44 protein-coding genes and 1 pseudogene (1 of these 45 running past the window's edge) are annotated in these 57671 nt (G+C 67.3%); 15 read left to right on the top strand and 30 right to left on the bottom strand.

Translation table 11 applies throughout. The features are described 5' to 3' along the window. From AP428_RS17255 to AP428_RS17245, 3 genes are all read right to left on the bottom strand, one after another. Nucleotides 1-4524 carry the 5' portion of a non-ribosomal peptide synthetase gene (locus AP428_RS17255; protein WP_011547173.1) on the bottom strand. 954 nt of this gene lie to the left of the window's left edge, so only the first 4524 of its 5478 coding nucleotides appear in the window; it begins with the start codon at nt 4522-4524; the stop codon falls past the left edge of the window. Then, the gene (locus AP428_RS17250) at nt 4521-8894 is read right to left on the bottom strand and encodes a non-ribosomal peptide synthetase (protein ID WP_011547172.1); all 4374 of its coding nucleotides are present in this window, start codon (nt 8892-8894) and stop codon (nt 4521-4523) included. The genes AP428_RS17255 and AP428_RS17250 overlap by 4 nt, the downstream gene beginning before the upstream one ends. Nucleotides 8895-9017: 123 nt before the next feature. Beyond that, nucleotides 9018-9959 carry a helix-turn-helix transcriptional regulator gene (locus tag AP428_RS17245; RefSeq protein WP_011547171.1) on the bottom strand — a complete coding sequence of 314 codons (942 nt, stop codon included), beginning with the start codon at nt 9957-9959 and terminating at the stop codon, nt 9018-9020. A gap of 217 nt (nt 9960-10176) precedes the next feature. Here AP428_RS17245 and AP428_RS17240 point away from each other — a divergent pair. The 4 genes and pseudogenes from AP428_RS17240 to AP428_RS17225 all read left to right on the top strand — a co-directional run bounded on the left by AP428_RS17240 (nt 10177) and on the right by AP428_RS17225 (nt 14329). Beyond that, nucleotides 10177-11830 (top strand): annotated as a pseudogene (locus AP428_RS17240) ((2,3-dihydroxybenzoyl)adenylate synthase). Beyond that, nucleotides 11827-12600 (top strand): thioesterase II family protein, encoded by a 774-nt coding sequence (locus AP428_RS17235; RefSeq protein ID WP_011547169.1) that lies wholly within the window; start codon nt 11827-11829, stop codon nt 12598-12600. Before AP428_RS17240 ends, AP428_RS17235 begins: the two are co-directional and overlap by 4 nt. Next, the gene (locus AP428_RS17230) at nt 12597-12902 is read left to right on the top strand and encodes an isochorismate lyase (RefSeq protein ID WP_011547168.1); all 306 of its coding nucleotides are present in this window, start codon (nt 12597-12599) and stop codon (nt 12900-12902) included. The genes AP428_RS17235 and AP428_RS17230 overlap by 4 nt, the downstream gene beginning before the upstream one ends. Then, nucleotides 12899-14329 (top strand): isochorismate synthase, encoded by a 1431-nt coding sequence (locus AP428_RS17225; RefSeq protein ID WP_011547167.1) that lies wholly within the window; start codon nt 12899-12901, stop codon nt 14327-14329. Before AP428_RS17230 ends, AP428_RS17225 begins: the two co-directional genes overlap by 4 nt. A 13-nt stretch (nt 14330-14342) precedes the next feature. Here AP428_RS17225 and AP428_RS17220 read toward each other — a convergent pair whose 3' ends face one another. Continuing rightward, a complete protein-coding gene (locus AP428_RS17220; RefSeq protein WP_011547166.1) occupies nt 14343-15227 on the bottom strand; it encodes a LysR family transcriptional regulator in 885 nt (294 codons plus the stop codon). A 78-nt stretch (nt 15228-15305) separates the two neighbouring features. On the opposite strand from AP428_RS17220, the gene AP428_RS17215 reads away from it, so the two are divergent. Next, complete coding sequence (locus AP428_RS17215; RefSeq protein WP_011547165.1) at nt 15306-16607, top strand: aspartate aminotransferase family protein; 1302 nt, start codon at nt 15306-15308, stop codon at nt 16605-16607. Between the two features lie 73 nt (nt 16608-16680). Here AP428_RS17215 and AP428_RS17210 read toward each other — a convergent pair whose 3' ends face one another. Next, nucleotides 16681-17430, bottom strand: a complete 750-nt coding sequence (locus AP428_RS17210) for an SDR family oxidoreductase (protein WP_011547164.1) — start codon at nt 17428-17430, stop codon at nt 16681-16683. A 41-nt stretch (nt 17431-17471) separates the two neighbouring features. On the opposite strand from AP428_RS17210, the gene AP428_RS17205 reads away from it, so the two are divergent. The 3 genes from AP428_RS17205 (at nt 17472) to AP428_RS17195 (ending at nt 19832) form a co-directional block, all read left to right on the top strand. Then, nucleotides 17472-18449, top strand: coding sequence for an AraC family transcriptional regulator (locus AP428_RS17205; RefSeq protein ID WP_011547163.1), 978 nt, complete (start codon nt 17472-17474; stop codon nt 18447-18449). A 73-nt stretch (nt 18450-18522) separates the two neighbouring features. Beyond that, nucleotides 18523-19380 (top strand): AraC family transcriptional regulator, encoded by an 858-nt coding sequence (locus AP428_RS17200; RefSeq protein WP_011547162.1) that lies wholly within the window; start codon nt 18523-18525, stop codon nt 19378-19380. Between the two features lie 44 nt (nt 19381-19424). Further along, nucleotides 19425-19832 (top strand): DUF2000 domain-containing protein, encoded by a 408-nt coding sequence (locus AP428_RS17195; protein WP_011547161.1) that lies wholly within the window; start codon nt 19425-19427, stop codon nt 19830-19832. A gap of 30 nt (nt 19833-19862) precedes the next feature. Here AP428_RS17195 and AP428_RS17190 read toward each other — a convergent pair whose 3' ends face one another. The 4 genes from AP428_RS17190 to AP428_RS17175 form a co-directional block, all read right to left on the bottom strand. Beyond that, nucleotides 19863-20213 (bottom strand): VOC family protein, encoded by a 351-nt coding sequence (locus AP428_RS17190; protein ID WP_011547160.1) that lies wholly within the window; start codon nt 20211-20213, stop codon nt 19863-19865. 65 nt (nt 20214-20278) lie between these two features. Next, nucleotides 20279-21202, bottom strand: coding sequence for a DMT family transporter (locus AP428_RS17185; RefSeq protein WP_011547159.1), 924 nt, complete (start codon nt 21200-21202; stop codon nt 20279-20281). 13 nt (nt 21203-21215) lie between these two features. Beyond that, nucleotides 21216-22202: a 2OG-Fe(II) oxygenase family protein gene (locus tag AP428_RS17180; protein ID WP_011547158.1), complete on the bottom strand. Its 987-nt coding sequence runs from the start codon at nt 22200-22202 to the stop codon at nt 21216-21218. Nucleotides 22203-22231: 29 nt separating this feature from the next. After that, on the bottom strand, nt 22232-23212 hold the full coding sequence (locus AP428_RS17175) for a hypothetical protein (RefSeq protein ID WP_011547157.1): 981 nt from the start codon (nt 23210-23212) through the stop codon (nt 22232-22234). A 132-nt stretch (nt 23213-23344) separates the two neighbouring features. On the opposite strand from AP428_RS17175, the gene AP428_RS17170 reads away from it, so the two are divergent. Further along, the gene (locus AP428_RS17170; protein WP_011547156.1) at nt 23345-24196 is read left to right on the top strand and encodes a LysR substrate-binding domain-containing protein; all 852 of its coding nucleotides are present in this window, start codon (nt 23345-23347) and stop codon (nt 24194-24196) included. 93 nt (nt 24197-24289) lie between these two features. Here the strand turns inward: AP428_RS17170 and AP428_RS17165 are convergent, their stop codons facing one another. The 5 genes from AP428_RS17165 to AP428_RS17145 form a co-directional block, all read right to left on the bottom strand. After that, on the bottom strand, nt 24290-24991 hold the full coding sequence (locus AP428_RS17165) for an ABC transporter ATP-binding protein (RefSeq protein WP_011694813.1): 702 nt from the start codon (nt 24989-24991) through the stop codon (nt 24290-24292). Next, nucleotides 24991-25764: a high-affinity branched-chain amino acid ABC transporter ATP-binding protein LivG gene (livG, locus tag AP428_RS17160; protein WP_006480715.1), complete on the bottom strand. Its 774-nt coding sequence runs from the start codon at nt 25762-25764 to the stop codon at nt 24991-24993. The genes AP428_RS17165 and livG overlap by 1 nt, the downstream gene beginning before the upstream one ends. Next, the gene (locus AP428_RS17155) at nt 25761-27032 is read right to left on the bottom strand and encodes a high-affinity branched-chain amino acid ABC transporter permease LivM (RefSeq protein WP_006480714.1); all 1272 of its coding nucleotides are present in this window, start codon (nt 27030-27032) and stop codon (nt 25761-25763) included. Before AP428_RS17155 ends, livG begins: the two co-directional genes overlap by 4 nt. Before the next feature lie 11 nt (nt 27033-27043). Further along, the gene (gene livH, locus AP428_RS17150; RefSeq protein WP_012339584.1) at nt 27044-27970 is read right to left on the bottom strand and encodes a high-affinity branched-chain amino acid ABC transporter permease LivH; all 927 of its coding nucleotides are present in this window, start codon (nt 27968-27970) and stop codon (nt 27044-27046) included. A 183-nt stretch (nt 27971-28153) separates the two neighbouring features. Next, complete coding sequence (locus tag AP428_RS17145) at nt 28154-29272, bottom strand: branched-chain amino acid ABC transporter substrate-binding protein (protein ID WP_006480712.1); 1119 nt, start codon at nt 29270-29272, stop codon at nt 28154-28156. Nucleotides 29273-30057: 785 nt separating this feature from the next. Here AP428_RS17145 and AP428_RS35365 point away from each other — a divergent pair. Further along, nucleotides 30058-30711: a hypothetical protein gene (locus AP428_RS35365; RefSeq protein ID WP_011547153.1), complete on the top strand. Its 654-nt coding sequence runs from the start codon at nt 30058-30060 to the stop codon at nt 30709-30711. Nucleotides 30712-30867: 156 nt separating this feature from the next. On the opposite strand, the gene AP428_RS35360 is transcribed toward AP428_RS35365, so the two are convergent. The 8 genes from AP428_RS35360 to AP428_RS17110 form a co-directional block, all read right to left on the bottom strand. Beyond that, on the bottom strand, nt 30868-31308 hold the full coding sequence (locus AP428_RS35360) for a hypothetical protein (RefSeq protein ID WP_226292312.1): 441 nt from the start codon (nt 31306-31308) through the stop codon (nt 30868-30870). 493 nt (nt 31309-31801) lie between these two features. Then, the gene (locus AP428_RS35355) at nt 31802-32191 is read right to left on the bottom strand and encodes an SMI1/KNR4 family protein (protein ID WP_226292313.1); all 390 of its coding nucleotides are present in this window, start codon (nt 32189-32191) and stop codon (nt 31802-31804) included. 107 nt (nt 32192-32298) lie between these two features. Further along, nucleotides 32299-36783 (bottom strand): DUF6531 domain-containing protein, encoded by a 4485-nt coding sequence (locus AP428_RS17135; protein ID WP_011547150.1) that lies wholly within the window; start codon nt 36781-36783, stop codon nt 32299-32301. A 7-nt stretch (nt 36784-36790) separates the two neighbouring features. Further along, complete coding sequence (locus AP428_RS17130; protein ID WP_011547149.1) at nt 36791-37213, bottom strand: DcrB-related protein; 423 nt, start codon at nt 37211-37213, stop codon at nt 36791-36793. A 28-nt stretch (nt 37214-37241) separates the two neighbouring features. Then, the gene (locus tag AP428_RS17125) at nt 37242-39362 is read right to left on the bottom strand and encodes a type VI secretion system Vgr family protein (RefSeq protein WP_011547148.1); all 2121 of its coding nucleotides are present in this window, start codon (nt 39360-39362) and stop codon (nt 37242-37244) included. Nucleotides 39363-39766: 404 nt separating this feature from the next. Beyond that, nucleotides 39767-40279 carry an OmpA family protein gene (locus AP428_RS17120; protein WP_011547147.1) on the bottom strand — a complete coding sequence of 171 codons (513 nt, stop codon included), beginning with the start codon at nt 40277-40279 and terminating at the stop codon, nt 39767-39769. Between the two features lie 86 nt (nt 40280-40365). Continuing rightward, on the bottom strand, nt 40366-41634 hold the full coding sequence (locus AP428_RS17115; protein ID WP_011547146.1) for a diguanylate cyclase domain-containing protein: 1269 nt from the start codon (nt 41632-41634) through the stop codon (nt 40366-40368). Next, nucleotides 41631-42338: a YfiR family protein gene (locus AP428_RS17110; protein WP_041489359.1), complete on the bottom strand. Its 708-nt coding sequence runs from the start codon at nt 42336-42338 to the stop codon at nt 41631-41633. The genes AP428_RS17115 and AP428_RS17110 overlap by 4 nt, the downstream gene beginning before the upstream one ends. A 424-nt stretch (nt 42339-42762) precedes the next feature. Between AP428_RS17110 and AP428_RS17105 the strand changes: the two genes are divergently transcribed. The 5 genes from AP428_RS17105 (at nt 42763) to AP428_RS17085 (ending at nt 49376) form a co-directional block, all read left to right on the top strand. Next, nucleotides 42763-43650: a LysR family transcriptional regulator gene (locus AP428_RS17105; protein ID WP_011547144.1), complete on the top strand. Its 888-nt coding sequence runs from the start codon at nt 42763-42765 to the stop codon at nt 43648-43650. Nucleotides 43651-43814: 164 nt separating this feature from the next. After that, a complete protein-coding gene (locus AP428_RS17100; protein ID WP_011694815.1) occupies nt 43815-45251 on the top strand; it encodes an amidohydrolase family protein in 1437 nt (478 codons plus the stop codon). Nucleotides 45252-45323: 72 nt separating this feature from the next. Beyond that, complete coding sequence (locus AP428_RS17095) at nt 45324-46664, top strand: MFS transporter (protein ID WP_011694816.1); 1341 nt, start codon at nt 45324-45326, stop codon at nt 46662-46664. A 14-nt stretch (nt 46665-46678) separates the two neighbouring features. Further along, nucleotides 46679-48019, top strand: a complete 1341-nt coding sequence (locus tag AP428_RS17090) for an amidase family protein (protein ID WP_011694817.1) — start codon at nt 46679-46681, stop codon at nt 48017-48019. Nucleotides 48020-48134: 115 nt separating this feature from the next. Next, entirely contained in the window at nt 48135-49376 is a 1242-nt protein-coding gene (locus AP428_RS17085) for an FAD-binding oxidoreductase (RefSeq protein ID WP_011547140.1), read from the top strand. A 52-nt stretch (nt 49377-49428) separates the two neighbouring features. Here the strand turns inward: AP428_RS17085 and AP428_RS17080 are convergent, their stop codons facing one another. The 8 genes from AP428_RS17080 to AP428_RS17045 all read right to left on the bottom strand — a co-directional run. Continuing rightward, nucleotides 49429-50574 carry an alpha-hydroxy acid oxidase gene (locus tag AP428_RS17080; protein ID WP_011547139.1) on the bottom strand — a complete coding sequence of 382 codons (1146 nt, stop codon included), beginning with the start codon at nt 50572-50574 and terminating at the stop codon, nt 49429-49431. 182 nt (nt 50575-50756) lie between these two features. Next, nucleotides 50757-51524: a FadR/GntR family transcriptional regulator gene (locus tag AP428_RS17075; protein ID WP_006480703.1), complete on the bottom strand. Its 768-nt coding sequence runs from the start codon at nt 51522-51524 to the stop codon at nt 50757-50759. Between the two features lie 68 nt (nt 51525-51592). Beyond that, nucleotides 51593-52483, bottom strand: coding sequence for an amidohydrolase (locus tag AP428_RS17070; RefSeq protein ID WP_011547138.1), 891 nt, complete (start codon nt 52481-52483; stop codon nt 51593-51595). 67 nt (nt 52484-52550) lie between these two features. Continuing rightward, complete coding sequence (locus tag AP428_RS17065; protein WP_011547137.1) at nt 52551-53492, bottom strand: ABC transporter substrate-binding protein; 942 nt, start codon at nt 53490-53492, stop codon at nt 52551-52553. An 82-nt stretch (nt 53493-53574) separates the two neighbouring features. Beyond that, complete coding sequence (locus AP428_RS17060) at nt 53575-54612, bottom strand: ABC transporter permease (RefSeq protein WP_006480700.1); 1038 nt, start codon at nt 54610-54612, stop codon at nt 53575-53577. Between the two features lie 36 nt (nt 54613-54648). Continuing rightward, nucleotides 54649-56187, bottom strand: coding sequence for a sugar ABC transporter ATP-binding protein (locus AP428_RS17055; protein ID WP_011547136.1), 1539 nt, complete (start codon nt 56185-56187; stop codon nt 54649-54651). A 12-nt stretch (nt 56188-56199) separates the two neighbouring features. Next, complete coding sequence (locus AP428_RS17050) at nt 56200-56976, bottom strand: SDR family oxidoreductase (RefSeq protein ID WP_011547135.1); 777 nt, start codon at nt 56974-56976, stop codon at nt 56200-56202. 87 nt (nt 56977-57063) lie between these two features. Beyond that, nucleotides 57064-57671: enolase C-terminal domain-like protein (locus tag AP428_RS17045; protein WP_304502889.1), on the bottom strand; the 608-nt coding region annotated here is incomplete at its 5' end.

Here is a 57671-nt window from a genome sequence, read left to right as displayed (position 1 = left end):
CGCGGCCGTCGGCGTCGCGCTCGCCGGCTGCTCGCTCGCGTCGCGCAGGCATTGCGCGAACGCGGCGGGCGTCGGCTGCGCGAGCACCCAGCGCAGCAGCCGGTCGAACGGATGCGCATGCGCGAGCGGCTCCTCGCCGCGCAGCCGCGACACGAGCTGCGCGATCAGCAGCGAATCGCCGCCCGCAGCGAAGAAGTCCTGATCCGGCGACACGTTGCGCGTATCGAGCACGGTTTCCCACAAGCCGATCAACCGCGCGAGCAGCGGATCGGCTGCCTGTGCGGGCACCGCTCGCACCACGGCCGGCGCCGGTTCGCGGATATCGGCGATGCCGGCCAGCGTGCGGCGGTCGATCTTGCCGTTCGCGGTCACCGGCAAGCGTTCGAGCACGCGCAGTTGCGACGGCACCATGTAGTTCGGCACGCGCTCGGCCACGAACGACAGCAGCGTATCCGGCGCGATGCGTGCAGCGCCGCGCTTCACGTGAGCCAGCAGGATGTCGTAGCCGAGCGCGGCGAGCGGCGTGTCGGGCGCGACACAACCGAGCGCGCGATCGCCCGCTTCCGCCTGCAGCCATTCGAGCCATTGCGCGTGCGGCACGAACAACCGCGCCGATGCGGCGCGCGCGTCGTCCGGCGTCTCCATCATCAGCCCCTGGCTGATGCTGATTTCCGGATGCTCGGCCGTCAGTTCCTGGATCACCCACCACGCATCGGCAGCCGACAGCGCACGCAAGCCCGCGATCAGCGCGACCGTATCACGCGCATTGTTCAGCGCGCCGGAGCTGATCGTCAGGTCGACCGAATGCGGCGCAATGCCCTGCGCGTCGCACGGCGCGTTCATGTCGAAGCGCACGAAGCGCATCCACGGATACGCGGCGAAACGCTCGCGTGCGGCGGCGAGGAAGTAGCTCGACACGTCGCTGAACAGGTAATCGATGCGCGTGCCGGCTTCGACCAGCGGCGCGAGCGCGTCGACGATCGCACGCGTCGCGGCGGCCGTGCCCGCGCCGATTTCGAGAATGCGCCACGAGCGCTGCGGTTCGCGTGCGACGACGGCGCGCACGGCCTGCGCCATCCCGCGATGCAGCGCGCGGGCATGTTCGCCGTCGCTGTACATCGCTTCGGCGATATGCGAAGCCCCTTCCGGGAACATCAGGCCGGCCGGCGACACGCTGCCGGAGATCTGCGCGTCGAGGCATCCGGCGCTGGTGCGGAAGTAGTCCACGAGCACGGCCGGCCACAGCTCGGGCGACGCGTGTTGCGCGAATGCGTCCCAGCACGCATGCGCATCGGCCAGGCTCGCGCGCGGCCGCATGCGCCAGCCGTCTTCGGCATCCGCCTCCAGCACGCCGTGCGCGACGAGCATCGCGAGCCAGTGGCGCAGCAAATGCCGTCGTGCCGCCGGCACACGCAGCCGCTCGCACAAGGTCGCGAAACCGGTCGAAGCATCGGTCGTCAAACCGCCGGCCGGAACGATCCACGCGGCGAGCGACGCCACGCACGCCGTTTCGAGCTGCGCGACCGAACGCGCCACGTCTACCTGCGCGGGCCAGCGTGCGGTGTCGAATGCCGTGCGCACCTGCGTCGTCAGGTCACGCAGCGCGTCGTCTCGCGCCGACGCAGGCGCTTCCGCACTCTGCAGCGACACGAAGCTCGCGAGCCGGCGCTCCGCGCCCTCGCCGAGCACGATCGTCGCCGCCGCGCCGACGAGCGGATGCGCGGTCAGCGCCGCATCGACCTCGGCCAGCTCGATCCGGTAGCCGCGGATCTTCACCTGATCGTCCTGCCGGCCGAGGAATTCGAGCGAGCCGTCGGCGCGCACGCGCCCGAGATCGCCGGTGCGGTAAAGCCTGCGCCCGTCCGCATGACGGATGAAGCGTTCGGCCGTCCGCACCGGATCGTTCGCGTAGCCCGTCGCGAGCCCGACGCCGCCGATATGGATCTCGCCGCGCACGCCCGGCGGACACGGCCGGCCGAGTGCATCGAGCACTTCCATCGTCTGCCCGGTCAGCGCGCGGCCGTACGGAATGCTCGCGAGCTGCGTGTCTTCCGGACGGATCGGATGCTCGATCGACCAGATCGACGCTTCGGTCGCGCCCCCGAGGCTGAACAGCGCGCTATCGGGCCAGCGCTGCCACCAGCGGGCCGGCAGCGTCACCGGAATCCAGTCGCCCGACCACAGCACGCGCCGCGGGCCCGGCACGTCGAGCGCCGGTTCGCCTTCGAGGTAGTCGATCAGCATCTGCCCCTGGGCGGGCACCGAGTTCCACAACGTCACGCGATGGCGCGCCATCAGTTCGGCCCAGTGCGACGGATCGTTGCCGCGCGCCGGATCGGGCAGCACGATGCACGCGCCGCGCGCGGTCGCGCCGAAAAAGTCGTAGACGGACAGGTCGAAGCTCAGTTCGGCCAGCCCCAGCACCACGTCGCCCGCACCGACCGCATGCCGCGCGCTGATGTCGGCGAGCGTGTTGCACACCGCCGCATGGCTCAGCATCACGCCCTTCGGCTCGCCGGTGGAACCCGATGTGTAGATCACGTAAGCCAACGCATCGGGGGCGATGTCGCACGCGGCGCGCGGCGGCCATTGCGGATCGCGCGGCAACGCATCGATATCGATGCGCACGCAACCTTCGTTTTCGAATGCGAGCGCCTGCACGCTGACGACCGCACGCACTCGCGCATTGCGCAGAATGGCCTGTTGCCGCAGCGCCGGCTGACGGCTGTCGACCGGGACGTACGCGGCGGCTGCCTGGACGATCGCGAGCACGGCCGCGAGCTGATGCGCGCACTTCGGCATCAGCACCGCGACGGTATCGCCCACGCCGACGCCGGCCTGTTCGAGCGCGGTACGCAGCGCCGCCGCCTGTTGCGCGACCTCGCGGTACGTGCGCGCACCCAGCGCGTCGATCACGACCGGCGCATCGGGCGTGCGCAACGCCTGCGCGGCGAAACCGGCCGCGATATGCGTATCGGCATCCGGATGCGCGTCGGCGACGGGCGTCGCGGACGGCAGCACGATGTCACCGTCACGCGACCACCATTCGGCATCGTCGGCCAGCCGGCCCAGCAGCGCGACATACGCGTCGAACATCGCGGCCGGCATGCCGTCCGGAAACAGGTCGTCGCGCACGTCCCAGCCGATTTCCAGTCCGCCGAACTGGTCGGTCACCTGGCAATCGAGCCATACCTGCGGCGTCTGGCTGATCATGGTGCGCGGCGGTTCGGCGCGCGTCGCCTGCTCGCCGAGCAGGCGCCCCACGCTGCCGATCCCGCTCGTGAACACCACCGGCATCAGCGCCGCGTCCTTGCCGCGCCGCCGCGCGAGTTCGCGCATCACGTCGACGCCGGTGAAGGCGCGATGATCGAGATCGTCGAACATCCGCGCGCCGATCGTGCGGGCACGTTCGACGAAATCGCGCCCGTGCGTCGCGTCGACGGCGAGCAGGCTCAGCGCGGTGAAATCGCCGAGCACCGCATCGATGCGCGGATGCACGGGCGGACGGTTCAATACCGTCAGGTTCAGGCAGAACGCCGGCGTCTGGCTCCAGCGGCCGACCACCTCGGCGAACGCGGCCAGCGCGACGCTCGCCGCGCTCAATCCGAAACGGCTCGCGTGGCCGCTCAGCGCGGCCCATTGCGCGCGGTCGAGCCGCGCATGCCGGTGCGTGAAGCGCGGCCGCCCGTCGGTGCGCATCGCGGGTACGACCGGCAGATCGGGACGCGCGGGCAGGTCGTCGAGGCGAGCGAGCCACCACGCCTTGTCGCGCGCATGCTCGGCGCGCGTCTCGGCCTGCGCTTCATGCAGCACATAGTCGCGAAACGTCGCATCGAGCGGCGCGGGCTGCCATTGCGGATCGTCGTAACGGCGCCGCCATTCGGCGAGCAGCAATTGCAGGCTCGCGTAGTCGATCAGCGTGAAATCCACGGACAGGTGCAGCACCGCGCCATCCGGGCCGAGACTCACTTCCGGCTGCAGCACCGGCCAGCGGTCGAGCGCATGCACCGCATGATCGAGGCGCTCGCGCACGCGGTTCAGGTGGGCGTCGAATGCGTTCGCGTCGGCCTCGCGCAAGTCGTGCACGGTGAGCGGCTGCCACGGCACGTCGGGCAGCACGCGTTGCCATGCGTTGTCCTCGACGATCGCGCGCAGCATCGGATGGCGCGCGACGCACGCATTCCACGCGGCTTCGAAGCGCACGCAGTCGAGATCCTTCGGCTCGTCGTATTCGACGTACAGATGGCACGCGCTGCCGCCGAACTCGAACGATTCGTGGCGGCCGAGCACGTACGCGGCCTGTACCGGCGTCAGCGCGAATCGTTCGTACTGATGCGCCGGATCGCTGCGCCATGCTCCGCCCTGAAGGAAACGGACGAACGCGTCGCGTTCGGCCTTGATGCGCGCGGCGAGATCCGCATCGAGCGCGCCGGCCGGCGCGCGATAGCGCAACTGGCCGCCGTCGTCGCACCACAGTTCGATCTGGCGTTCGCGGCAGAGATCGAGCACGTCGTCGAAGTTCACAGCACGCCCTCCTCGATCGTCGCGACCGACGCATCGCCGTCGGCGGGCGCCGCCGGTGTCAATTCGTCGAGCTGCGCCGCGAGGCCAGCGAGCGTCGGCTGCCGGTAGAACGCGGCCATCCCGATCCGCACGCCGAGCCGCTCGCGCAGTTGCGCGAGCAGGCGGGTCGCGAGCAGGCTGTCGCCGCCGAGCGCGAAGAACGTCGCGTCACGCGCGTTCGCCGCGCGGCCGAGCGCCTGCTCCCAACAGGCCAGCAATATCGCGTGCCGTTCGCCGGCCGGCACGAACGCGTCGTGCGCGGCCGGTGCGTCGCCGAGTGCGCGCGCGAGTGCATCCCCGACCGCCCGGCGATCGAGCTTGCCGTTCGCGTTGAGCGGCCAGCGCAGCACGCACCACAGCGCATCGGGACGCATCGCGTCGGGCAACCGGTCGCGCAACCAGTCCGCGAGCGCCGCCTGTTCGATCGGCTCGCCGACCCGGCGCGCATCGATGCAGGCGAATGCCGCCGAGCGCCAGCTGCGCGCATCGAGCGCAAAGCCGCACGCGTGGGCGGCCGCCGCCAGCGCATCGTGCGCGAACGGCCGCGGCAGCGACGCATCGCCCGCGACGCTCGCGACGAGTTCGCGCAGCGGCGAGTCGCGCAGCACGTCGGCGAGCAGCAGGCGGCCGTCCCGCGCGAGCAGCGCGGCCGCGATCCGGAAGGTGTCGCGCGGATCGTCGCGCAGGTGGGCCGCCGCGAAACTGATCACGCAGTCGAATGCGCCGAGATGACGTGCGGGCAGCAAGCCGTCCTGCATCGCCTGAAGCGCCGGCATCGTTCGCGTGAAGCGTGCCTGCGCGTTGTGCAGCAGGCCCGGCGACACGTCGAACAGCGTCACGTCGAAGCGCGGATCGTCGAGCACGCCGAGCCCCGCATCGAGCGCCTGGCCCGCGCGGGCATCGAGCACCGCGACGCGCAGCGCACCTGTGTGTGCCGCGGCCTGCGCGTCCAGCGCGGCGGCGAATTCGCGCAGCGCACGAACACCGTCCGGCAAACGTGTCGCGAACGCGAGCGGCGCCACGCACGGGTCCAGCAGTACGCGTTGCGCGGCGGTATCCGGATCGGCGGCGAGCGCGCGCAGCGCGGCCGTCAGATCGTCGAGATCGGTCGCCTGCCAGGCGAGGTGACCGAGCGCATCGACGAGGGCGATCGATGCGTCTCGCGGCGCGTGCCAGTGCGCACGCAGCGACGGCGGCAGGCCCGCGTCGCCGTCGAGCAGCCGCCCGGCCACGGCGTGCGCGACGGCCGCTTCCGCCGGCATCGTGTCGGCCATGTCGGCGGTCGCAAGCGATGCCGGCGCGGTGTCCGCTGCTGCACAATCGTTCGGCACGAACGCCGCGACGATGCGCGCGGCCTCGCCGTGGACGACACTCGCACACGCACCATCGATCAACGGATGCGCGGCCAGCGCCGCCTCGATCTCGCCGAGCTCGATCCGGTGACCGCGCACCTTCACCTGCCGATCCTCGCGCCCGAGGAATTCGAGCGTCCCGTCCGGCCAGTAGCGGCCACGATCGCCGGTGCGATACCAGCGGCCGGACGCGTGCTGCACGAAGCGCTGCGCGGTCAGCTCGGGATCGTTCCGGTAGCCGCGTGCGAGACTGTCGCCCCCGATCAGCAATTCGCCCGGCACGTAATCGGGCACATCGCGGCCGTCGCCATCGACGACGCGATACGCCTGCCCCGGCAACGGCCGGCCGTACGGAATCGAACGCCAGTGCGGCGGCACGTCGCGCACCGTCTGCACGTTCGACCAGATCCCGGCCTCGGTCGCGCCGCCGAGCGCGTGGAACGCACAGGCATCGCCGCAGCGCGCGCGCAGGCGCGCCGGCAGGTCGAGCGCGATCCAGTCGCCGGACAGCAGCGCCGCACGCACGCTGCGGCACGCGCCGCTCGCCGCCGGCACGGCCAGCGCCATTTCCAGCAGCGCGGGCGCCGAGTTCCACAGCGTCACGCGATGCTGCGCGATCAGTTCGATCCAGCGCGCCGCATCGCGCGCTTCGTCCTGCGTCGGCAGCACGAGTTGCGCACCGGCGCCCAGCGCGCCGAACAGGTCGTACACCGACAGATCGAAATCGAGCGCCGATACCGCGAGCAGCCGGTCGTCCGCGCGCATACCGAGCAGCGCATCGATCGCATCGATCGTGTTGATCGCCGCCGCGTGGGTCATCTCGACGCCCTTCGGCACGCCCGTCGAACCGGACGTGTAGATCACGTAAGCGGTCGCCTGCGGCGCGACCTCGAGCGGCGCGGCCAGCGGCGCATGCCGCGACAGCGCGGCGATACCGACATGCGGCAGCGGCCCGCCCGCGCACGCGGTGTCGCCGATCACGGCCTTCACGCCCGCCGCGCGCTCGATCAGCGCCTTGCGCGCGACCGGCTGCGCGATGTCGAGCGGCACGTAGCACGCGCCGGCCGCCAGCACGCCGAATACCGCCGCGACCTGCTCGGGCCCGCGCGGCAAACTGATCTCGACGGCATCGCCGTGCCCGATCCCGGCCGCGCGCAAGCCGCCCGCGATCGCGAGCGCCTGCGCGGCCAGTTCGCCGCGCGTCACCGCGCGATCGCCGCATCGCACCGCCACGGCGGCCGGCTCGCGTGCGGCCAGCGCGAAGAAATCGTGATGCAGCGTGCGCGCGCGGCCGGGAGCCGGCAACGCATTGAGCGTATCGCGCACGCGTCGCTGCGCGGACGGCAACTCGACCGCGATCGGCAGCCGCCAGTCGCGATCGCACAGCGCCTGCACGAACGCGACATACGCGCCGAACATCGCGTCGATCATTCCGTCCGGGAACAGCCCGTCGACGCTGTCCCACGCGAGCAGCGCCCCGCCCGGCACGCGATAGAGCTGATGGTCGAGCCATACCTGCGGCGTCTGCGAAATCATGTCGTGCAGATCGCCGAACACCTGCGCGAACGCATCGGGCACGAACGATTCGTCACCGAGATTGCACGAGAACACGACCGGCGCCGCGCGCGGCGTGCCCTGCCGACGCGCATCGCGCAGCACGTCGAGCGCCGGATACGCGGCCTGCGCGATCGCACCATGCAGCCGCTGCTGGAACGCGCGCACCGCGTCGGCCGCGCTCGCATCGGCACGCACGTCGCATTCGACGAGCAACAGCGTCGTGAAATCGGCGATCACGCGGCCCAGATCGGGCGCATCGCCGTGCCGGTCGAACAGCGGCACGTTGAGCAGGAATGCCGGCCGGCCGCTCCAGCGCGCGAGCACGGCCGCGAACGCCGCGCCGAACACCGACGACAGCGTGATGCCATGCTGCGCGGCGCGCGCCTGCAGGCGCGTCAACTCATCCGTGCTCAGCTTGTGCGCCACGCGGCTGAAACGCGGCGAGCGGATCGTTTCCGGCGCGCGGGCGAGCGGCAGCGCCGGCCCTTCCGGCAACGTCGCAAGCCGTGCCTGCCAGGCGTCACGCGCCGCGGCCCGCGCATCGCGCGTCTCGGCCGCGCGACGCGCGAGCCAGGCCGGGAACCACGTCGACGGCGCAGCCGGCAGCGCCGACGGCTCGGCATACGCGACGCCGATCTCCTGCATCAGCAGCCGCACGCTGTCCACGTCGGCCGCGAGCAGGTCGACGCTGAGCCACACGCGATCCTCGCCGCCAGGCATCTGCACGAGCCCCATCATGAACACCTGCGCGTGCTCGACGTCGAGACATTCGTGCGAGCGGAACGCGCGCAGCGACGCCCATTCGGTTTCCGCATCGGCCGCCGTCCGGTCGCGCCAGTCCGCGTGCGCGAACACCGGCGCGTCCGATTCGGCGAGGATCTGCTGACGACCGCCGTCGAAACGCGCGCGCAGCATCGGATGACGCTCGCGCACGCGCCGGCATGCCGTGTCGAGACGAACGGGGTCAATCGCGCGGCTGCGGAATTCGAGAAACGCGTGGCAGCTCACGTTGCCGAGCACTTCGCCGTCGCCGCGGCCGAGCCAGTACGCCTGCTGCACCGCGGACAACTCGAACGGCGCATGCACGTCGACTTCTTCGGCCGCGCCGACGGCGTCCGCCCGCGCGACACGCGGCGCATTCGCGAGCAACGCGGTCCACGCGCCGAGCGTCGGCGTGCGCGCGAGCGCATCGAACGTCAGCGCATGGCCGAGCCGGTTCACGCGGGTCTGCAGATACATCAGCCGGATCGAATCGAGGCCGCAGCTCAGCAGGTCCTCGTCATCGTCGAGCGACGCGATCTCGTCGACGGATTCGTCGAGCAGCTCGGCGATCAGCGCAACGAGCCGCGCGCGAAATTCAGTGGGAGAACAACAGGAAGGATCGGAATGGTCGGTAGTGGAATCGACAACGGTCTGGCTCATGGGCACGCCTTGTATGGGTCGTTCGACGGCGGTTCCGCGCGGCGGCGGCCACCTGTGAATGAGAATCTATCTCATTAACACCCATGAGCCCGGTCGATTCCTTTAGGCTGCCGGTCAGTTGTTTTAGATCGCCGCGCCCGCCAGTTCCTCGTTGTCGATCGCGTTCGACGACACGCGAATATCGCTCGGCGAAATGCCGTAGCGCTTGCGGAACGCGATCGAAAAATGCGCGGGGCTGTAGCCGACGCGGTACGCGACGGTCGACACGTTCGCATCCTCCGCGCACAGCATCGCGTGCGCGGTCCGCAGCCGGTATTCCTGCAGATACGCGTACACGCTCGTGCCGAACACCTTGCGGAAGCCGGCCGTCAGCTTGCGCGAATTCATCCCGACGCGGCTCGCGAGCGCGTCGAGCGTCGGCGGATGCTGAAGCTCGCGCGTCAGGATGTCGCTCGCCGCATACACGCGCTCGACATCCGACGACGTGACGCGCACGTCGGCCGGCGCGTGCTGCCGCTGCGTGGCCAGCAACTGCGCGCTCAGCGCGGTCAGCTCGAACGCCTTCGCCTTCAGGTAGTACTCGCGCACCGCGCCCTCGAACGGGCAGGTGGCGATCTGCACGGCGAGCGCCTGCAGCGCCTTCGACGCCGGGCAACTGACGATGCGCGGATCGCCTCCCGTCGGCGCGAGCATCTTCTCCGGCAGCAGGCTCAGGTTGCGGTCGAGCGCATCGAGGCCGAGCTGCACGATCGTGTAGCGCAGCGGCACGTCGCGGTCGTAGATCTGGTGGGTGGTGAATTCGCCGTCGTTGGCGATCACGCACAGGCCCGGCCCCTTGATGCATTGCTCGGGCTGGCCCGGCACGCGGCAGCGCAACTGCCCGCTCTGCACGAGGACGAGCTTCAGCCCTTTTTCGAGCGGCTCCTCGTACCAGTCGCGGCTATCCGAGCACAGCGTGCCGCTCATGAGTTTCATGCCCGCGTCGATGTGCACCACACCCGGATGATTGCCGGGCACGAGCACCGGCGGGTGACGTCGTGACGAAGCGAAGGAGGTCGATCTCATCGGAGGTCCGTTGGTTGGGCGGCACGCGCGGACCGGCGCGCGCCGGCGGCAACCGGCCGATTGTCCGGCCGGACCGGGCGGGTGCCGCGCGACCGACGCCCGATCGAACGAAATTGCCGCGATATCGAAAGAAACGGCGCTATCGCAGCACCTGTTACAAATGATAATACCTCTCATTTACATTTTCTGACAACTTGCCGGAACCCAAGGTCAGCGCATGCAATCCTCCCCTTCCTCCCTGGCGGCGGCCGTGCCGGCCGACGCGCCCGACTGGCCCGACGACTTCGCGCGCCGCTACCGCGACGCCGGCTACTGGCAGGACACGACGTTCTTCGACGCGCTCGATGCGTGCGCGGAACGCCATCCCGACGCGCTCGCCGTCGTCGACGGCACGCTGCGGCTGCGCTATCGCGATCTGCTCGCGCGCATTCGCCGCCTCGCGGGCGGCCTCGCGCGCCTCGGCCTGGTGCGCGGCGACGCTGTCGTCGTCCAGTTGCCGAACGGCGCGCGCTTCATCGAGACGTGCTTCGCGCTGTTCCAGCTCGGCGTGCGGCCGGTGCTCGCGCTGCCCGCGCACCGTCACTACGAGATCGGCGCGTTCTGCCGCTTCGCCGGTGCGCGTGCCTATCTCGGCGCGTCGCAGCTCGGCGATTTCGACTGCCGGCCGCTCGCGGCCGCGTTGCAGGCCGACTGCCCGACGCTCGAGCACATCGTGATGGCCGGCGACGATCACGCGTTCACGTCGTTCGACGCGCTGTACGACGCGCCGCCCGTGCTCCACTGCTCTGCACGCGCCGACGACATCGCGTGCTTCCAGCTGTCGGGCGGCACGACCGGCACGCCGAAGCTGATTCCGCGCCGCCATCGCGAATACCTGTACAACGTGCGCGCGTGCAGCGCCGCGAGCGGTTTCGATGCCGACACCGTCTATCTCGCCGCGCTGCCGATGGCGCACAACTTCACGCTGTGCTGCCCCGGCACGATCGGCGCACTTGCTCGCAGGTGGCCGGGTGGTAACGACCGCGCGGCCTGAGCCCGACCAGAGCTTCGCGCTGATCACGCAGGAACGCGTCACGCATACCGCGCTCGTGCCGCCGCTCGCGCTGCTGTGGCTCGACGAGCAGCCGCAACGGCAGACCGACCTGTCGAGCCTGCGCGTGCTGCAGGTCGGCGGCGCACGGCTGATGGACCACGCGGCCGAACGCGTGACGCCCGTGCTCGGCTGCCGGCTGCAGCAGGTGTTCGGCATGGCCGAAGGGCTCATCTGCTGCACGCGGCTCGACGATGCGCCCGAGCGCATCGCGCACACGCAGGGCCGCCCCGTCTCCGAAGGCGACGAAGTGCGCATCGTCGACGAAAGCGGCGCACCGGCCGCGGCCGGCGAGATCGGCGAATTGCAGGTACGCGGCCCGTACACGATCCGCGGCTACTACCGGCTCGCGGAGCACGACGCGACGGCGTTCACGGCCGACGGCTTCTACCGCAGCGGCGACCGCGTGCGGCGCACCGCGGACGGCGACCTCGTCGTCGAAGGCCGCGACAAGGATCAGATCAACCGCGGCGGCGAGAAGGTCTCGGCCGAGGAAGTGGAGAACCTGTTGCTCGCGCACCCGCAGGTGCACGATGCGGCGGTCGTCGCGATGCCCGACCCGATCCTCGGCGAGCGAACCTGCGCGTTCGTGGTCGCACGCGCGCCGGCCCCGTCCCGACTCGTGCTGAAACGCTACCTGCGCGACCGCGGGCTCGCGGCGTTCAAGATCCCCGACCGCATCGAATTCATGCCGCGCTTTCCGGAAACCGGCATCGGCAAGACCAGCAAGAAATCGCTGCGCGACCTGCTGCGCCGCCAGTTGGAGGCGGCGGTCGCATGAGCACGCACCCGACCGGTTCGAGCTGGATTCGCGAGTTGCGGCTGTCGCCGTGCCCGCGTGCGCAGCTCGTCTGCTTTGCGCACGCGGGCGGCACCGCGAATTTCTTTCGCGGCTGGAGCCGTGCGCTGCCGTGGGACGTCGATCTGCTCGCGCTGCAGTATCCGGGCCGCGAGGAACGCTTCGGCGAGCCGTGCCTGCCCTCGATCGACGCGCTCGCCGGCCCCGCTGCCGACGCGCTGCAACGCTATGCCCATGCACCGCTCGTGCTGTTCGGGCACAGCCTCGGCGCGGCGCTCGCGTACGAGGTCGCGGTGCGGCTCGAGGCGCGCGGCGCCGCGCCGCTGTACGTGGCCGTGTCCGCGCTGCCGCCGCCGCATCGCCAGCGCCCGTCGGATCTGCACCTGCAGTCAGACGACGCGCTCGTCGGCGACGTCGCCCGGCTGTCCGGCGAGCACGCCGCGCTGCTCGCCGATCCGGAAATGCGCGCGATCTACCTGCCGATGATCCGCCACGACTACCGCGCGATCGAAACGTATCGGCGCGACCGCCCGCCGCGCATCGATGCGCCGCTCGGCGTGATGCTGCCGCTCGCCGATCCCGAGCTGGACAGTGACGAGGCGCACGCGTGGCAGGACGTCGCCGCGCGCCCGATCCGCGTCGAGACGTTCAACGGCGACCACTTCTACCTGCGACACCAATACCCGGCGGTGATCGCCCATCTGGTCGAACGGATCGACCAATCCCTTCGTTACGGAAAGGAGTACACATGAAAACACCGGACGCCTGCACGGGGCTGCCCGACATTCGCGAAGCGATCGATCGGCTGGACGCCGACATCATCGACGCGCTCGGCCGGCGCATGCAGTACGTGTTGGCCGCGTCGCGCTTCAAGCCGAACGAAGCGAGCATCGCCGCGCCGGAGCGGGTGGCCGCGATGCTGCCCGACCGGCGCCGCTGGGCCGAACAGGCCGGCCTCGACGCCGACTACGTCGAAACGCTGTTCGCCCAGCTCATCGCGTGGTACATCGCACAGCAAACGCAATACTGGCGACAACAGCGGGGGCTTGCATGAACGCCGGCCTTCCGCTGCTGCACGACACGTTCGCGCGTGCGGCCCGCGCCGCCGCCACCGGCACGCCGACGCTGGCGTCGGTCTCAGTGCCGCTGCGCCCGCTCGACTTCTTCGACCTGATCGCCGCGTGGGACGACGGCGTCACGCCGTGGTGCTTCCACGAAGCCGGCGATGCGTCCGTCACGCTGTACGGCTGGGATTGCGCGGTCGAACTGAGCGCCACCGGCGACACGCGCTTCGCGCAGATCGATGCGCGCTGGCGCACGCTCGTGAGTGATGCAATCACGGCCGGCCCGCAGCCGCCGCGGCTGGTCGGCGGCTTCCGGTTCGATTCGCGCGGCCCGCGCAGCGCGCACTGGGCATCGTTTCCCGATGCGAGCATGACGCTGGCGAAGCTGCTGATCGTGCGCGAAGGCGATGCGCACTGGGCCGTCTGCCAGCAGGTCGTCGCCGCCCACGACGATCCCACCGCGCTCGCGCATGCGTGCCTCGCGCGGATCGAGTCGCTCGGCACGCTTGCACCGGCCGCGGAAGACGACGCGCCGCACCTGCTGCACACGCAGGCGCTGCAGGCGGGCGAATGGCAGCACGAAGTCCGTCGTGCGGTGGATGCGATCCACGACGGCGCCTTCGGCAAGGTCGTGCTCGCCCGCGACGTGCTCGAACAGTACGCGCGGCCTGTGGCGATCGCGCCGCTGCTGCGCCGGCTGCGACGGCGCGACGCGCATGCGCACCTGTTCGCGGTCCGTCGCGACGGAGCGTGCTTCGTCGGCGCGACGCCGGAACGGCTCGCGCGTGTCGCGGCCGGCGACGTGCGCACGCATGCGCTGGCCGGCACGATCCGGCGCGGCGCCACGCCCGACGACGATCGCGCACTCGGCGCCGCGCTGATGGCTTCCGCGAAGGAGCGGCTCGAACATGCACTCGTCGTCGACGCCATCCGCGCCGCGCTCGCGCCGCTGTCGCGCGCGCTCGACGTGCCCGATCAACCGTCGCTGCACCGGCTGCCGAAGCTCCAGCACCTGAGCACGCCGATCCGCGCGACGCTGAATGCGGATGCGACGCTGTTGCAGGTGGTCGCGGCGCTGCACCCGACGCCCGCGGTGGCCGGCCATCCGCGCGCACCGGCGCTCGACCATATCCGTGCGTACGAAGGCTTCGATCGCGGCTGGTATGCGGCGCCGATCGGCTGGATCGATGCGCACGGCAACGGCGATTTCATCGTCGCGCTGCGCTCGGCGCTGATCGCGGGCGGTGCGTGCCGGCTGTTCGCGGGCTGCGGCATCGTCGCCGATTCCGAGCCGGTCAACGAATATCAGGAAACCGAACTGAAGCTGTCCGGCATGCAGGCGGCGATCCGCGTGCGCGACGCGGCGGCGGAGCGGCCGGGCCACACGCAGGCGTCGGCTTCGTCGATGGTCGACTGATTCCCGTCGGCCGTCAAAGCAACGGCAGCGTTTGCCGGATATGGTCGGCGAAGGCTGCCGTCAGGTGCGACGGCCGCTTCCGGTCGAACCGCAGCGTAATGCCCACGGCGGGCAACGGCGGCAAGCGCGGATCGCCGTTGACGATCGCGAGGTCGGCCGGCACGGCCGTCTGCGTCATCACCGCGAACGCCTGCCCCGAGCGCACCAGCGCGATCAGCCCGGCGAGGCTGCTGCTCGCATACGCGACGCGGTAGTCGCGGCCGACGCGGTTCAACGCGTCGCACGCCGCGAGGTGATCGAGCGTGTCGCGATCGGACAGCGCGAGCGGCAGCGGATCGAAATGCGCGGGTGCGAGCCCCGGATAGCCGATCCAGACCAGCGGCTCGCGGCGAATGACGTCGTCGGTCGCGCCGTCGTCCGGCACGGAAATCATCGCCAGATCGACCGCGCGCTTCTCCAGCTGTTCGACGAGTCGCGGCGTCGGCCCACAGACGACTTCGACGATCGCCTGCGGATGCTGGCTCGAAAACTGCCGCAGCAGCGACGGCAGCCACACTTGCGCGTAATCGTCCGGGCACCCGAACCGGATCGTCCCCGACAGCCCCGTGCCGCACAGGTCGGCCATCGCCTCGTCGTGCAGCCGCAGGATGCGCTGCGCATGCACGAGCAGCCGCTCGCCCGGCTGCGTCAGCACCACGCCACGGCCGGTGCGCTGGAACAGCGGCTGGTCGACCACTTCCTCGAGCCGCTTCATCTGCTGGCTGAGCGCGGATTGCGTGCGGCCGACGCGCGCGGCCGCGCGGCTCAGCGCGCGCACCTCGGCGATCACGACGAACGAGCGCAGCAGGTCGATTTCGAGCGAAAGCGCCAAGGTATTAGCCCCTTTTCTAGCTTGCATTAGAACTATTCGATTCCATCAAACCAGACGCGCGCCTAGACTGCAAGCGATCCCTGCCCTTTTGCCCGGAGCCGCCCGATGTCCCTGAACGACGACGCAACCTTCTGGCGCAACGCCAGGCAGCACCTGGTCCGCTACGGCGGCACGTTCGAGCCGATGATCGTCGAGCGCGCGAAGGGCAGCTTCGTCTACGATGCCGACGGCCGCGCGATCCTCGATTTCACGTCGGGCCAGATGAGCGCGGTGCTCGGCCACAGCCATCCGGAGATCGTGTCCGTGATCGGCGAATACGCGGGCAAGCTCGACCACCTGTTCAGCGGGATGCTGTCACGGCCGGTCGTCGAGCTCGCGACGCGCCTGGCCGACCTCACGCCCGCCGGGCTCGACCGCGCGCTGCTGCTCAGCACCGGCGCGGAATCGAACGAGGCGGCGATCCGGATGGCGAAGCTCGTCACCGGCAAGTACGAGATCGTCGGCTTCGCGCAGTCGTGGCACGGGATGACGGGCGCCGCCGCGTCGGCCACGTACAGCGCCGGCCGCAAGGGCGTCGGCCCCGCGGCGGTCGGTTCGTTCGCGATTCCGGCCCCGTTCACGTACCGGCCGCGCTTCGAGCGCAACGGCGCGTACGACCCGCTCGCCGAGCTCGACTACGCGTTCGACCTGATCGACCGCCAGTCGAGCGGCAATCTTGCCGCGTTCATCGCGGAGCCGATCCTCAGTTCGGGCGGGATCATCGAGTTGCCGAACGGCTATATGGCCGCGCTCAAGCGCAAGTGCGAGGAACGCGGCATGCTGCTGATCCTCGACGAGGCGCAGACGGGCGTCGGCCGCACCGGCACGATGTTCGCGTGCCAGCGCGACGGCGTGACGCCCGACATCCTGACGCTGTCGAAGACGCTCGGCGCCGGGCTGCCGCTCGCGGCAATGGTCACGTCCGCGGCCATCGAGGAACGCGCGCACGAGCTCGGCTACCTGTTCTATACGACCCACGTGTCCGACCCGCTGCCGGCGGCGGTCGGCCTGCGCGTGCTCGACGTCGTGCAGCGCGACGGCCTCGTCGCGCGCGCCAACACGATGGGCGAGCGGCTGCGGCGCGGCCTGCTCGACCTGATGGAGCGCTTCGACTGCATCGGCGACGTGCGCGGACGCGGGCTGCTGCTCGGCGTCGAGATCGTCAAGGATCGCCGCACCAAGGAGCCGGCGGACGGGCTCGGCGCGAAGATCACGCGCGAGTGCATGAAGCTCGGGCTCAGCATGAACATCGTGCAGTTGCCCGGCATGGGCGGCGTGTTCCGGATCGCGCCGCCGCTGACCGTCAGCGACGAAGAGATCGACCTCGGCCTGTCGCTGCTGGAGCAGGCGATCGAGCGCGCGCTGTAACGTAACGCCGTTCTCTCCGTCACGCGGTCCGTCGCGCCGGCTCAACCGGCCGGCGCGACGGATTGACGCTCGATCAACCCGCTTCCGCCGCCCACGCCTGCGCATCGGCGCCGGCCGGCATGCGCATCGGGCTGGACGGATCGGTCGCCGCGCGCCACACGGCTTCGGCGACGTCCTGCGCGTGGGTGATCGGCCCCGACGCATCGAGCATCCGCGCGACGGCCTTGCCGACGAAATCCGCATACGCCTCGTGCTCGAAGCCGTGCATGTTGGCTCGTGCGTTGTCGGAGAAACGCGTGTCGGGCGCGCGGCCCGGCAGCACGAGATGCGCGCGCACGCCGAACGGCTCGAGCTCGGCCGCCATCGATTCGGTATAGGCATTGACTGCCGCCTTGCTCGCGCGATACGCGCTGACCAGCGGCAGCGCTTTCAGCGTGACGCTCGACGTGACGTTCACGACCACGCCGGCCCCGCGCGCGCGAAACTGCGGCAGCACGACCTGCGTCACCGCGATCGTGCCGATCGTATTGGTGTCGAACAGCGCGCGCACCGTGTCGAGCGGCAGGAGTTCGGCCGGTGCGGCCGCGCCGACGCCCGCGTTGTTGACGAGCACGTCGATCGGGCCGGCGGCGTCGATCGCGGCGCGAATGCTGTCCGCGTTCGTCACGTCCAGCGGCAGCACGCGCAAGCGCTCCGACGGCGGCAGCACGTCGTCGTTCGGCTTGCGCATCGTCGCGACGACCTGCCAGTCGCGCGCCAGGAAATGGCGCGCGATTTCGAGGCCGAAGCCGGAGGAACAGCCGGTAATCAGTACGGTCTTCATGCGAACTCCTCGGGTGTGTTGAGCATGTGTCCGTACGATAGATGGCCGGAACCGTATTCGCTACAATCGACAATCCGCTTTTCTTTTGCGAGAGTCCGACCATGATCGACCCACTGACCGAAGTCGTGACGCTGCTGCAACCGGGCGCGCGGTACTCGAAGTACGTCCGTGGCGCGAGCCCGTGGGCGATCAGCCGCACGGTCGCCGGCGAGCCGTTCTATTGCGCGGTCCTCGACGGCGGGTGCCGGATCGCGATCGACGGGCACGCGCCGATCGAGCTGCTGGCCGGCGATTTCATGCTGATTCCGGCGGCCTACGGCGTGGCGATGTCGAGCCTCGAACCGCCGCCGCCGGGCGTCGACACCGCGCCGCCCGTCATGCTCGACCACGGCGAATACCGGATCGGCGATCCGGCCAATCCGGTCGACACGCGGATGATGGCCGGCAACTGCAGCTTCGGTTCGCCCGACGCGGCGCTGCTGGTGTCGTTGCTGCCCCGCTTCGTGCACGTACGCGGCGAGCCGCGGCTGACCACGCTCGTGCAACTGGTGCGCGACGAATCGCGCGCGCAGCGGCCGGCCCGCGAGATCGTGCTGGCGCGCCTGCTGGAAGTGCTGCTGATCGAGGCGATGCGCTTCACGACCGGCACGCATGCATCGCCCGGCCTCGTGCGCGGGCTCGCCGACAGCCGCCTCGCGGCCGCGCTGCGCCGGATGCACGAGCGCCCCGCCCATCCGTGGACGATCGTCGAACTCGCGAAGGAAGCCGCGCTGTCGCGCTCGACGTTCTTCGAACGCTTCAGCCGCGCGGTCGGCGTCGCGCCGATGGAGTACCTGCTGACATGGCGCATGGCGCTCGCGAAGGATCTGCTCCGCCGCAACGAAGGGCGCATCGCGGAGATCGCGGCGCGCGTCGGCTACAGCTCGGCGAGCACCTTCAGCGTCGCGTTCGCGCGGCACGTCGGCCGGCCGCCCGCGCAATATGCGCGCGACGAACAAGCGATGGTGAGCGAATCATGACCCGCACCCGTCCTCCCTGTTCCGCCACCCGCCACCCCGTTTCGTCGCGCCACGACGACGGTCGAGGCCCCCGATGACGACCGACGCCAAGGCCGTGGGCACGACCGACCACTGGCTCGTCGCGCGCCGCGACGCGGAAACCGGCATCGAGAGCCTGCACGCGCATTTCAACGGCCATGCGTACGATGCGCACGATCACGACGACATGCTGGTCGGCTTCACCGAACAGGGCGTGCAGCGCTTTCAGTGCCACCGCTCGCTGCATACCAGCGTGCCGGGCCGCGCGATCCTGATCGAGCCGGGCGCGATGCACGACGGCCACGCGCCTGAGGCGGGAGGCTTCACGTACGGGATGCTGTACCTGCCGCAAGCGTGGGTCGAGCGCGCCGCGCGCCGGCTCGACCTGCCGGGCCTCGGCAGCGTCGAAGCCACGTTCGGCCATACGCTCGTCGACGATCGCGGCCTCGTCGACGCGATCCGGAACGCGTTCTTCGCGATCCACGACAACGAAGGCCGGCTCGCGCGCGACCAGACGCTCGACCGCCTGCTGATACGGCTCGGCAGTCAACTGGGCGGCCCGCTCGCACTGGAAAGCGGCGTCGTGCCGCCCGCGATCGCGCGCGTACGCGACCTGCTGCACGCACACATGGACGGCAACCTCGGCCTCGACGAACTCGCGAGCGTCGCCGGCATCGACCGGTTCCGGCTGACGCGGATGTTCCAGCGTGCGTTCGGCACGTCGCCGCACGCATACCTCGTGCGCTTGCGGCTGCGCGCCGCGCGCAAGCTGCTGGCTGCCGGCCGCACGCCCGCACAGGCGGCCGCCGACGTCGGCTTCGCGGACCAGAGCCACCTCGGCCGCTGGTTTCGCCGCGCGTACCGGATCACGCCGGCCGCGTACCGGCAACTCTGCACAAACGTTCCAGACTGATCGCGCACGACGTCCGATCATGGGCGCTCCAACGAGGAGCAAGCATGTTCGATACCAAAGTAGCGCTGATCGTGCGCGACGATCTCGCCGCGTGGCAAAAACTCAACGTGGTCGCGTTTCTCGCGACGGGCGTCGCGGCCGGTGCGCCGGACGCACTGGGCGAGCCTTACGAGGATGCGGCCGGGCGCCGCTATAGCCGGATGCGGGGCCAGCCGATGCTGGTGTTCGCGGCCGATCTGAACGGATTGCAGGCCGCGCACCGGCAGGCGCTGTCGCGCGAACTGACGATCGTGCCCTACGTGCGCGCGATGTTTTCGACCGGGCACGATGCGGCCAACCGCGCGGCGTTTCGCGCCGAGGATGCGGACAATCCCGATCTGGTCGGCCTGGCATTGCACGGGCCGAAGAAGGCCGTCGACAAGGCGGTGAAAGGGCTGGCGTTGCATGCGTGACCGCCGGCGTGCCCGGTTCGCCGTCGCCGGTCAGCGATGCGCGAGCACGTTGACGAGCTTGCCGAACGGGTCGCGCACGTAAAACCGCCGCACGCCCCACGGCTCGTCGGCCGGCCCGTATTCGACGGAAATGCCGGCCGCCCGGACCCGCGCGAGCGCTTCATCGACATCGTCGACCTCGATCGACAGATCGGGCGTCGGCGTGCCCGATCCGCCGTGCGACGCAAAGCTGATCTGCACGTCCATCTGCTCGGCGTTGCCGTAGGTCGCGATCCAGCCGTGGTCCATCAGCAGGTCGAGACCGAAGATCCGTTGATAGAAGCGCTTTGCATCGTCGATCGAGCGCGTGTCGACGTTGGCGACGATCCGTTTGACTTTCATCGGGTTCCTTCACGAGTCGGGCAGTCTCGCGAAGCTACACCGGAATCGCGCGCGCAACCAGTGCGTCAGCGGCCGGCCGTCTCCAGGTCCGCGCAGCGCGGCCGCGCGGGCCGCGCACCGGGCTTGCCGGCCAGCCAGACGCCGACCGCGACCACGACGATGCCGACGTAGGTCGTCACCGCGATCCGGTCGCCGAACATCCACGCGGCCCACAGCAGCGTCACCGGCGGTTCGAGATAGACGAGCGTCGCCACGCGCGTCGCCGGCATGCGCTTGAGCAGCGCCCACAGCGACAGGTAAGCGATGAAGGTCGAGAACACCGTCAGCCACACGACCGACACCCACACGTTCGGCTGCGTCGGCACGTGCAGGTCGCCGGTGACGATCCCGCACGCCGCGAACAGCACGAGGCTCACGCCACCCTGCACGAACAGCGGCAGGAACAGCCCGTCCTCGTTGCTGCGCGCGGCCGTCAGCGCGCGGCGGCGCTGATAGATCGTCGCGATCGACAGCCCGAACGCGGACACCAGCGGCAGCAGGTACATGACGATCCCGACCGACCCGGCCGGCAGCGCATATTGGCCGCCGATCACGATGCCCACGCCGACGAACCCGACGACGAGCCCGGCCCACTGGCGCGCCCCGCTGCGCTCGCTGCCGCCGAACGACGTCATCGCCGCCGTGATGAGCGGCTGCAACGCCGCGACGATCGCGGCGATGCCCGGCGGCAGGCCGTGCTGGATCGCGACGTACACGCAGGCCAGATAGAGGAATTGCGACAGGAAACCGATCACCGCGTGATAGCAGATTTTCTCGAGCGTCAGGCGCCCGAGCTGCCGATTGAGGACGATCGCGAGGCACAGCGTGACGAGCAGGAACCGCCAGAACAGCAGGTTGAACGCACCGGCCGTCTCCGCGCCGAGCTTGGCGCCGATGAATCCGGAACTCCACGACAGGACGAAAACGAGTTGAAGCAGGAAGAGCTGCATGGCGCGACGGTTCTCAGAAAGTGGCCGAAGCCAGGCGCTGGTCGCCCAGATCGTCCGGCCGGATCGGTTCGAGCCCCAGGCGGCGGTACTGCAGCTCGGCGTCGTCCCTGAGGGCACGCCGCAGCGCCAGCCAGTTCACGGCGGTGCGCGCAATGCCGTCGTCCGACGCGAGATGCCAGAACCCGTTGTCGTCCTCGCGTGTGTAGGGGCAATGAAACGACAGCACCAGCGACATGCGACGCCCGGCCTCGACCGGTTCGACGCCATGAAAGAGCTTGCTGCCGTAGATCAGCAGCGCATCGCCCGCGTGGTCCAGGTTCGCGGTCCTCACGTGCCGGCGCTCGGGATCGTGGCGATCGAACGTCTCCGCCCTCGATTCGTAGAACAGAAAGTTGCCGCCGGCGTAATCGGCGCGATCCGACAGCACGATGTTCAGCACGAAGCTGGTGCCGTCGGTGTGCCACATGCCGAGTTGCGCCTTGCCGTCGCGCTGATCCGTCGGATAGTAGTAGTTGAACTGCGAGCGCGCGTTGGCCATCGGATACGGGATCAACGGCACACCGGCGAGGCGCGACACCCGCAGCAGGAACGCGCGATCGTGCATCATGTCGTCGATGAAGCGCGAGCGGTTCGTCACCGCACGCACGCGCTTCGAGATGATCCAGTTGCTGCTCGACGCGCTGCGTTCCAGCGCGCGGCCGATCTCGCGCAGCGCGTCGACCGCTTCGTCGGAAAACAACCGGCGCAGGTGACACACCGCATTCAGCGCATCCGAGCGCGTGCCGCGCATCGGCACGTCGCGATAACCGAGATCGTCGAGGTTGCGGCGGTAGCGCACCTCGTAGCCGTCGCGCAGGCACGCGCCGCTCCAGCGCATCGGTTCCGTCGATGCGTCGAGCGTGCCGCCGACGTTCGCGCCGACGGACAGCGACGTCCGCAGCGCCAGCGTCACCCGGCCGAACCCGCGCGCAAATACCGGCAATGCATGTCCCTTGTTCATCGCGTGCCTCGCTGTCGACGTTTCGCCATTCAGCCCTTGTACTGCGCAATCTGGTACACGACGCTGCCGTCCCCGCTATGCAATTCGTCGATCACGCGGCAATTGCCGTGGCTCAGGCGGACGTGGCGGAATTGCTCCGGCGTGTATTTCAGGCAGACATTGGTGATCAGATGCCCGTCGGCCCCCGCTTTCGACACCGGCTGCAGCGTGACCGCCACATGGAACTGGTCGCCGAGCAGATTGAGCCGCACGATCGAGACATGGTGCTTGCCGAGCGGCTCGAAGCCCTGCTGCCGGCTGACGATTTCGGAGAACCGCACCATGTTCTCGTTCTGGTAGAAGTCGTAGATGGGCTCTTCGCGCCCTTCCACGAGCAACTGCATCTCCGACACGACGTAAGTCGACTTGCCGCCGAGATTGCGAATCAGCCGGCCGATCGTCACCGGCAACTCGTTGCCTTCCTGGAACCCGAGCATCGTGATGAACGTCACGTCCTGGCCCAGGTCGATATGGTTCCACTGCACGTTCCGGTAATCGTCGGCGATGTAGTTGAAACAGCCGGGCGTTTTCAGGAACGGCATGATCGCGTGCCGCATCGCGTCTTCCGACGACTCGTTGATGTCGACGGCCGTGTAACGCAGATGATCCGGCCCGCCGCCGCTGACCGCTTTCATCAGCTCGGTCGTCTTGACCGGCTCGGGCCCCAGCTCGATGTAATGGACATGGCGGCCGCGCGACAACGTCGCGAGCCGCTCGCTCAATGCGCCGATCGCTTCGCGCAACGAACCCTTGCCGTCGCGATCCGCGCACAGCGCCGGGCTTCGCACGCCCAGTTCGTTCAGGTTGCGCATCAGCGCAAAGACTTCGCGCCCCGCTTCCCGTCGCCGCGCGTCATCGCCAGTGCGATGCAACGTCGAATATTTTTCGTGATTCTCGACCGTCCATACCGACTCCGCCTTCAGCTTCCTGTCCCGCACCAATGCATCTACGACAAAATCATTGATCGACATGAATCGTTCCCCGGATGCGTGCAACGCCCGACCGGCTGCCTGCCGTTGTCTGCCTGTTGACCCGAGAATAGGGATGCCCAATAATTCCGTCAATCGACATTACCTGAATCACTGATTCTGAAAAACAAAATCATGCCGCGTACCCTGGACGTCGACCTGCTGCGTACCTTCCACGCCGTCGCGAAGCTCGGCCGCTTCAAGGATGCGGCCGTTCATGTGAACCGCAGCCCGTCGTCCGTCACCGCGCAGATTCAGAAGCTGGAAGAGATGGTCGCGCAGCGGCTGTTTACGCGAAACAACCAGGCGGTCGAACTCACGCAGTTCGGCCACAAGCTGCTGAGCGACACCACCGAGTTTCTGTTGAGCCACGACCGGCTCGTCGAATCGCTGTCGCCGCAGATGCTGACCGGCAAGCTGCGGCTCGGCATCCCCGATTCCTACGCGGCGCATTTCATGGCGGAGTTCCTGCCGCGCTTCGCCGCCGACCGGCCGCTGCTCGAACTGACGGTCGAAGCGCGCTCCAGCGAAGAGTTGCAGCAGCTGTTCGCGCGCGGCCAGCTCGACATCACGATCGCCGTGGTGCCGAAAGCGCTGCCGCACGCCGAGCTGCTCAGCAAGACCCATCCGGTGTGGGTCGCCGCGCGCACCTTCAAGTTCAATCCCGATGCACCGCTGCCGATCGCGGTGCAACTGCAGGGCTGCCCATACCGCGATACCGCGCTGAATGCGCTGAAGAAGGCGAAGATCGCGCACCGGATGCTGCTCGAAAGCGCCAGTTCGCCGGCGGTCGAAGCGTGTATTGCGAACGGGCTCGCGGTCGGCCTGATCGAGCACGATCGCGTGTCGGGCAACCTGACGAGCCATGTCGCCGGCATCGTGCTGCCCGATCTGCCGCCGCACCTGATCACGGTGCTGACGGACGACAGCAATCGCGCCGCGCTGCATCTGCGCGACGTATTGAAAAGTACGTTCAGGATCGGATAGGGAAGACAAGGCCGGGAAACCGGCCTTGCAAGCAGAAACGAACCGCCGGAAAAACTGCCGCCGGCCCGTTGCAGGCCGGCGGCTTCCCGTCGATCAACCGCCGAGATACGCCTGCTTGATGCGGTCGTTCGCGAGCAGGTTCGCGCCCGTGTCGGCCAGCACCACGCGCCCCGTTTCGAGCACGTAGCCGCGATCGGCCACGCCGAGCGCCTTGTTCGCGTTCTGCTCGACGAGGAACACCGTGACGCCTTCGTCGCGGATCGTGCGGATGATGTCGAAGATCTGCGCGATCACGAGCGGCGCGAGGCCGAGCGTCGGTTCGTCGAGCAGCAGCAAACGCGGCTTGCTCATCAGCGCACGGCCGATCGCCAGCATCTGCTGCTCGCCGCCCGACATCGTGCCGGCCCGCTGCGTCGCGCGCTCCTTCAAGCGCGGAAACAGCTTGAACACGTGCTCGATGCCGTCGTCGATCTCGTGACGGCTCGCGAAGAAGCCGCCCATCTTCAGGTTCTCGAGCACCGTCAGGCTCGGGAACACGCGCCGCCCTTCCGGCGAGATCGCCATTCCCTGCCGCATGATCTGGTGCGTCGACATCGCGGTGATGTCGTTGCCCTCGAACAGCACGCGGCCCGACGACGCGCGCGGCGTGCCGCACACGGTCATCATCAGCGTCGTCTTGCCGGCGCCGTTGCTGCCGATCAGCGTGACGATCTCGCCCTTGTTCACCTCGATCGACACGCCCGCGAGCGCTTCGACCGCGCCGTAGTGCGTATGGACCTGTTCCAGCTTCAGCATCACTCTTCCCCCAGATACGCCTTGATCACGCGCGGGTCGTTGCGGACCGCTTCCGGCGTGCCGATCACGATCGGCCGGCCGTGCTCCATCACGAGGATGCGGTCGGACACGCCCATCACGAGGCTCATGTCGTGTTCGATCAGCAGCACCGATACGCCGAATTCACGGCGCAGCTTGTCGATCAGGTGCTGCAGCTCGATCTTTTCCTGCGGGTTGAGGCCGGCCGCCGGCTCGTCGAGCATCAAGAGGCGCGGCTCGGTGATCATGCAGCGCGCAATCTCCAGACGCCGCTGGTGCCCGTACGACAGCGTGCCGGCCGGCCGGTTGGCGACCGCCGTCAGCCCCATCCGGTCGAGCCACACGGCCGCGCGCTCGAGCGCTTCCTTCTCGGCGTGACGGTACGCGGGCGTCGCGAACAGGCCGTGCAGCAGCCCCGCCTTCACCTTGCGATGCTGCGCGACGAGCAGGTTCTCGACCACGGTCAGCGACTTGAACAGGCGAATGTTCTGGAACGTCCGCACCAGGCCCTTCAACGCGATCTTGTGGCTCGGCAGCCCGGCGATCGCATGGCCGTCGAGCACCACGTCGCCGCCGGTCGGCTTGTAGAAGCCGCCGACGCAGTTGAACACCGTGGTCTTGCCCGCGCCGTTCGGCCCGATGATCGCGAACACCTCGTCGCGGCGCACGTCGAAATCGATGCCGTCCACCGCGAGCAACCCGCCGAAGCGCATCTGCAGCCCGGCCACCTTCAACAGTTCTGCATTCGCGCTCATTGCGGCAGCTCCACGTGGGGACGGCTCGCGGGCAGCAGGCCCTGCGGACGCCACATCATCATCAACACCATCACCAGACCGAAGATCAGCATCCGGTATTCGGCGAACCCGCGCGCGACCTCCGGCAGCACGGTCAGCAGGATCGCCGCGAGAATCACGCCGAGCTGCGAGCCCATCCCGCCGAGCACGACGATCGCGAGGATCAGCGCCGATTCGATGAAGGTGAACGATTCAGGATTCACGAGGCCCTGACGCGCCGCGAAGAACGCGCCGCCGATGCCCGCGAACGCCGCGCCGAGCGTGAACGCCGACAGCTTGATGCGCGTCGGGTTCAGGCCGAGCGAACGGCATGCGATCTCGTCGTCGCGCAGCGCTTCCCATGCGCGCCCCATCGGCATGCGGATCAGGCGACTCGTCACGAACAGCGTGAAGCCCACCAGCAGCAGCGCGATCAGGTACAGGAAGATCACCATGTGCTCGCCGCTGTATTCCAGCCCGATCAGTTCATGGAAGGTCTTCGCGCCTTCGACGCTCGCCGAGCGCGCCATCTCGAAGCCGAACACCGTCGGCTTCGGAATGCTCGAGATGCCGTCCGGGCCGCCGGTGAGGCTCGTCAGGTTGTTCGCGAGCAGGCGGATGATTTCGCCGAAGCCGAGCGTGACGATCGCCAGATAGTCGCCGCGCAGGCGCAGCACCGGGAAGCCGAGCAGGAAGCCGAACGTCGCCGCGGCGATCGCCGCGATCGGCAAGCACTCCCAGAACGACAACCCGAAATACTGGTTCAGCATCGCGTACGTATAGCCGCCGACCGCGTAGAACCCGACGTAGCCGAGATCCAGCAGCCCCGCGAAACCGACCACGATGTTCAGCCCGAGGCCGAGGATCACGTAGATCAGCGCGAGCGTCGCGACGTCCACCGCGCCGCGCGAGCCGAAGAACGGCCATACGAGGCCAACGGCGAGCAGCACCCAGATGATCACGCGCTGTTGCTGCGCGCCCATCGTCGGCGCCGCCGGCAGCTTCACGGCCGCTTTCGCGCGCATCAGCCACGGCTTGAACAACTGGAACAGGAACACGGCCGCGACCGCGATCCACACCGGGCGCCAATGCGGCGTCAGCACGACCTGGTAACCATCGAGCTTCAGTTGCAGCCCGAGCACCGGAATCGTGAGGATCGCCGTCAGGATCGCGGCGGCCACGGCGTTCTTCAGCGCCTGGCCGAACGACGCGTCGGCGGCCGGGCGGCGAACGGAAATGACTTGACTCATCTGCGTCTCCCTCAAACCTTTTCGATGTCCGACTTGCCGAGCAGGCCGGTCGGGCGGAAGAGCAGGATCAGCACGAGCAGGCCGAACGCGACCACGTCCTTGTACTCGGCCGGCATGTAGCCCGCGGCGAAGGTTTCGGCCAGGCCCAGCAGCACGCCGCCGAGCATCGCGCCCGGAATGCTGCCGATCCCGCCGAGCACCGCGGCGGTGAACGCCTTGATGCCCGCGACGAAGCCGATATACGGATTCAGCTTGCCGATCGTCAGCCCGATCAGCACGCCGCCGACGGCCGCCAGCATCGCGCCGAGCACGAACGTGAACGAGATCACGCGGTTCGTGTCGATGCCGAGCAGGTTCGCCATCTTCATGTCCTCGGCGCACGCGCGGCACGCACGGCCCATCCGCGAATGCGAGATGAACAGCGTGAGCGCGATCATCAGCACGAGCGTCACGCAGACGATCAACAGGCGCGCATACGGAATCGTCACGTCGTAGTCGCCGCCGAGATGGATTTCGAACGCGCCGGAGATCAGCACGGGCACCGACACGTCGCGCGCGCCCTGGCCGATCTGCACGTAGTTCTGCAGGAAGATCGACATGCCGATCGCGGAGATCAGCGGCACGAGGCGCGGGCCGCCGCGCAGCGGCCGATACGCGACGCGCTCGACCGCGAAGCCGTACAGGCCGGTGACGATCACCGACACGATCAGCGCGGCGCCGAGCACGAGCGGCAGCGGATAGCCGGCGGAGATGCCGATGGCCGTCAGGGTCACGAGGCCCACGTACGCGCCGATCATGTAGATCTCGCCGTGGGCGAAGTTGATCATGCCGATGATGCCGTAGACCATCGAATAGCCGATGGCGATCAACGCATAGATCGCACCCAGCGTCAGGCCGTTGACCAGCTGCTGGGCGAATTGAGGAAAGAAGTCAGTCATGTGCGGGAAGCTCCCGTTGGCATTGGGTCGCATGCCGTCGCCGGATCACGGCGGTCGGCCGCGCGCAACGCACGGTGTCGTCTCGGGCCGCCCTCCTTGGCCGCGCACGGGGAATGCGCGGCCAATACGCACCCGCCCCGTCCGGGTTTCGGACAGGGCGGGCGCACGGGCGGGTACTCCGTCTTACTTGGCGGCGGTCTTCGTCGCGTCCTTGTGCCACGTGTACACGACGAACTTGAACGCCTTCAGGTCGCCCTGTGCGTCATACGCGACCTTGCCGATCGGCGTGTCGAACGTCGTCTTGTGCATGTACGCGGCGACCTTCGTCGGGTCGGTCGTCTTCGCTCCCGCGATCGAGTCGGCGATGATCTTCACCGCGGCGTACGCCGGCATCTGGAACGGGCCGTTCGGGTCGCGCTTCTTGTCCGCGAACGCCTTCACGAGCGCCGCGTTGGCCGGATCGGCCGAGAAGTCGGCCGGCAGCGTGACCAGCATGCCTTCCGAAGCCGGGCCGGCGATCGCCGTCACGTCCTTGTTGCCCACGCCTTCAGGCCCCATGAAGGTCGCCTTCACGCCCTGCTCGCGCGCCTGGCGCATCAGCAGGCCCATTTCCGGGTGGTAGCCGCCGAAGTAGACGAAATCGACGCCTTGCGACTTCAGCTTCGTGATGATCGCCGAGTAGTCCGAATCGCCGGCATTGATGCCTTCGAACAGCACGACCGGGATCTTCGCCGCTTCGAGGTCCTTCTTCACCGACGACGCGATGCCCTGGCCGTACGACTGCTTGTCGTGCAGGACCGCGACCTTCTTCGGCTTCACGTTGTTGATGATGTAGTGCGCGGCGGCCGGGCCTTGCTGGTCGTCACGGCCGATCGTGCGGAAGATGAAGTGGCGCTTCTTGCCTTCCGTCAGCTGCGGCGCGGTGGCCGACGGCGTGACCATCACGATGCCTTCGTTCTCGTAGATGTCCGACGCGGGAATCGTCGAGCCCGAGCACACGTGGCCGATCACGTACTTGATCTTCTGGCTGACGATCTTGTTGGCGACGGCGACGGCCTGCTTCGGTTCGCACGCGTCGTCCATCATCACGACTTCAAACTTGTTGCCGCCCGCACCGCCGGCCGCGTTGATCTGTTCGATCGCGGTCAGCGCGCCGGCCTTCACCATGTCGCCGTACTGGGCGACCGAGCCGCTCATCGGACCAGCGATGGCGATCTTCACGGTTTCCGCTTGCGCGGCGGCGGCGCCGGCGGCGAACAGCACGGCGGCGACGGAAATGGACGTAAGACGGGACAGCGTCATCTGGGAGCTCCTCGATGTTGTTTAGTCATACGGGCAAAGGCGGCATGACTTGCGCAATCGAACAGCACCCGGGGCGAGGACATGGGACACGCCCGAGACACATAGAAGACGGAACTCCAGCGGAATGTTGCGTAGCGGGGCCCGGCTCTTGCAGTCCCCGAAGGGGACGTCTGGTTCGGAAAGACATCGTGATGCGTCTTGCATTGCGCAAGCGTTTCGCCTGCCCCGCTTGCCAACTGCTCGTTCGGAGGGATGGTCCGACAGCCGTTGGCAAGGCAACCGAAATTATATGGGCGTTTTTTAATCGTCTGTCAAAAATGCCTGTCGACCGAGGGAAAACACGTAGGCTTTTGAGATAGGTGGGTGGCGATCGGGGCGCAACCCCGGGGAGGCGAGAACGTTTGCTTCGAGTGCAATCGGGTTGCTATTTTGGCAAGAAGGCGGCGCGGGTTCCTTGCTGGGCTTGGCGTTCGGCGATGGAGACTCCCCGGTGATGCGTTTTTTAGGTTGCCAAGGGCCCTGGTCGCTGGAAATCAATCGACTGATGATTGTGTGAGCACGCACCATGACGGGGCGCTCGGTGAAGCGGCAATCCTTACTGTTTATCTACGAAGCTAAACAATTTGAAAGCTTTTTGATATTTCCGTGAAATAATACGAACTCGCTTCTGCAATCCAGCCAGCCTCCCTGCAAGTCGCCTTCGCCGCGCCTCGCAGTCGCTTCAGGGCCGCTTCGACGCCCCCTCGTCGCTCAGCCGCCAGCCAGTGATCTGCCGTTTTTGTTCAATGCACATCACCTGCTTCGGATCGCCCATGAATTGCCCCATCCGCCTCTCTTCCGCCGCCGCGATCGCGTGCGCGCTTTCTGTTTCTGCCGCCCATGCCTCGGGACGCGATACGCTGACCGATCGGTCGGCCGGTGCGAACGTGTTTCGCTCGGAGCGGCGTGCGGCTGCTCGGGATGACGGGCATGCGGCGCGGATGAGCCGCCGACGGGTGCAGTTCGCTGCGCCTGCCGAACGTAGCCCGTTCGATACGCCGGATACGCGGCCGTTGCGGGTGACGAGCGACGCGCTGGTGGCGCCGCTGCCCGCTTCTTCCGGGCGTGAACCCGATTTCGTCTTGCCGCCGAACCGCGTCGCGCTCGGCGCGGGCGGGAGCGATAGCCTGGGTCGCGCAGTGCCCGGGTATGAGCAGCGCGAGCAGAACTGGAATGAATACCTGCGCGCGAACGGCTCGCGGCCTGCTGGAAGTGGCGGTTCGTATGCACCGCAGCGGCCGTACGATGCGCCGCGCGGTCCGCATGGGGCGCCGAATCCGTTCGATCCGTCGGTGCCGCAGCCCGAGACGCGGACGTTTTATGACAATGGATCGGGGACGAAGTGCACGGCTACCGGTGGTGCGGGGACGTCGCGGTCGTCTTGCGATATTGCTTGGTGAGGTGGGGTTTTGGGGTAGCTGCCGCTTAGGGCTGTCTACCCTGTCCGGCGCGCTGCGCGACGTTGCGCAGCGCGGTCGCCTCTGTCGGCGTTGCGCTTGCAGCTGCGGGATGATCACGCTCGCCAGACTCAATCTCGATCCGCGCGATGAGTAGCTCTAGATAACTCTATCCCACGAGCCGTTTTCCGCCCTCTCCGGTTCCACGAATACCCAAATCGAATGACACCGAGTGCAGCGATAATACGTTGCAGCGCCTGCCGCCCCCTGCCCCTCGGAATCAAAAGGCGGCGGAACAATTTCCGCGAGAACTCCATTGGTAACGGCAACGTCGCGACGTTGCGAATACTGCTGATACTCTTGGCGCGATACGAATTGCTCGGGCGAACCAATCCCGAGACAGTAGTCGCATGCAGGAAGCAACTGCGCGATCACCCCATTGCCCTGCGCTTCGCTCCCTCGCTTCAACTTCTGCAATTGACCTCGCGGAATTTGTGCCTCGACACGCGCGCTTTCGTTGCCTAACCACACGCGCAGTTGCCGCAAATCAATGTCCCGATCACGATAACGCCGAAGCATGCTCTCAATATCTTGATCCACGGCTATCACACTCATTTATCAACCAGAGCACTCCAGTCGCCACGTCACGATTCGATTGCGCCAAAGAACCGATGATCATGGCGACTGCCGTGCGTCCGTCGAACAGTTCGATCAATAAACCATATCGGTCAAATCCGGTCGGCGATCCAGTTCGCGCCACCCGCTTCGCGCACAGCCCAAACGTCCCCGCAGATTTATTGCCCGCAAGGCAGGCACTGGCTCAGCCACGCGCGTTGCTTGCGCAGCTGTGTCGGGACACTGACTAGCACCGCGTCGTCCGCAACGTGGGCAAGATAGCCGTTGACCGCCTTGAGACCATCAAAATCGACACCCGAAAAATAAAAATCCGCACTTCAAAAAGACATCGGCCTGATGAAAATATTCTTCGAGATCGCGACACGAACAGGGCCAACTCGCTATCACGCCAAACGTGTATAGGCTTTGACTACCAAATAGACGTTTTCAGAAAACTTATTGAATACTCTTCCTAACATCACGCGTAAGCGTCGCCGTAATCCTTCGCTTTCCAAAAAATATCAGCCCCCGAACTTTTATATAGCTCATCAAGCAACTCAGAAAAACTTAACGCTATTATTGGACAACTCCCAACTACACCATGAACTTCGAAATTACTATCGTAACATCTTCCATTCCTTTCCTTGGAGGTATCAATGGATATGTAGTCACCGTTGTCTGTTTTACAGATTGCATACCACGAAAAAGAAATATCGTCCTCACACGGATCACCCACAATGATCATATTGGTTTGCAACACATCACCGGCAGGTAATATCTTGAAAGAAATATTATCTTTCCCGGGTCTGAACAAAATCACACCACCGCAAAGATTGTAGAATTCGACCATATCATTCGGATATGCCATGTCGGCATGTGGCAGCTGCGGTAGCTTTCCGCTCGCCGGCAACACTTGGCATCTACCATCGGATCTTATGATCTCGACAATTTCCTTAATCGACCTCATATGTCCCTCTAAAATTTCACCGGATCAAACTCACCCGTGTACAAATACTGATTCAACGCCCTGTAGTACGCATCCCTGCTCGCCTGCGGAACTTTTGCAGCATCAAACATTTGCTCGGACAGCGCCTGCATTTCTCGATTGCTTACGGCTTCCCAATCAACTTTTCCACCAACTGGGCGCCCGGTTTTCATAGTCAACCAATCTCGGTACGCAGCCTTTGTCGCAGCATGCGACTCAGCGGACAAAGCAATTGTTGGCGATTTAATCGGATATTTCCCACCGTAATCTGGAACATTCTTGGCCATCCATACATCGAGTACTCCATGGTGGTTTTCTAAAGGCGAATTGCTTGGTCGATATGGAACAACATCGTACTCTTTAACGTCCTCGCAGCCGCTCAATCCCAGCGGATCAACCCACGCGTCTGGCGCGTGCACATAGCCTTGCGTTCTAAATCCACCTTCAAGGCCAATCGGATCGCAACTAAGATACTGCCCTGAATCTGGATCGTAGTATCGATTCAGGTTGTAGCACAGTCCCGTCTCGTCGTCGGCCCATTGACCGGGAAAACGCAACGTCGTATCGATTGAAATTGCCGCGCCCTGCGCATCGTTCGCTGCTCGTCTGGCCGGCAGCGGTTTCCCCCACAGCGAGTACGCCCCCTTCCACACAGTCGTGCCATGTTCGTCGAACGCCGCCTTTGGCAAACCGACCTGGTCCGTCAGAATTGAAAAGATACCGCTGTCGGTCTCCTGCGCGAGCGGCGAGAAACTGCCCGGCTCGATATGCCAGGTCACGACTTGGCCCGTCGTACCATCCCGCTGCTCGATCCAGCGCTCGGCAAGCATCGGACCGTCCCACAGGAACCTCACCGTTTCACGGCCGCCGACTTGCTGCTTCTCGATCCGGCGATTGAAAGCGTCATAGCGATACGCCCAAACACCGCGCTCGGGCGTAACGACCTTCACGAGCCGATTGAGGCCATCCCACGTGTATTGCCACGTTTTCGGCCTGAACCCCGGCTGTTCGACCGTCTTCTCGATCGTGCGGCCACGTGCATCGTATTGATAGCGTGCGTAGCCAACCTGTTCCGGCAGACCTCCGCGGCGATAGTGGTGGGCATCCACAGGTGCCCGTTGCCCGTGCGCGGCAATGTTCATCACAGCGTCATAGCGGAAGTGCTCGCTTGGCTGCAGCAGACTTTCTGCGGAGATGATCTGGCCGCGCTCATCGCGCTGGTAGGTGAGCGTATCCGCGCCGGTGTCCACTCGCTCCAGTTGTCCGGCTGCGTCGTAGTGATAGACCTGCCGCGTCAATTGCTCGAGCGCCCGGGCCGGATCGGCTTGCAACGCATCGAAGGCTACGGCAGGCCCTGCAATCTGCCGGCGTATACGGCCGAGCGCATCGTACTGTTGCTGCGCGACAAAATCTCCCGCCTGCCGCCCGATCTCGCGCCCTAAGCCATCGCGCCGGATCGTCAGCCCGGCGACCTGCGTGAGCGCACCCAATGCATCATAGGCATAGGCCGTCTCCCGCCGAGGCGTCAGCCGAAGGCTCCGCTGGCCGTCCGCGTCGTAGACGTGCCTCAACAGTTCGCCATGCTGATCTTCTCCGATCAAGCGGCCATTCCTGTCGTAGGCAAAGCGCGTCACGTGAACGTGCTCGCCCTGGACCTCCGCCGACGCCAGTCGTCCGCTCGCATCGTAGCGGTAAGCAAGCTTCACGTCGCCGGCATCGATCTCGACGAGCCGGTCGGATGCATCGTACGTATAGCGCCACTGGCCACCGTCGGGCAGTGTCTTCGCCAGCAGGCGGCCGACGGCATCGCGCTCATATCGAGTCGCGCGGCCGCCCCAGTCGATCTCGGCCGCGAGACGCCCGGCCGCGTCGTAGCGGTACGTGTAAGTCTCTCCCAGAGCATTGATGACCTTCGTCAGCCGGGTGGCATGGTCGTACTCGAAACGCGTTGCATGACCGGCCGCGTCGATCGACGCCGTAAGCAAATCGAACGGGCCATAGGTTCGCCGGATCGTACGTCCGAGCGGATCGATCCACTCGACGGGCAGGCTCTCGCTGTTATATCGCGCCCTCGACACCGAGCCATCGGGGCGCGTGATCGCGCTCAGCAGACCGCGCGGATTTGCCGGGCCGTCAGCATAGTCGTAACGCGTCACGTGCCCATCGGGCGACGTCTCCTCCAGCAGCCGACCCAGTACGTCTATCCTGCGCCTGAAGCGCGCACCTGTCGGCAACTCGATGTCGGTCAGCCGCAACCGGTCATCGTAGTCCAGGCGCGTCTCGCGATCACCCTGAACCACCCGCAGCAGTTCGCCTCGGGGGCCGTAGCGATAGGCAGTTCTGTTGCCGTCCGGCTCGGTGCGAGCAATCAATCGATACAGATGGTCATACTCGAGCCTGATCCGGCCGCCGTTCGGCAAACGCGTGCCGGTAAGGCGCTGCTCGTCGTCATAGTCGAACTCGACCATCCTCCCCGAGCTTTCGACGACCGAAGTCAGTTGACCACGCTCGTCGTATCGATAGTCCGTCCGTCGACCCAGCGGATCGATCCGGGCCATCAAGCGACCAAGCTCCCATTCGGAGCGAGTGCAATGGCCGAGCGGATCGGTTTCGGCCGTTACGAGACCTTCATCGTTATAGTCATAGGTCCATTCTCCGTCGACATCGATCACCCGTGTGCGACCGGCCTCGTAGATGAACCGACCTGTGTGATAACCCTGCTGCGTGCCGGTCTCGACGACACGACCAGCGGTGTCGTACCGATATCGAACGTCGGTCTGGTCCGTATCCCGCCACTGGGTCATCCAGCCGTGTTCGTCATACGCGTAGTAGAACTGGCCAAACTGGAAGCTCGCCACGTGGGTAAGCATGCTGTTCTGGTAGTCGTAGTCCACGAGTGTCCGGGAACCGCCGTCCGCATCGTGAAGAACGATCCGTTCCAGCCGTCGGTCGCGCCCGTGACAAACAATCTCGAGCCGATAGCCGTCGCTATGGGCCATACCACTCAAACGGCCGGCAATATCGTACGAGAGAACGATTGCGTTACCGTCGAGGTCCTCGATCCGTTCGAGGCGAGACGAACGCCCATCGACGAGCGGCGCGAAAATACGTAGTTGCCGCGTATCGCGATCGAAGATGCGCGGTTCGAGCCGGCTTCCGACCAGCCGATAGCGCGGCTCGCGCAGGTTGATGCCGTTGAGCGCCATATCCGGCGCGTCAAAGCCGATCACCAGGCCGGCGCCGTCGTGGAATCTCACGAAGCGGCCGCCATCGAACGTCAGTTGTTGCGACCAGTTGTCCGACCAGCGGTGACCGAGCAATCCATGGTCGTCCGATCGAGTCCGATAGCGTCGCTTGAACTCGAGAGGCAGGATGCCGGGAATGACGAGATCCGTACGGATCTCGAGCATTTCGCCGGACACCGGATCAACCGGGTCCTTGCACGTCGGCCGGTTCTCGTCCTTGATGCCCTTCTGTTCCGCGGATCGGGTGGGCTCAGGCTTGAATTTTTCGCGCAACCCCCGCAGCCCCTTGCCGGCAAATTTTCCGACTCCGCCTCCTACGATCCCGCCGAGCAAACCCGCCAGGAATTCCTGAGTCGCGGACAACTCCGGGTTCTTCGGACCGTAGTGTCCAGTCGTCTTGTCGATCCAGATGCTGTTGCGCCCCGAATTGACCTTGCCGCTACAGTGCGTTTCGTGGCCGATCCGCACCAGCGGCAGACCGTTGACGAACACGGTCTTGCTGCCGTCGACGAGTGCCTGCGGCACGCCGGAATGGTGATCGCATTTCACCAGGTCCGTGACACGCGCCACCTTCTTGCCTTCGAAGTACACGTTGCTCGAACCGGTGACGATCTCGCCACAGTTGCTGCCCATGCTCTGGCTCGCCGACGCGAGCGCACTCCCCAGCGTCAGGCCGCCCGCCATGCACGCGCCGACGATCAGCGCGCCGGCGAGTCCACCGGTTGCCACGGTCGCCGCCACTGCCACGCCAATCGCGACTCCCACGGCAATGCCGGCGAGAATCCCCATAAAACCCGACGAGTGCGCGATCCGATCGCCAATGCAGGCGGGGTGCGGATCGCCGCGACCGATCGTGAGGCCGAGCGCGTCGCCAACCTGCGTGAATTCCTTCGATAGCCAGCCGGTCACGCCAACCTTGTCGAGCGCCCACGCACCGCCGACCGCAATCGCCAGCGGAAGCATGACGGTGCCCGCCGCAATCGCGCCCGCGCCCAGTGCCGCCCCGCCGGTCGCCCCACCCGCGAGCGCCGTACCGGCGGCACCCAGCCCGGCGGCCGTCCCCTCGACGGCGGTCAGGCCCGCATCGGCGCCGAGCATCCCGTAGTTGAGGTGCTCGTAAAACGGCTGCTCGGCCGCTTTCGCGGCTTCACCGTCCTCCAGCCCGGCGATCTGATCGAGACGCTCCTGGGCGCTGCCGCTCGGCTCGTTGTAGTTCGGCGTGTCCGACATTGCGGCCTCAGACCGGATCGCGCAACTGAAGGCTCTGAATCACGGTCCGGATTTGTTCGCGCTGTGTGTCGCTCAGCGTACCGGGCGCGGTGAAGGTGAGCATCAGGACAACCTGCCCGTATTCCACCATCGTCAACCGCTGATGAATGAGCGCCTGGTTGTTCGTCCAGGTGAACTCGTGCACGTGTGCAGCGCGCCCGGATACCGTGGCGTCTTCATTCGCCACCTCGGCGTAATCGGGAACCTGCTTCGCCACTTTCCGGATTTCGCTCGTCACATATTCGGCGAACTTCATGCCCCACGGCAGCCGCTCGCGCGTGATCACGAAACTCACGCCCTCCGTGCCAGTCGCCGCCGACACGAACACGTTCATCGTTTTGTCCTGCCATTCCACGGGCAGCGCCAACGTGCCTTCCTGCATCTGGTACATGCTTTGTTATCCTTATTGGTTATTGGTATTAGCCGTTCTTCGGGTTGATGTCGGTTCGAGCAGCCTGGATATTGATATTGCCGTCATCCAGATGGATCACCGACTCGCCCTTGTAGATGTCGATCGAGTCGGCTGTCATGTGGATCCGCGTGCCGCCGTCGCCGCCGATCTTGATCCAGAGTTCCTTGGCTTCCAGCGTGTGCACACCCTGCGGAGTCTGATGCAGCGTATTGCCCTGCACGACAACGTCCGACAGGTTGCCAACCGCGATGGCCGTCGTATGGTTGCCCTTGCCCACCTCGACGGTCCGGTCGCCTTTGAGAACCTGAGTCCACTGAGCGTCCTCGACCACGGTATGCATGTCCTTCTGCGCATGCATGTAGAGCATCTGCGCACCATTGACGTCGCTCATCAGCAACTCGTTCGACCCCTGCCCCTTGTGCGTCTGGCTCTTGATCCCCATCGTCTGGCCGGCCGCGCCGTGATACGGGTTGCCCTGCTCGCCGTTGAACACGCGGCCGACGATCACGGGGTTATCCGGATCGCCCTGATTGAACGCCACCAGTACTTCCTGCTTGATCCGCGGAATCGCGGCCGCGCCCCAGCCGTCGCCCGCCCACGGCTGCGACACGCGCACCCACATCGAATCGGAGCCGTCCTTCTTGCCGCGCCGATCCCACGGGAAATGCACTTTCACCGCGCTGCCGTTCGTATGAATTTCCTCGCCCTTCGGCCCGACGACGATCGCCGACTGCGTGCCGTGAATCACCGGCTTCGGCGTCGCGCGCGGCGCACGGTACGGAATCTTCTTCGGCAACAGCGAGAAGCTGTTCCGGTACGGCAGCTTCGCGCTGTGCTGCGTATAGTCGTTCACGGCCTCGTGACGCACGTGCAGGATCACGTACTCCTGGTTGTTTTCGAGGACGGGATGATTCGCGACGGTCACGGCGCCCGCCGTGGTCATGCGCCACGCGTAGCCGCCGCCGGTATAGCGATGGGCTTGCGCCTCCTCGGCCTCCATCGCGAAACGGGCGTAGCGGTTGCCGTCGTCGCCGTGGTCGTACAGCGACTGGTGCTCGAACCGCTCGGTCGCGTCGAGCCGCGCATGCTTGAGGTTTTGCGGGCCGGCCTCCACCAGCATCAGCGGCGACGACGGATTCTGGTGATTGAAGTCGCGGAACGTGACCTTGCCGACGCCGAAGCGCCGGCCTTCGTGCAACTGGTCGATGCCGCTGTCTTCGCTGGCCTCGGTCGCGGCGAACGGCACGGTGGCGAGCCCGTCGATCGGGCGGAACAGCAGGTTCGTGTCGCCGATCACGAGAAAGTGCTTGTCCTTCTCGTAGCGGTGCGTCCAGATGAGCCCTTCCTGCTCCATCAGCCGCGCGCAGAAGTTGTAGTAGCTCTCCTGGTACATCACGACGTACTCGAGCGGCTTCTGGCTGGTCCGGATGTCGAACGTGAAATCGGAAAACCCGTGTTCCTGGAAGATCTCGGTGAGGATGTCCTGCGCGGTCTTGTTCTGGAAGATCCGGCAGTCGGTCGAGCGCGTCAGGAACCAGAACCACGGCACGGCCGTCAGGTGGTATTGCGTGACGTTGCCGGGGTTGCCGGCGCGATCGAACGACGCGACGTAGCCGTCGAAGTAGCGGTCGTTGTCGCCGCCGCCCGCCGCCACGACGCGTTCGAGCGTCGACAGGCGCGCCTGCTGGTCGAAGCGGATCTTGACCTGCTGGCCGATCAGGTCCTCCGGGCGCAGGTCGTGGCGATGCGACAGCAGGTCGAGATGGATTTCCGGCAAGCGGTTCACGTGCTCGTCGACGACGGCCGCGCTGACCAGCAGCACATCCGGGCCGAGCGGCGTATCGAGCGTGACGTAACGATTGAGCTGGGTCAGGCGCGCGGGGTTGGCGGCGCCGTTGATCGCGTCGGCGATGGCGCCGGGCGTCTTCTCCATCAGCGAGAAACCGGTCTGTGCGAGCTGCAGCGCGCGCTGGACGGTGTCGACGTGCCCGGCCAGCCCCGCGAGCGGCCCGAGGCTGCCGGCCACACTCGACGCCACCGGGCCGGCGAGGCCGCCGAGCGCACTCAACGAGCCGAACGCACCACCACCCAATCCACTGGGAATACCCCCATTCGGAGCGAAACTCATTCTTGTTCCTTGCGTGTGATCTCAGGTTCCATCGGCCGGCTCGCCGGTCCGCAGCCACGATAATGTAGGGTAAAACCCGACCGCTTGAAAGTCTCCGGCAAACGTTTGCTTTCCGACCCTTAAAATCGGAAAAACGGACCGGCAGCCGGACGCGAGACCGCGGTCGCCCACGGCCAGGCAGCACGACGGTCGGCAATGGAAACCGTGTCACCCCGCATGTCTCGACAGGCCGCACGGCGCGGGACACGGCGGCGATCAACGGATGCTGGAGTATCCGCGTGACAATGGCGGGAAACAGCTGAGACTGACCGCGCTAGGGCCTTCCCGGGTCAGTGTTTGAACGAACATACTAGAGACGACCTCCTCGTCGGCAAGCGTGCAATCGCCATCCCGGCGCACCACCCTCATCGCGGCGAAACCACGATCGCCGCCCGCCGATTCTGCGCCCGCCCTGCCGGCGTCCTGTTATCCCCGACCGGGTCGAGCTTCCCTTTTCCGACGATCGCAATCCGCTTCGCATCCAGCCCGACGTCAACCAGCTCGACCGCAACGACTTCCGCTCGCCGCCTCGACAACTCGGCGTCGTAAGCAGCCGTCCCCTCGTCATCCGAGTACCCGTACACGCGCACTCCGTTGATCCCCGCCGACCGCAAGGTCCGCCCGATCCGTTCCACGATCCGGCGCACATCCGGCTTGAGGTTGTACCGGTCGAAATCGAACAGGATCGGCCCGGTCGACCCGAATTCGAATCCCTGTCCAGTCTCCTGGAACCCGGCCGACTTCAGCGCCGTCACCTGCGTCTGCGTCAGCCCCCGATGAAGCGGCGGCGGCGTCTGGCAGCCCACCAGCAGCATGCACAGCAGCAGCGCGCTCCCGACGCACGTCCGCCCCGTGCTCACAGGAAACGAGTGGTTCATTTTGCCTCCCCTTCCATCGCGCCCGCCCTGCAGGCGCTTCTTTTAACCGCCGCCGCGGCCTCGCCCGCGGCGCGAGTCGATCGAGCTCAAACCGGCCCTGCAACGCTCTCCGCCAACTGCCACGATCCCGGCCGCGCACGCTTGGCGCGGTACATCGCGATATCCGCCGCGCGCAGCAAGCCGCTCGCGTCCAACGCGTGATCGGGATACAGCGCAACGCCGGCACTCATCATGGTGGCCACCACGCGGCCGTCGGACAGCTCGATCGACGGTGCCATGCCGGACAAAATCTCGTCGGCGATCCGGCACACGCTGCCCGCTTCAGGCACCGCCGCCAGCATCACCGCGAATTCGTCGCCGCCCAGGCGCGCGACGAGATCGGTCTCTCGCACCCGCGTGCGCAGCCGCGATGCGATGTCGATCAACACCGCGTCCCCGGCGTCGTGACCGAAACCATCGTTGATCTCCTTGAAGCGGTCGCAGTCGAGATAGAGGACGGCGACCCGCTGCCCCGTCAACGTGGCATCGCAAAGCGCAAGCGCGAGGCGCGACTCGAACTGCACGCGGTTGGGCAACCCCGTGAGCGCATCGTGCGTCGCCTTGTGCTCGAGCGACGCGTTCTCGTCGCGCAGCGTGTTCTGCCAGTCTTCGAATTCGTCGAGCAGCGCGTTGAAGTCGTCGCCGAGCTGGTTCAGTTCCGCGATCGCCGCCGGCTCGACGCGCCGCGCGAACGCGCGCTCGCGCCGCACCGCGTGCGCGACGCCGGCCAGCGCGCGCAGCGGCGAAACGATGTCGCGCAGCAGGCGTTTCGAACTGACGTACGCGCCGAACACGCTGACGGCCAGGCAGCCGAGAATGCCGCCGACGCCGCCGAGCAGGAAGCCGAAGAACTGGTGGCCGCGGCCGCGCACGACGACGTGGCCGACGATGATGCCGTCGTGCATCACCGGGACGGTCACCGGCCCCGGCAGCGCCACGTCGGCCACCGCGCGCTCGAGCCGCGCGAGGCCGTTTCCGGCCGGCAACTGCCACGTGGCGAACAGTTGTCCCTTGCTGTCGGTGACGACCACCTGCGCGACGTCCTCGTCGCCGGCGATCATCCCGATCGCCTCGTTCGCCGCGACGCGATCGCCGAACACGAGCGCCGCCTCGACCGTATAACCGAGCGAGCGCGCCAGCAGGTTCAGGTTGTTGCCGGCATACGCGCGCAACGCGATCACGGCGACGACGATCAACGACACGGCGGCCATCGTCACCGCGACGAACGCGAGGCGCAGGTGCGCGCGCCGCAGCACGCTTTGCAGCGTCGGGCGCGGCGGGCGCGAAGCGCGAATGGGAGGCACGGCGCGTGTCATGGCGTCACCGGCCGTCGTGCGAGATTGAGAACGTTCGGATGCACGCGCACGCCGCTGCGTGCGACGGCGTCGAGATTGATGTCGAACGACACGCGGTCGCCGTCGACGTCGAGACAGAACATGCCGCCCGCCGTGCAAGACGGATCGTGTTCCGCGATCGTCAGCACCGGATGGCCGGCCAACGCGGCTCTCACCCGCGCGCGCGCGTCGTTGCTCAAGGCGCCCAGATAGACGACGTCGCACGCGATGCCGAGCGACGGATCGTCGGAGCGCACGCGTTGCACGTCGAGCACCGTCGAGCCGGCCTGCAGCGTGTCGGTCAGGCCGCCCGCATAGTCGGGCCTGCCGGTCACGCACAGATGCAGGCGCACGGGCGTGGTCGGCCAGCGCGTGAAGCTGATGATGCCGAGCACCACCTGACGCACGGCCGTGTCGTGTGACGAAAAGGCGGAACCTGTCGGGCTGGCCGGCGTGGCGGTGGTGGCAACTTGCACCGCATCGACCGCGGTCTCGTCCATCACGGCAGGCGCGCCGGCGACGACCGGTACGGCGCTCAGAACGCAAACGATTGCGGCAAACGCATGGCGGAACGTGGCGACTCGGCCCCACTGGCCGGACGCCTTTCGCGCGGCGAATGCCGCCGCACACGCTGGCGTCGATGCGACCGCAAGACTCGCAGCCGCCGCGCACACACTTGCATCCATGATGGAAACATCTGCCGCAGTCGTTCCCGGCCCCGCCTCCTGCCTGCCATGCGCGTGCAGGCACCGTATCACGCGCACGATTCCTTCCATCTTAGGTAAAAATTCGTATCCCAAACCAGTGGGATACACCCGCGAATCCTGCCGGAAAGCATGCCGAACCGGTGCTGCGGCAACCCACGGCGGTCCGGTGTCGGCGTCGGCACATTGATCTGCGGATTGAACCCCGGCTCACGGCAAACTTCATCCATCCGCCAGTCACGCATTCAAGCATCTCGCGGGCGTCAAACGGCTCGATCCGCCATGCGTGTACGCTCCACGGCCGTACGGGCCACGCGGTGGACAATGAATCGATATCGACGAGAATGTCCGCTCGTCCCGCGGCCATACGTCGGAATGCCGGATCCAGCCTGCACAACGGAGCGTCATGAAAATCGAAAACTCGGAACTCGAAGCATTCGTCGCCGTCGCGGAACTCGGCACGTTCCATCGCGCGGCGGAAAAACTGAACCTGACCCAGCCGGGGCTGTCGCGCCGCATCCAGAAACTCGAGCAGACGCTCGGCGTCGAGTTGTTCCAGCGCACCACGCGAAGCGTGACGTTGACGGGTGTCGGCCGCCAGTTCCTGCCGATGGCGCGCGAGCAGATCGCGCAGCTCGGCATGATGCTGTCGTCGATCCAGGACATCGCGCAAAAACGTTACGGCAAGGTGCGGCTCGCGTCGATCCCGACGATCGTCGCGCAGGCGCTTCCCGACGTACTGCGTCGCTACGCCGCAAAGTATCCGCACGTCGCCGTGCAGATCCTCGACGGCAATCACGACTTCGTGCTGTCGCAGGTGCGCGCGGGCATCGCCGAATTCGGCGTGAGCCTGCATCCCGGTGACGACGACGATCTCCTGTTCGAACCGCTCTTCACCGACCGTTACGTGCTCGCGGCGCACAACGACGATCCGCTGGCGCGCGCGGACGCCGTCACGCTCGGGGAGTTGCGCCAGGCGAAGCTGATCATCGGCGGTCGCGACAGCGGCAACCGCCTGCTGCTCGAAATGCTGATGGGCCAGGAAGCGGTGCGAGCCCGCTGGTTCTACGAAGTCGAGCACATCTCGTGCGTCGCGGCGCTGGTGGCGGCCGGGGTCGGCTGCGCGATCCTGCCCGAGAGCGCACTGCGTGCGTACGGCTCGCCGGCGGTGCGCGCGGTGCCGATCGCGAGCCCGACGATCGAGCGCACGGTCGGCATCGTTCGGCATCGCGGCATTTCGATGTCCAGCTTCGCGGGCGACCTCCAGGCGCTGGTGAAGGCGTCGTTCGCGTGACGCCGCGGGGCGGCACGGCGGCGCGCCGCATTGATGCCGGTTTCGCATGAATCGCGAGCCGAACGGCATTGGACACCCGAAAAATGGCTGGGGACGATGGGGGCGAACATGAACGACGGAAACGGGTAACGCCCCGAATCCGGACGGATTCAGGAGGAACCACCATGCATTTCGACGTGATCCTGCGTCGCGGCGAGTTGATCGACGGCACCGGGGCCGCACGCTTCGAAGCCGATCTCGGCGTGACCGGCACGCGCATCGCGGCGATCGGCGACCTGGGCGGTGCGACGGCCGCGCATACGGTCGATGCGAGCGGCCTCGTCGTCGCGCCGGGCTTCATCGACAGCCACACGCACGACGACGCGTTCGTGCTGACCGATCCCGACGTCGAGCCGAAGGTCGCGCAAGGCGTCACGACGGTGATCGCCGGCAACTGCGGCATCAGCCTCGCGCCGCTGCTCGCCGAAAGGGACGTGCCGCAGCCGCTCGACCTGCTGGGCGCGTGGCAGGCGTTCCGCTTCCCGTCCTTTCGCGCCTATCTCGACGCGCTCGACGCCACGCCCGCCGCCGTCAATACGGCGGCCCTGATCGGCCACTCGACGCTGCGCGTGCGGCACATGGCCGATCTCGATCGCGCGGCCAACGCGGCTGAAATCGCGGCGATGGCGGCCGACGTGCGCGAAGCGATGGCGGCCGGTGCGTTCGGCGTCTCGTCGGGCACCTTCTACCCACCCGCGGCAGCCGCGACGACGGACGAACTGATCGACGTGTGCGCACCGTTGCGCGAGACGGGCGGCGTGTTCGCGACGCACCTGCGCGACGAAACCGACGCGATCATCGCGTCGCTCGACGAAGCGTTCTCGATCGGCCGCGCGCTCGACGTGCGCGTCGTGCTGTCGCATCACAAGGTGGCCGGCAAGGCCAATCACGGCCGCTCGGTCGAAACGCTCGCGCATATCGACGCGCAACGCACGCGTCAACCGCTGTGTCTCGACTGCCATCCGTATCCGGCCACGTCGACGATGCTGCGCGCGGATCGCATCCATCAGTCGTCCCGCGTGATCCTCGCGTGGTCGAAGCCGCATCCCGAACTCGCGGGCCGCGACTTCCATGAACTGCTGCCGCTGTTCGGCGATTCGGTCGACGCCGCGATCGACGCGCTGCGCCCCGCCGGTGCGATCTACTTCGTGATGGACGAAGCGGATGTCGAGCGCATCGTTCGTCACGAACTGACGATGGTCGGCTCCGACGGCCTGCCCAACGACATGCGCCCGCACCCGCGGCTGTGGGGCACGTTCCCGCGCGTGCTCGGAGAATTCTCCCGCGAGCGCGGCCTGTTCCCGCTCGAAACCGCGGTGCGCAAAATGACGGGGCTCACCGCCGAGCAGTTCGGCATCGCCGAACGCGGGCGGCTCGCGGTCGGTCATTACGCCGATCTCGTCGTGTTCGACCCCGTCCGCGTGATCGACCGTGCGACGTTCGCGAGCCCGACGCTGCGCCCCGAAGGCATCGAGCACGTGTTCGTCAACGGGCAGGCCGTGCTCGAACATGGCCGGCACACCGGCACGCGTCCCGGCCGGGCGCTGCGCCGCGACATCTAGAACCGGCCGATCGGCGGCGCGCGCTCGCGCGGTCGCGGCAGCCGCCCCGAAGGCCACCTGCACGGAGTCACCATGACGAATCCCAACGGCGCCGCCACGCCGCGCGGCATGCAAGCCGACCCGCCCACGCACGCGCAAGCCGCCGCCCCCGGCCTCGATGCACTGTATGCACGCCTGAGCCGGCGCATCATTCCGCTGATCCTGGTCTGCTATTTCTTCGGCTATCTCGACCGCGTCAACGTCGGCTTTGCGAAGCTGCAGATGGTGACGGACCTGCACCTCACGGACGCTGCATACGGCGTGGGTGCGGGCCTGTTCTTCGTCGGCTACCTGCTGCTGCAGGTGCCGGCCGGCTGGCTCGTGCGGCGGATCGGCGTGAAGCGCTGTCTCGCCGGCTCGATGCTGACGTGGGGCATCGTGTCGGTCGCCACGCTCACGACCCGCGACACCGCGAGCTTCTACGCGCTGCGCTTCCTGCTCGGCGTGACCGAAGCGAGCTTCTTTCCGGCCGTGATCGCGTACTTCAGCGTGTGGTTTCCGTCGCACCGGCTCGCGAAGGTCATGGCGTTTCTGTTTCTCGCGATGCCGCTCGGCGTGATCGTCGGCGGCCCGCTGTCCGGCTGGATCATGGACGCCACGCACGGCGGCTTCGGGCTGCGCGGCTGGCAGTGGATGTTCCTGATCGAAGGTCTGCCGGCCATCGTGCTGGGGGTGTACCTGCTCGCCCGTGTCACGGAGCGGATCGACGATGCAACCTGGCTGACCGATACGGAAAAGCGGATGATTCACGCGGAGATGGCGCAGGAAGCGGCCGGCAAGCGCACCCGCCTCGGCGCCGCATTGCGCGAGCCGACCCTGTGGCTGCTGTTCGCGACGTCGTTCCTCTACAACATCGGCAACTACGGGCTCGTGTTCTGGATGCCGACGATGATCAAGGCGCTCGGGTCGTCGAGCAACCTCCAAATCGGCCTGGTCAGCGCGATCCCGTATCTGGTCGCGTCGGTCGCGATGGTCGCGAACGCGCAGCATTCGGTGCGGACCGGCGAGCGCCGCTGGCATACGGCGCTGCCTGTCGCGATCGGCGGCATCGCGCTGCTCGCGAGCCTCGGCATGCGCACGCATCCCGTGCTCGCGGTCGCGTGCCTGACCGTCGGCGTGGCCGGCATCATGAGCACGCTCGCGATGTTCTGGAGCCTGCCGTCGCGAATTCTCGCGGGAGAAGCGGCCGCGGGCGGCGCCGGGCTCGTCAACATCGGCGCGGCCGTCGCGGGTTTCGTCGGCCCGACGCTGATGGGCTATGCAACCGGATTGACGGGCAGCACCGAGCTCGGTGTCGCGCTGCTCGCCTTCACACTGTTCGCCGCCGCTGCGCTGATCCTGTCGATTCCGCGCCGGCTCATGGTGCGCACGTGAGCGCGGCGCCATCGATGCGCAGCGCGCTGGCGTTGGCGGCGACGGTGCGCGCCGGGCAGGTGAGCGCGATGTCGCTCGTGCAAGCCGTGCTCGCCGACATCGCCGCCCGCGACAGCGCGATCAACGCGTGCGCAGCCACCTTCGACGAGCGAGCACGGCGCGATGCGCTGCGCATCGACCGCCTCGTGCGGGCCGGACGCGACCCGGGCCCGCTGGCCGGCGTGCCGTTCCTCGTGAAGTGGAACATCGACGTGGCGGGTTATACGACGGTTGCCGGATCGCCAGCGCGCGCGGCATTGCCGCCCGCCGTCGCCGATGCGACGATCGTTGCGCGAATGTGCGCGGCCGGCGCGATCCCCATAGGGGCGACGCAGATGGATGAACTCGCGTGCGGCGCCACCGGCGTAAATCCGCACTACGGCGCGGTGCGCCTCCCGGCCGACCCGACACGCATGACAGGCGGCTCGTCGAGCGGCTCGGCCGCCGCGGTCGCCGCCGGCTACGTGCCGCTCGCGCTCGGCAGCGATACCAACGGCTCGGTCCGCGCACCGGCGGCGCTGTGCGGCGTATGGGGGTTCCGGCCCGGCGACGGACGGCTGTCGCGGGCCGGCTGCCTGCCGTATGCCGACTCGCTCGATACCGTCGGCGGGTTCGCGAACGATGTCGACGATCTTGCGGTGCTGTATGACACGCTGCGCGAAACGCATGCACCGCGCGCGCAACGGCCGCGCGATCCGGCCGCCCCGCTTCGCGTCGCCGTGCTGACCGGCGATTTCGAAACACATGCCGATGCGGATGCGCAACGCGCTGTCCGGCGTGCAGCGGCCCGTCTGCGGGCGGGCGAAACAGTAGCCGTCGCCAGCGACGAAGTCGCGCACGTGCGCGAAGCGGCGCTCGTGATCTCGAACGTGGAGCTCGCGCGCGCCCATCACGGCTTGGTCGACGCGCCGGCGGCGCTCGTCTCCGAACACCTGCGGTCGCGCCTCGCTGCCGGCCTCGCGACGTCCGACTCCGCGTATCGGCACGCGCTTGCCGACCGTGCCGCCTGGCGTACGCGCATCGCGGCGCTGTTCGCGCGCCACGACCTGCTGCTCGCGGCCGCGACGCCTTGTGCGGCGCCGCGCTTCACCGACGCGACTGTCGATATCAATGGCGTCGCGCTCGAACCCGCGAAGACGCTCGGCCTGCTGACGCAACCGATCTCGTTCGCGGGGCTGCCGGTCGTCAGCGCGCCGTGCTTCGCATCGGGCGAGCTGCCGGTCGGCGTGCAATTGATCGGTGGGCCCGGTGGCGACGCGGTGTGCTTCGACGCCGCGCGGCAGTTCTCGGCCGCGTGGGGCGACATGCTCCGTTAGCGACGCGCCCCTTGGTGCCGCGCGCCGCCGCGAGTATGCTTGCAGCTCGAACATTCTCCAACCGGGCGCGCGCCGCACCGCGGGCAAGCGCCCCGCCAACCGTCACTCACCATCGATGGATTTCGACGTCATCGTTCTCGGCGCCGGCATCGTCGGCGTCTCCGCCGCGCTGCACCTGCAGGATCGCGGCCGCAAGGTCGCCCTCGTCGATCGCGGCGCGCCCGGCGAAGGCACGAGCTTCGGCAATGCCGGGCTGATCGAGCGCTCGTCGGTCGAACCGTATCCGTTCCCGCGCAGCCCGTTCACGCTGATGCGCTATGCGCTGAACCGCTCCACCGATCTCTACTGGCACAGCGCGTCGCTGCCCGCGTTCGCGCCGTGGCTCGCACGGTTCTGGTGGGAATCGGCGCCGCCGCGTCATGCGGCGGCCTCGCGCGACATGCTGCCGCTGATCGAACGCTGCATCGTCGAACACGATGCGCTGATCGCGCGGGCCGGCGCCGGCGAACTGGTCCGCGCCAGTGGCTGGCTGGAAGCGTTCCGCACGCCGGCCGCATTCGAACGCGGCGTGGCCGAGGCCGGCCTCACCGCGCGCCGCCACGGGCTCGGCATCACGCCGCTCGATGCGGCCGCGCTGCGCGCGCACGAACCGAGCCTCGCACCGGGCTTCTGCGGCGCGCTGCACTGGCTCGACCCGAAAAGCGTCGTCGACCCGGCCGCGCTCGTCAAAGCGTATGCGCACCTGTTCGTGCAGGGCGGCGGCACGCTGCTGACCGGCGACGCCGCGAGCCTCGACGCGCTGTCGCCCGGCTGGCAGGTGAGGACCGACGACGGCCCGGCGGCCGCGCCGGCCGTCGTCGTCGCGCTCGGTCCGTGGTCCGACACGGTGTTCGGCAAGTTCGGCTACAAGATCCCGTTGCGCGAGAAGCGCGGCTACCACATGCACTACGCGCCGTCCGCGCGCGGCGTGCCGTCGGCGCCGATCGTCGATCGCGAATACGGTTATGTAATCGCGCCGATGCGGCGCGGGCTGCGGCTGACGACCGGCGTCGAGATCGCGCGGCGCGGGCTTCCGCCAACGGGCGTGCAGCTCGAACGCGCCGAACGCGTCGCGCGGCCGGTGTTCGGTTTCGGCGAGCGGCTCGATCCGCATCCGTGGCTCGGCTTCCGGCCGTGCACGCCCGACATGCGCCCGGTGATCGGCCCCGCGCCCGCGCATCGCGGGCTGTGGTTCGCGTTCGGGCACAACCATCACGGGCTGACGCTCGGCCCGGTCAGCGGCCGCCTGCTGGCCGAGATGATGACCGGCGAGGCGCCGTTCACCGACCCGGCACCGTATCGCGCGGACCGCTTCTGAGCGCGCGATGCCGGCGCCGGCACGCAGGCCCGGATGGCGCCGAAACGCGCCGTCAGCGAAAACGCAGCTGGTTTCGCCCGAGCTGCGCGACGGATGCGCAGCCCATCAGCCGCATGTCGCGTTCGATTTCCGTGCGCATCAGTTGCAACGCGCGCTCGACGCCGGGCTGCCCGGCGGCGGCGAGCGGGAACAGGTAATAACGCCCCAGCCCGACGGCCTTCGCCCCCAGCGCCAGCGCCTTCAGTACGTGCGAACCGCGCTGCACGCCGCCATCCATCATCACGTCGATCCGGTCGCCCACCGCGTCGACCACCTCGGCAAGCTGGTCGAACGCGGCGCGCGAACCGTCCAGCTGCCGCCCGCCGTGGTTCGACAACACGATGCCGGTGCAACCGATGTCCGCCGCCCTGCGGGCGTCGTCGACCGACATCACGCCTTTCAGGCAAAACTGCCCGTTCCACTCGCGCACCATCGCGGCGACGTCGTCCCATGACATCGACGGGTCGAGCATGTCCGTGAAGTAGCGGCTGATCGACATTGCGCCGCCGCCCATGTCGACGTGCCGGTCGAGCTGCGGCAAACGGAACCGCTCGTGGGTCAGATAGTTGACCGCCCAGGCCGGCTTCAACGCGAACTCGGTCAGCCCCGCGAGCGTCAGCCTGAATGGAATCGAGAAGCCGGTGCGCTTGTCGCGCTCGCGATTGCCGCCGGTGATGCTGTCCACCGTCAGCATCATCACGTTCACGCCGGCCTCCCTCGAGCGGTTCATCATCTCGCGGTTGAGGCCGCGATCCTTGTGAAAGTAGAACTGGTAGACCTGCGGGCCCGGGCTGATCGCACGGGCCTCTTCCAGGCTCACGGTGCCGAGCGACGACACGCCGAACATCGTGTCGAATTTCGCGGCTGCTGCGGCGACGGCCCGCTCGCCGTCATGATGAAACAGGCGTTGCAGCGCGGTCGGCGAACAATAAACCGGCATGCCGAGCTTTTGCCCCATGACCGTCACCGACAGATCGACATCGCGCACGCCGCGCAGCACGTTCGGCACCAGATCGCAGCTTTCGAACGCGCTCGTGTTGCGTCGATACGTGGTTTCATCGTCGGCCGCACCGTCGATGTAATTGAAGATCGGCCCCGGCAACCGCCGCTTCGCCAGTTCGCGGAAGTCGTGGAAATTATGGCAATCGTTCACGCGCATTCGTCACACTCCATTCGGCGCGCGAGCGGCATGCCGGCGGGCCGGCACGCGTCGCTCGCGTCGCTGCGTTCGTTCTATACCGACGGCCGGTGTCCTCGCAAGGGATGGTAGCCGTATCGGCACCCGGAATCGCGCCGCATCGCGCCACCGCTGCCGACCCTGCAGCGAATCGATTCGCACGCTCAGTCGAGCGCGCGGCCGAAGATGCGAATCACTTCATCGAGATGCTCGGCCATCGCACGGCGCGCGGCGTCGGGATCGCGCGCACGGATCGCATCGAGGATCGCGCGATGCTCGAGCTCCGACCGGTGCGGCATGTCGTTCGGCATGTACAGCGACTGCAGCCGCTGGAACATCAGGTCGTACTTGTGCGCGAGCAACTGCTTGATCATCAGCGCATACGCGGCGTTGTCGCTCGCCTCCGCGATGCGGATATGGAACAGCCGGTCGCCCGGGTGCGTGAGCGAGCCGCTGCGGTTGTCGTCCTGGTTGCGCAGGAACGCTTCGTGGATGCCTTCGATCTGCGCGTCCGAGCCGTGCTTCGCGGCCAGCGACGCGGCTTCCGGCTCGATCAGCCGGCGCGCCTGCAGCAGCGCGAACGGCGGGATTTCGGTGTCGAGATCGAGTGCGATGCCGAGCTCGGGATCGATCTCGACGATCGAGAACGGCGCGACCGTCGCGTCGGGAGCCGGCGCGGGTTCGGGCGCCGCGGCCGCTTCGGGATGGCGCACCTTCACGCCGTCGCCGACACGCACGCTGACGAGTCCGTTCACTTCGAGCGCGATCAGCGCCTCGCGCACCGACGTGCGCGACACGCCGAACCGTTCGGCGAGTTCGCGCTCGGGCGGCAGATAGCTGCCCGGCGGGAAATCGCCGGACTCGATCATCGCACTGAGCTTGTCGGCGATCTGCTGGTAGAGGCGGCGGTTCTGAATCGGCTGGATGGACATACGTTGACGCTGGTAATCGGTTTCGTTGCGGACGGCCTGTCAAATCGCACAGACCGTTCGCACCTATTTTATATGCCGCGCTTCACATCGCCCGGCACCGCGTAGCAGCGCGCGGCCGTGCCGCCCCACAACGCGCCCCGCTCGGCCGCCGACAGGCGCGCTTCGGCCCAGCGTTCAACCAGCGACGCGACCTCGTCATACGACGCCGCGAGCAGGCACACGGGCCAGTCCGATCCGAACATCAGCCGCTGCGGGCCGAACGCGTCGAGCGCCGCGTCGAGGCACTGCTCGATATGCCGGATGTCCTGGCCACGCAGGCCGCGCCGCCAGTCGGCCTCGGTCACGAGCCCCGACAGCTTGCACGCGACGTGCGGCAGCGCACCCAACTCCCGCAGCGACGCGCGCCAGCGCGCGAGCGCGGTGTCGTCACGCTCGAACTCGGCCAGCGCCGGCTTGCCGACGTGGTCGAGCACGAGCCAGTGCGCATCGTGCCGCGCGCAGAACGCACGGACGTCCGGCAACTGGCGCTCGAACACGAGCACGTCGTACACATAGCCATTCGCCTGCAGCCAGGCGACGCCGCGATTGAAAGCGGGATCGGCGACGAACGCGCCGACGTCGGCTTCGTCCTGCACCTGATGACGAAAACCGCGCAGCTTCGGGCTGCGCCACTCGGCGACGCGGTCGGCCAGCGCCGGCGCACCGAGATCCTCCCAGCCGACCACCGCCGCGATGCGTGCATCGTCGCGCGCCAGGTCGAGCAGGAACGCCGTCTCGTCACGGCCGGCGCGCGCCTGCACGGCGATCGACGCGCCGAGCGCCTGCGCATGCATCTGCGGCCACAGTTCGTCGGGCAGGTAATCGCGTGCGAGCACGCCCATCCCGGGGCCGATCCACGGATAGTCGGCCGCGCGATAACGCCAGAAGTGCTGATGCGAATCGATACGCACTGCGCCCATGATGCCCTCGTGTTCAATCACCGCGGCGACGACGGCCCGGAGCGTCGCCCCCGCCCGTCCGCCACGTTCAGTCGTACAACACCGCCGCGATCTTCGGATCGTCGATATTGGTCTTGTCGTACCAGTAGAAACCGGTATCGATGACCTTCGGCAGCTTCTCGCCCTTGATCGCCTTCACGGCCGCCTCGACCGTCTTGTAGCCGATCCCGATCGGGTTCTGCGTGATCGCGCCGGCCATCAGCCCGCTGCGGATCGCGTCCTTCTGCTGCTTGCCGGAATCGTAGCCGACGATCACGACCTTGCGCTTCATCTCGCGCACGCCGTTGACCACGCCGATCGCCGAGCCTTCGTTGGTGCCGAACAGCCCCTTGAGCTTCGGATACGCCTGCAGGATCGACTTCGTCACTTCGGTCGATTTCAACTGATCGCCTTCGCCGTACTGCACGGTCACGACCTGCACCTTCGGGTGCGCGGACTTCATCCGGTCGAGGAAGCCGTCGCGGCGGTCGATGCCGGTGCGGCTCGTCTGGTCGTGCGCGACCACCGCCACCTGCCCTTCGTCCCCGATCAGCGCGGCGAGCTTGTCGGCCGCAAGGGCGGCCGCGGCCTTGTTGTTGGTCGCGGCCGTCGTCACCGGAATGTCGCTGTCCACGCCCGAGTCGAACGCGATCACCGGGATCTTCTCGGCCTGCGCCCTCTTCAGCAGCGGCAGTGCAGCCTTGCTGTCGAGCGCCGCGAAGCCGAGCGCGGCCGGCTTCTTCGCGATCGCGGCCGACAGCATGTCGATCTGCTTGTCGACCATCGCCTCGGTTTCGGGCCCTTCGAACGTCACCTTCACCTTGTAGTCCTTCGCGGCCTGCGTCGCGCCCGATTTCACGGCCTGCCAGAACTGATGCTGGAAGCCTTTCGAGATCAGCGGGATATAGGTTTCCTGCGCCTGCGCACCGGCCGTGACGCCGGCGGCGAACGTCAGCCCGACGATCGCGTTCAACACCTTGCTCCTGATCACTTCGCGTCTCCTTGGTTGGTATCGACTGAAATGCCGGCCCGGCCGGCGGTGAAGCCCATGCCCTGGCGCCTCGGTATCGGCGTCAGCGGCGACGCCGGCGCAGGATGTCCACGTAGACGGCGAGAATGATGATCACGCCCGTCACGACCGTCTGCCATTCCTGTGCGACCGACATGATGCGCAGGCCGTTGGTCAGCACGCTCATGATGAACGCGCCGATGATGGTGCCGACGATGCTGCCCGCGCCGCCCGACAGCGACGTGCCGCCGATCACGACGGCCGCGATCGCATCGAGCTCGTAGCCCTGCCCGAGCGCCGGCTGCGCCGAGTTCAGCCGCGACGCGATCAGCAGGCCGGCGATCCCGCACACCGCGCCGCTGAACGTATAGACGGCGATCTTCCACGCATCGACGTTCACGCCGGACAGCCGCAGCGCCTCCTCGTTGCTGCCGAGCGCGAACGTGTAGCGGCCGAAGATGGTCCGGTTCAGCACGATCGACGCGCCGATCGCGACGAGAAACAGGATCAGCACCGCGTTGGGAATCGGCAGCGCGGGAATGAGGTTGCCGATCAGCGAATCCTGCGCGATCGACGTGAAGCCCGGCGTGTCGTTGAAGTAGATCGGCCGCGTGCCCGAGATCACGAGCGACAGTCCCTTGAGCAGCATCATCATGCCGAGCGTCGCGATGAACGGCGGCACCTTCATCTTCGCGATCACGAAGCCCGACACGCAGCCCGACAGCGCGCCGAAGCACAACGCGGCCAGAATCCCGAGCGGCAGCGGCATCCCCCACTTCGTCAGCACGACGCCGGCCATCACCGCGCAGAACGTCATCAGCGTGCCGACCGACAGGTCGATGCCGGACGTGATGATCACGTACGTGCAGGCGACGGCCAGCACGCCGTTGACGGCGGTGGCCTGCAGGATCGACACGAGGTTGTCGACTTCGAGGAAGTTCGACGACGCGAAGCTGAAAAACACGATCAGCAGCACGAGGCTCGCGAACGCGAGCAGCTTCTGCCGCGCGGCCGGGTTGAAGAAGCGCGATTTCAGGCTCGATGCGGCGGCCGGCGTGTCGCCGGTGGCGAGGGGCGGAACGGGATGCGTATCGTTGGACATGATCGTTAGGCGTCTGAATCGGGACAGTCAAGGCAATCAGGACAACACGGTCGACTCGCGCTGCGTCGCGAGCTGCATGATCTTTTCCTGCGTGGCGTCGGCCGCGCGCAATTCGCCGGTCACGCGGCCTTCGCACATCACGAGAATCCGGTGGCTCATGCGCAGCACCTCGGGCAATTCCGACGAGATCATCACGATCGCCTTGCCGTCGGCGGCGAGCGCGTCGAGCAGCTTGTAGATTTCGCTTTTCGCGCCGACGTCGATGCCGCGCGTCGGCTCGTCGAAGAACAGGATGTCGCAGTCGCGCAGCAGCCATTTCGCGATCACGATCTTCTGCTGGTTGCCGCCCGACAAGAGCCGCGCGGGCTGCGCGACCGACGGCGTGCGGATCGCGAGCTGCCGCACGTACGACCGCGCGGCGTCGCGCATCCCGCGCGCATCGAGAAACAGGCCGCGGCGCACGAAGCGGCGCATGCTCGACAGCGCGATGTTGTTCTGCACGTCCATCCCGATCGCGAGCCCGAAGTGCTTGCGATCCTCGGACAGGTAGCCGATGCCATATTTCACCGCGTCGGCCGGCGTGCGGATCGTCACGGCCCGGCCATGCACGCGGATCTCGCCCGCATCGACCGGATCCGCGCCGAACACCGCGCGCGCGACCTCGGTACGGCCCGCGCCCATCAGCCCGGCGAAGCCGAGGATCTCGCCGCGCCGCAGCGTGAAGCCGACGTCGCGGATCGCGCGGCCGCGCGACAGCCCGCGCACTTCGAGCGCAATCTCGTTCCCGGACGTATCGGGCGGCGTGCGGGTTTCCGTATCGAGCTGGCGGCCGACCATCATCGAGATGATCGATTCCATCGACGTGTCAGCCATCGGCACGGTCGCGACGTACTTGCCGTCGCGCATCACGGTCACGCGATCGGCGATCTGGCGCAACTCGTCCATCTTGTGCGAGATGTAGATGATGCCGACCCCATGCGCGCGCAGGTCGCGGATGATGCGGAACAGCTCGGCGATTTCCGCGTTGTTCAGCGCGGCGGTCGGCTCGTCCATGATCAGCGCGCGCGAGTCGAACGACAGCGCCTTCGCGATCTCGACCATCTGCTGCTTCGCGACCGTCAGCCGGCCGACCGGCGTGCGCGGATCGAGATCGAGCCGCATCCGCTGGAAGATCGCGGCGGCGTCGCGGTTGAGTTTCTCTTCGTCGACGAACACGCCGAAGCGGCCGCGCGGCTCGCGGCCGATGAAGATGTTCTGCGCGACGCTCAGGTGGTTCATCAGGTTCAGCTCCTGATGGATGATGCCGATGCCGAGCGCCTGCGCGGCACGCGGGTCGGCGATCTCCACCGGGCGGCCGTCCATCCGGATCTCGCCCGCGTCGCGCTGGTAGACGCCCGCGAGGATCTTCATCAGCGTCGACTTGCCGGCGCCGTTCTCGCCCATCAGCGCATGCACTTCGCCCGCGCGCAGGTCGAAACGGCAATCGTCGAGCGCCTGCACGCCCGGAAAGCGCTTGCCGATGCCGGTCAGCGCGATCAGCGGCTGCGTGGTGTTCGGGTTCAGGTCGGGTTGCATCGCGCGCGGCCCTCAGCTGATCGCACGATCGAGATGCGTGTAGCCGCCGTCGACGAACAACCACTGGCCCGTCGTGTGCGACGCACGCTCCGACAGCAGGAACACCGCTGTATCGGCGATCTCGTCGGCCGTCGTGAAGCGCTGGCCGAGCGGCACCTTGCCGGCAATTTCCGCGACCTTCGCTTGCGGATCGTCGAAGCCGGCGATCCAGTTCTGATAGAGCGGCGTCATCACCTCGGCCGGAATCACCGCGTTCACGCGCACGCCGTCGTCGCGCAATGCGACGGCCCATTCGCGCGTCAGCGCGAGTTGCGCGCCCTTCGACGCGCAATAGCCGCTCGTGTTGCCCTGCCCGGTCACGGCCGTCTTCGACGAGACGTTGACGATCGCGCCACGCGCCGCCTTCAGGTGCGGCACGCAGTAGTGCGCCATCACGTAGTAGTGGATCAGGTTGCGTTCGAGCGACGCGACGAACGCATCGCGCCCGGCGTCGAGCCCGATGCTGTCGTTGATGCCCGCGTTGTTGACGAGGCCGTCGATACGGCCGAAGCGCGCGAGGGTCTGCGCGACGCCGTCGCGGCACTGTGCGTCGTCCTGCAGTTCGACAGTGACGCACGCGGCGCGCGGCTGTTGCTGCGTGAGCTCGCGCCAGAAGCCGTCGTCCGGCGCGTGGCGCGCGAACACCACGGGAACCGCGCCTTCACCGGCCAGCCGCATCGAGATCGCGGCGCCGATACCCGACGCGCCGCCGGTCACGATCACGACCTTGTCTTGCAGATTCAAATCCACTTCGCGTCTCCGTCGTTCATGTTGTCGCCGCGCACGATGCCCACGACGCACGCCATGCAAATGGCGCGCCGTCGTGCATTGCCCTGCTCAGCCGCGGAACCGGTACTGCTCCAGCGATTCGGGCTTCATCTCGATCGAGAAACCGGGCGCCGTCGGCGGCATGTACGCCGCGCCGCGCACCACGCACGGTTCGACGAAATGCTCGTGCAGGTGATCGACGTACTCGGTCACGCGCCCTTCCTTCGTACCGGAAATGCACACGTAGTCGATCATCGACAGGTGCTGCACGTACTCGCACAGCCCGACGCCGCCCGCGTGCGGGCACACCGGCAGCCCGTACTTCGCGGCCATCAGCATCACCGCGAGAATCTCGTTCACGCCGCCGAGCCGGCACGCGTCGATCTGCACGACGTCGATCGCGCCGCGCGCGATGAACTGCTTGAACAGCACGCGGTTCTGGCACATCTCGCCGGTCGCGACCTGCACCGGCGCGATCGCCTCGCGGATCTTGCGATGCCCCTCGACGTCGTCGGGGCTCGTCGGCTCCTCGATGAACCACGGCCGCGCGAACGCGAGTTCGCGCACCCAGTCGATCGCCTCGTCGACTTCCCACACCTGGTTCGCGTCGATCATCAGCTTGCGGTCGGGGCCGATCACCTCGCGCGCGATCGTCACGCGGCGGATGTCGTCCTCGA

The sequence above is a fragment of the Burkholderia sp. E168m22 genome, assembly GCF_001319805.1.
Taxonomy (GTDB): domain Bacteria; phylum Pseudomonadota; class Gammaproteobacteria; order Burkholderiales; family Burkholderiaceae; genus Burkholderia; species Burkholderia orbicola.
Note: the sequence above shows the minus strand (reverse complement) of the source record. Positions and strands in the feature narration are given on the sequence as shown.

What these genes read in the sequence shown, in the direction of transcription:
- AP428_RS17250 (WP_011547172.1), bottom strand. Translation starts at nt 8,894, where the DNA reads ATGAGCCAGACCGTTGTCGATTCCACTACCGACCATTCCGATCCTTCC.
- AP428_RS17245 (WP_011547171.1), bottom strand. Translation starts at nt 9,959, where the DNA reads ATGAGATCGACCTCCTTCGCTTCGTCACGACGTCACCCGCCGGTGCTC.
- AP428_RS17235 (WP_011547169.1), top strand. Translation starts at nt 11,827, where the DNA reads ATGAGCACGCACCCGACCGGTTCGAGCTGGATTCGCGAGTTGCGGCTG.
- AP428_RS17230 (WP_011547168.1), top strand. Translation starts at nt 12,597, where the DNA reads ATGAAAACACCGGACGCCTGCACGGGGCTGCCCGACATTCGCGAAGCG.
- AP428_RS17225 (WP_011547167.1), top strand. Translation starts at nt 12,899, where the DNA reads ATGAACGCCGGCCTTCCGCTGCTGCACGACACGTTCGCGCGTGCGGCC.
- AP428_RS17220 (WP_011547166.1), bottom strand. Translation starts at nt 15,227, where the DNA reads ATGCAAGCTAGAAAAGGGGCTAATACCTTGGCGCTTTCGCTCGAAATC.
- AP428_RS17215 (WP_011547165.1), top strand. Translation starts at nt 15,306, where the DNA reads ATGTCCCTGAACGACGACGCAACCTTCTGGCGCAACGCCAGGCAGCAC.
- AP428_RS17210 (WP_011547164.1), bottom strand. Translation starts at nt 17,430, where the DNA reads ATGAAGACCGTACTGATTACCGGCTGTTCCTCCGGCTTCGGCCTCGAA.
- AP428_RS17205 (WP_011547163.1), top strand. Translation starts at nt 17,472, where the DNA reads ATGGCCGGAACCGTATTCGCTACAATCGACAATCCGCTTTTCTTTTGC.
- AP428_RS17200 (WP_011547162.1), top strand. Translation starts at nt 18,523, where the DNA reads ATGACGACCGACGCCAAGGCCGTGGGCACGACCGACCACTGGCTCGTC.
- AP428_RS17195 (WP_011547161.1), top strand. Translation starts at nt 19,425, where the DNA reads ATGTTCGATACCAAAGTAGCGCTGATCGTGCGCGACGATCTCGCCGCG.
- AP428_RS17190 (WP_011547160.1), bottom strand. Translation starts at nt 20,213, where the DNA reads ATGAAAGTCAAACGGATCGTCGCCAACGTCGACACGCGCTCGATCGAC.
- AP428_RS17185 (WP_011547159.1), bottom strand. Translation starts at nt 21,202, where the DNA reads ATGCAGCTCTTCCTGCTTCAACTCGTTTTCGTCCTGTCGTGGAGTTCC.
- AP428_RS17180 (WP_011547158.1), bottom strand. Translation starts at nt 22,202, where the DNA reads ATGAACAAGGGACATGCATTGCCGGTATTTGCGCGCGGGTTCGGCCGG.
- AP428_RS17175 (WP_011547157.1), bottom strand. Translation starts at nt 23,212, where the DNA reads ATGTCGATCAATGATTTTGTCGTAGATGCATTGGTGCGGGACAGGAAG.
- AP428_RS17170 (WP_011547156.1), top strand. Translation starts at nt 23,345, where the DNA reads ATGCCGCGTACCCTGGACGTCGACCTGCTGCGTACCTTCCACGCCGTC.
- AP428_RS17165 (WP_011694813.1), bottom strand. Translation starts at nt 24,991, where the DNA reads ATGCTGAAGCTGGAACAGGTCCATACGCACTACGGCGCGGTCGAAGCG.
- livG (WP_006480715.1), bottom strand. Translation starts at nt 25,764, where the DNA reads ATGAGCGCGAATGCAGAACTGTTGAAGGTGGCCGGGCTGCAGATGCGC.
- AP428_RS17155 (WP_006480714.1), bottom strand. Translation starts at nt 27,032, where the DNA reads ATGAGTCAAGTCATTTCCGTTCGCCGCCCGGCCGCCGACGCGTCGTTC.
- livH (WP_012339584.1), bottom strand. Translation starts at nt 27,970, where the DNA reads ATGACTGACTTCTTTCCTCAATTCGCCCAGCAGCTGGTCAACGGCCTG.
- AP428_RS17145 (WP_006480712.1), bottom strand. Translation starts at nt 29,272, where the DNA reads ATGACGCTGTCCCGTCTTACGTCCATTTCCGTCGCCGCCGTGCTGTTC.
- AP428_RS35365 (WP_011547153.1), top strand. Translation starts at nt 30,058, where the DNA reads ATGCACATCACCTGCTTCGGATCGCCCATGAATTGCCCCATCCGCCTC.
- AP428_RS35355 (WP_226292313.1), bottom strand. Translation starts at nt 32,191, where the DNA reads ATGGCATATCCGAATGATATGGTCGAATTCTACAATCTTTGCGGTGGT.
- AP428_RS17135 (WP_011547150.1), bottom strand. Translation starts at nt 36,783, where the DNA reads ATGTCGGACACGCCGAACTACAACGAGCCGAGCGGCAGCGCCCAGGAG.
- AP428_RS17130 (WP_011547149.1), bottom strand. Translation starts at nt 37,213, where the DNA reads ATGTACCAGATGCAGGAAGGCACGTTGGCGCTGCCCGTGGAATGGCAG.
- AP428_RS17125 (WP_011547148.1), bottom strand. Translation starts at nt 39,362, where the DNA reads ATGAGTTTCGCTCCGAATGGGGGTATTCCCAGTGGATTGGGTGGTGGT.
- AP428_RS17120 (WP_011547147.1), bottom strand. Translation starts at nt 40,279, where the DNA reads ATGAACCACTCGTTTCCTGTGAGCACGGGGCGGACGTGCGTCGGGAGC.
- AP428_RS17115 (WP_011547146.1), bottom strand. Translation starts at nt 41,634, where the DNA reads ATGACACGCGCCGTGCCTCCCATTCGCGCTTCGCGCCCGCCGCGCCCG.
- AP428_RS17110 (WP_041489359.1), bottom strand. Translation starts at nt 42,338, where the DNA reads ATGGATGCAAGTGTGTGCGCGGCGGCTGCGAGTCTTGCGGTCGCATCG.
- AP428_RS17105 (WP_011547144.1), top strand. Translation starts at nt 42,763, where the DNA reads ATGAAAATCGAAAACTCGGAACTCGAAGCATTCGTCGCCGTCGCGGAA.
- AP428_RS17100 (WP_011694815.1), top strand. Translation starts at nt 43,815, where the DNA reads ATGCATTTCGACGTGATCCTGCGTCGCGGCGAGTTGATCGACGGCACC.
- AP428_RS17095 (WP_011694816.1), top strand. Translation starts at nt 45,324, where the DNA reads ATGACGAATCCCAACGGCGCCGCCACGCCGCGCGGCATGCAAGCCGAC.
- AP428_RS17090 (WP_011694817.1), top strand. Translation starts at nt 46,679, where the DNA reads ATGCGCAGCGCGCTGGCGTTGGCGGCGACGGTGCGCGCCGGGCAGGTG.
- AP428_RS17085 (WP_011547140.1), top strand. Translation starts at nt 48,135, where the DNA reads ATGGATTTCGACGTCATCGTTCTCGGCGCCGGCATCGTCGGCGTCTCC.
- AP428_RS17080 (WP_011547139.1), bottom strand. Translation starts at nt 50,574, where the DNA reads ATGCGCGTGAACGATTGCCATAATTTCCACGACTTCCGCGAACTGGCG.
- AP428_RS17075 (WP_006480703.1), bottom strand. Translation starts at nt 51,524, where the DNA reads ATGTCCATCCAGCCGATTCAGAACCGCCGCCTCTACCAGCAGATCGCC.
- AP428_RS17070 (WP_011547138.1), bottom strand. Translation starts at nt 52,483, where the DNA reads ATGGGCGCAGTGCGTATCGATTCGCATCAGCACTTCTGGCGTTATCGC.
- AP428_RS17060 (WP_006480700.1), bottom strand. Translation starts at nt 54,612, where the DNA reads ATGTCCAACGATACGCATCCCGTTCCGCCCCTCGCCACCGGCGACACG.
- AP428_RS17055 (WP_011547136.1), bottom strand. Translation starts at nt 56,187, where the DNA reads ATGCAACCCGACCTGAACCCGAACACCACGCAGCCGCTGATCGCGCTG.